This window comes from Loktanella sp. S4079 (genome assembly GCF_000967725.1).
In the GTDB taxonomy this organism is placed as follows: domain Bacteria; phylum Pseudomonadota; class Alphaproteobacteria; order Rhodobacterales; family Rhodobacteraceae; genus Yoonia.
In genome coordinates, this window is sequence record NZ_JXYE01000011.1 from 1 (window position 1) to 57,671 (window position 57,671).

The following is a 57,671-nucleotide window of genomic DNA, read 5'->3' on the forward strand; positions in this document are numbered from 1 at the left end:
GCAAACGGTGGGCAATGTGCTGGCACCGGTGTGATCGTCCTCACAAACGCCCTACGCAAAGATGTGAACGAAGAGATCCAAGGACGGCTTCGCAGTGCCAACCTCATAGGTGGCGAAGCGGTACAAATCGCAACTCTGTTACCGCGCAATTTCAGTCAAGCGGAAGCTAGCGAAGTGGGGAGTTATAAGGTCGGAGACATTGTCGTTTCACCTGTGGCGTCAGCTCATACCCCGATGGCAGCAAACGTCCTTTATACAGTGACAGGTGTGTCTGTTGACGACAAAAAACTGAGCCTTGCATCGCCCGATCGGGAAGCCGTTTCTCTCAATCTCGCGTACGGCAGCTCGGAGGCCCGCAAGCTCGCAGTATTCTCCGAGGACAAACAAGACTTCTACGTTGGCGATGCGGTCAAGTTCAAGATCACTGACCGTGAAAATGGTATTTTCAACTCGGCCGAGGGGCACATCAAATCTGTTCAAAACGATACCTTCACGGTCATTACCAAGGACGGCAGTGAGCTGCCCATTCCCACCAACAGCTTGGCTGCTCGAGGCATGCAGTTGGCCTACGCATCCACGGCCCATGACTTCCAAGGAACCACAGTTGATCGTGTTCTGTTGGCGATGTCTTCAGCGGAACAACTCACGACCCAAAAAAGCTTCTACGTTTCACTGTCTCGGATGCGCGATACAATCCATTTGGTGACCGATCACGTCGACAAACTTGCCGCGAAAATTGCTGATCAAACCGGAGAACGGATGAATGCTTTGGAAGCACTCGCCGCTCAACAAGATGCTAAGCGAATTGACGAACAGGCGCCCCCTGAACAACGGATGCCAGTTGACCGGTCGGCACCCGATCAATCCTCTGACAATCCAATCAACGGTCATCAATTACATCCCGATCAGGTCATCGCGGACGTCGCAAACCGTTTGAAAGGTCAAGCTGCGAAAGACCAGTTAAACGCTGACAATGGGAAGCCTGTCAGCCATCCATCAGATCATCCCGACAAGCTGATTTCGGAGATCTCCGAACGCTTGAAAGCGGCATCGAACGGTGACCAAAAATCCCACGATTTTCCACCTGAAACCAACGACCAAAATGGCACCAAAAATGACCGTGAGATGAGCGAAGTAGATCGCGTCATTCGAGACGTTTCGGACCGCCTCAACAAGCGGTCTGACAAGGACCAAAATCGCTCCGAAAAAGACCCCAAAGATCAGGACCAAGAAGACAAGTCGAAAGACGCTCAAATGAGCTTCGCTGACCGCCTGATCGCCAGCATAAACCAAGACCAAAAACAGCGTGACGAACGCTCTCGATAGGAGACCGACAAATGCCCAGCGACACAAAATCCGGCTACCGTATCAAGCTTGGACCGGTTGCCACCGACCTACTCGAACGACTTCCAGAACAAACCCCTGCCGCCCTTGATCTCGAAATTGCACGCCTTCTGCAAACGACTGACCGCGTCGCGCACCTCGAAGCCCAGGCGGTCTCAAACGCCGATACAGTGGCCCGCCTTGTTGAGATCAACAGTGCGTTTTCCGCCGCTCTTGGATCTACATCGACATCCGTTTCAAACCTCACAGATATGATCGATCACCGCACCCGCGAGTTTGAAAAACTGCTCATCCATATCAGCACAATGGTCGGCAGCCACCTTAGCGATGGCGACGAACGCGACCGCCTCCACGCCCGCTTACAAGACATCGAGAAGGATCTTGGCACACAGCCCTTTCATCGCTCGTCCGTGATCAGAACAAGTCACGACATACGCAGGTCCAAAACGCCATTGGCCGCGCAGAGGAAGAACGACTGACCATCGCCGAACAAGATTCGACACTGACAAAATCCCAACCTGAACGCGCAGGAATGGAGCGATAAGATGACCCGTCAGCTCTTCAAGAAGCCTTTAATTCCGTGCCATATCGTGCCACATGACGTGCCACGGCGTGCCACAGCCGTGGCACAGCGTGGCAGCCAAACCAGTAGGTTACTGAAAACAAACAACAAAAGTATGGTCGTACAGTGGAAATCACCGTTTTTGACCATGAAACCCCTTATTTTATTGAGCGAAACGCCCCTGCAGCTTCAGCTGCGTCAGGTGTGTCATTCTGATCGGTCATCGAGACCGAAACCCCAACTGCTCCTCAGACTCATTCGCAACTGGGTCGGGCATGCTTCCAAAATCGCGCAACGGTTTGGGATTGCCGCACTGCTGACACTGATCAGCCAAGCAGAAAGTCCGGTGCACGGATATGATTGCGTTCATCATGGCGCAACGATCCGCCCGCCCAAACGGCCCAGCCAAATGACAATCGCCGAAATCCAAACATGGGTACGCACCACACCGGGTCAGCCTCACGCTATCGGTCGCAACCAGATCATCCCCGACACCTTCAACCGCGTTGTGCGCGCTTTGGGTCTCTCCGGTAGCACTCTCTATGATCGCCGGACACAAGATCTGATGGGACGCTTTCTGGTCGAAGAGGCCGGCTATTCCGATTTCATCAGTGGTCGGATCACCCGCGATAAATTCATGGATCAGCTGGCCGCGGTTTGGGCTGGTTTACCACTGGCAAATGGCCGGTCTCATTATCACGGATATGCCGGTAATCGCGCCACGATTACACGGGCGGAATACACCTCGGCAATGGCAGCAATTTTCCCCGTCCGGAGGGCGTCAAATTGATCGATTTTTTTGCCATCATTTTCGGGGTAATTCTGACCTTTCTGATCGTCGTCGTGATCCATGAGCTGGGCCACTTTTTCGCCGCCCGTTTGGTCGGGGTGAAACCAGAGATTTTCAGTGTCGGATTTGGCAAGCCGATCTGGTCGCGCAAAGATCGCCATGGGATCATCTGGCAAGTCTCACGCATCCCGGCGGGTGGCTTTGTCCGCTTCGTTGGTGATGAGAATGCGGCGTCCCTTTCATCGATGGCCGATGGCCCTGTCGTCGCCGGTTCGCTCAAAGCTGCGTCAAAACCGGCGCAGGCATTTGTCGCTATCGCCGGACCTTTTGCAAACGTCATTTTCACTGTCGCGGCCCTCTCCATTCTTCCTCTGATTTCCGGCGTCACCGCCTACCCGTGGACAGTCTCAAGTGTCATCGCTTCATCTGATGAGACGGGTCTTCGCGTTGGCGACAAAGTCGTCTCTGTGGGTGGTGAAGTAATCACATCGCAGGACACGCTAGGATCACTTCTCAGTCGCTTGCCGTCCACTTCCGAACTCACCTACCAGATCGAACGCGACGGCGTTCTGAGCGAAGAAATTGCACCCCGACCTGACCTACCTTTGATTGGGACAGTTGGGCCACAATCACCTGCGGCAGATGCTGGCCTGCAGACCGGAGATTTAATCACAAGCATCGATGCCGAAATGGTCCACGCTTGGTCAGATCTTCAGCGGATCGTCTCCGCGTCTGAGGGGGTTCCGATGACCTTCGTATTTGATCGAAACGGTTCGACAATGACGGCAGAGATCGCACCGCGCCGATCCGACGGTCGATGGTTGATTGGCGTCGGTGGTCTTCAACTATTCACGCTCACGTCGGAACGTCCCAGCCTTGTTGATGCCTTCCAATCTGGCGTCTCCCGATCTTGGGGATTGCTGTCCAATCTGGTCACCGGTCTGGCCGGGTCACTGACCGGCCAAAACGATAGTTGCGATTTAGATGGACCTATCCAAATCGCAACAGTAGCGGGTCAAGCCATTCAGCTCGGCCCTGAAACATTCCTCTTGTTTTTGGCGGTCATCTCACTCGGGCTTGGCGTTCTCAATCTCCTGCCAGTTCCGATCCTCGATGGTGGTCATCTGATGCTTCTTGGCTACGAGGGTGCGACTGGTCGAGCTCTTGGCAAGAAGATGCAAGCTGTCCTGTTCATCGGTGGTGTGACAGTGATCGTCTTCTTGATGCTCACCGCGACAGTGAACGATCTGACGTGTTAGCTGTCGTGACACCCCAGAATGTCGCCAACCTATTGTTGGATGCCATCGATGTCTGGCGCGCATGGTGTTTCACCGGAGTGCTGTTTCACATGATCAAAGTCGATTCTGAACGCTGCATGCTTTGGGTCATCATCACCGTCGCATCGGTTCCCGCTGGAGCGCTCCTGTTGTTCCTCATGCGTTTGGTCGGCCTCCCACTCCCCTGACACCTCTCAACCTTCTTCTTCGGCCAAGCGGCAGATCAGACTGCTCGCGCCGCAATCGACTGCCGGGCCACCGAATGCAACATCCACACGACTGTGTGAGTGCGCGTAGCGCGCTTCAGACTTTCGACACGCGAAGCCGAGAAAGTCTGGCCGTAAGGCTTTGCGACGCCTGTTTTTGTTTTCAAAGGGTCCATTTGGACGCCAGGCGAAGGGATCGTTACCCCTTGTGGGCCGAGACACCTTTGGTGGCTCGGGTTGAGCGCAGCGAAACTAGAGCCCGCTCAGCTTCAGCTGATCGCCCCAAACGGTGCTGCCCTATATTTTAGAAATGACGCTCAACATCCATTCTTTGGTGAAGGATTCTAACGACTGTGATCCCAGTGTCGGCTCTTTGAAAGAACACGAAGTGCTGCCCAACGGCGTATTTTTCGTATCCGTCCCGCACCGTGACACGACGGCCCTGGCTTATACCTTCAGCCAGCCGTTCAATTGCATCGATAATGTCATCGTAATAGCTGCTTGCTTGGTTTTGCGACCATCGACTGACCGTGTAATTCCATATGTCGACGAGATCTTTTTCTGCGCGTGGCGCGAGCCTATACTTAGGCATCTCAGTTGGCGTGTTGATTAAGCAGCGCTGCTTTGAAAGCCTGTCGATCGAATTCGCGCGGCTCACCAGACTTCTCACCTTCAATCAGCGCGTCTTGCAGCGCCTTCACTTTGGCCTCATGTTCTTCGAGCAACCGCAGTCCGGCGCGCACGACATCGCTGGCAGATCCGTAACGACCGGTTTGGACTTGGTCATTGATGAATGTTGCGAAGTGATCGCCAAGTGACATGGATGTGTTTTTCGGCATTGGTTTGGTCTCCTTACGTCAAAGATATACCACAAATTGGTACTTTTCAATATTTAGCCGCTATCTGAGTGCCCACAGACCGCACCGCGGTCTTCGGGAGCCTATAGGGCTCCCGGTGCCTGTTCAGGCACATTGTGAGGCGATGCGGCTGTTGATGATGGTAGAGAGGGAAGGCCTAAAGCCTTCCCCGCTCGGGCGACGATTATTCTTCGTCGCCGTCGCGCTCCTTTGGTGGAAAGATGACCATTTTGCCGTTGGTTGGGGTTGCGAAGAGCTCGATGGTCATGATTGCTCTGGAGTCCTCTTTTGTGGGGAAAGCGACCCCGCTGCGGTTGAAACGCGTGACGCCGTCGTTGCCTTCGACTGGTGTTGTGACGTTGTAGAATTTCTTGGACATATCGTGTTCCTTTCGTTTTCGATGCATATCTGAAAGGGCCCCGACCGGGTCGGGGAAAGTTGTGCTTGAAGGCACCCGCGTGCCGCCATCTGGCCCAGGGGCCATAGATTGCATCTCTAAGAAAACGGAAGGGACACGATATGTTCGATTGGCAGTCTACGTCACGCCCTGTCGATGGTCGCTGACCGCACTTCAACCGCATCGTTTGAGCAGGTTTCAAATGGGCACCAGAGCAATCATGACCATCACCCGCAACATGATCAGACGGAAATGGTCAATCGAACAAGCCAAGTTGCGTTGCGGGGACATAATCGTTGTTTTTGCCAAGCGTCTGAAGCCGTTTTGCGCGTTCTGCCTGTCTCTCAGCATTGCGCATTTCCTCAGCTTCGGCCTGTTCCCTTGCAGCAGCGCGTTGTTTTGCAAAAGGATCACCATTTGCCGCGTAGAACACTGATGCCCCGGCAGTCAAACTGGTTGTGAAGTTTTCCAATGTGAGCGCGTTGCCGTTGATGACCTTGCCCGCCACACCGCGCGCGTTGATCTGAATATAGGCCATGTGAAACGTCGCCCGCGACAGCTCGATCGCTTCGACCCAAAGATGGGTGTCTGGGCTATATCCGAGGTTTTCGACAACGTCGGCAACAGCGATGACCATACTGCCCGCACCCGCTGCGGGCTCCTGAACGGTAACAAAACCTTGCTCATCAATCGTTTTGGCAACATCAGATAAGGTCAATTCGGCCATGCAGCGCGAGATGTCATAGGGTGTAAAGAACTGCCCAAGTTTGGCATCCAAGACCTCCAGCTCGCCGGCCACCGACCCAAGGAAGTCGATGCCCCCATGGTTCAGTGCTTCAATGGTGATGCCCAATAGCTCAGGCATACGACGTATATCATCTTTGTTCCGATATCGCGCCACCACCTCCATATATTGCCGCTCGAGGGCCTCTCTTTGCTGCTCCGAAGGGCTGGCGGCTTTCGCGAGTGCGCAATAGGCAAGCTCGCAAAAGTCACCAAAGATCTCCCGTCGCGATTTCGACCGGTCGATACTATCGATCGCCTTGGTGAAAGCCTTAATATGCCCCTCGCTCATGCGTTTGACTCTCGCAGGGCGCGGATGACCATATTTGCGCTGTGCCGGGCCGCGTTTGTCAGCTGTCGCTGCCATGCGTTCTGCGAAGGTGCCCAGCGGAAAGCATGGTCTTTGAGGATCTGGCGGGTGGATGCATCCGGCTTTCCCTCAAAGATGGATTGCAGCCGGTTGATCTCAACGTTTTCGACAACATCGCAAATCCCGGCAAAGACATGGCGTTTTGTCTCTTGCTCGGCTGCTTTTTCGAGTTCAGCAATCCGGTCTTTGAGGCGCTTGATCTTTGCGTTGTTGTTTTGCAGCGAATAGCTGGGGAAGCCGGGCTGAATGCGCTGATCGGGATCAATCAACCGACGCGCAACCGCCTCATCGAAATGGCTGGCGATGTCGGACATTGCCGACAGATAGGCATCGGTATCAGGGCCGGTGCTGTCTCGGTTGACGTCTAATCGGCGATATGTGCGGATGATCTTGTTCGCAGCCTTCATGTTCTCTTGACTCAATTCAAGATCAGCGACACGCGCCTTGAGTTTCTCAATCGCCTCGGGATCATCGCTGCTAATGCCCCCCTGCCCGACCGCATCTGCTTTTGTTCGTAGATCTTCAGCGCGTTTGCTGTGGCTCACGCAGCGATCCATGGCGCGATGCGCCCGTTCAATCGCTTTGCGGTGTCGCCGTTCACTGTGATGTCCGACCAAAATGGGCTGTCCGAATGGGATGCCTGTGGCGTTTTCGCTCATGTCGGAGGCGTTATAGGCTGCTTGAGCCTTGGCATCCTGTTTCTTGGCGGCGTCAAGAAGGCGCTGTTTACGGCGGGCTTGTTTTTGTTCGTAGCTGTTCATTTGGAAGTGTCCTTTCGTGACAAAAAAGGCGTCACGCGAGAGCGCAACGCCATGAATTAGCGAGATAATGTTTGTGCTATTGTTGAGCTGATAAGCTGCTCGATCTAATCGAAACTACCGCAGTCCCGGACTATTCTGGAATTGTGAACGGGCCGACACGCGCTCCAGCTTTAGCTTTGCTATAAATCTCTCGGATCAGTTCGTCTTGCCGTTGCTGCGGAACGCCTTGTTCAGTCCAAAGTGCTCTGAGTTCTTTCTCTTTTTCTGACATTGTGCTCTCCGGGCGTTAGTTGTGGGGAGTGTCAGGTACGACCTGCCGACTAGTCGTCGGCTGATGCCGTGGTGGACAACGCAGGCCATTGCTCGGCTTCTTCGACGGCACGCTGAATGCTGCCATCCTCATCATTGAAGACCCCTTGCATCTGATAGACCTGATGCAACAGGTTCGCTAATTGCGCCTTTGCAGAGTGTAACAGCCCCTCAACAGCTGGCGTCGCATCGATCTCATTTTCGACAATCCAGATTGTGTCGTTGAAATCGCCAAGCGCTTTATAGGCATCGCGCCAATTGACAGGGCATGGTTCTGGCCCGAGCCATTCTGCTGCACACCATGCATGTGCGGCAGCATCTGCCGCTGCTTCTGTCGAAAATGGGCGCGCTTGTATTCCATTGCTATCATCGGTGATGACAATCCAGATTTTCATGATCTTTCTCCTTGATCAGTTTCTGAATCATCCGAAGCCGCCTTTCTCTTTGTGGTCGTAACTACTGATTTTCTGCAACGTAGATGCGGTAGGCGCTCTTATCCCAAAGGCCAAATGCAAGATTGTGCTGATCGGCCAGATGACGCAGGTCACATAGGGCGAACATCAGTGCATCCCCTGTGCTTTGAGCATCAGGATAGGCCTGCCCCAAGAGATCTTTCATTTGATCACATTGCCATACGAGGTTTGGGCGCGGCTCTGTATTGCCATATGTCATCGCCTCTGACTGCACATGTTGGATTGTGATGCCACTCATCTGGACGTCATTGTTGCTATCTGCATCCAAGAGCCTGACGATATCGTCATGGATCATATCGGATTGGGCTGACAATGATGCTTCTGCAGGGCAATCGTAGATCATCTGCACTGTCGCCGTGATTTCTTCGCGCATGTTTTTTCTCCTGTGAAATGTGCAACGCGCCGCTCTGCAGTTGCAGGCGGCGCGTTGTGTTTTTTGTTGAGATGATCGGCTCAGTATTCCGAGGGCAGTAAGATCGTCATCACGCGCCGTGGCAGCGCGGTGTCGTCAGATTTTTCTGAACCAGCATCGTAGTTTACGTCGTACAAATCGATCTTGAACCAAACTTTGGTGTCCACGCCGCTCACTTTCACCGTGATTTCACCAAAGTCGTGCAATCCGTAGGGATCGTTGTCGTTTGAGAACGCATTGAACAAGATGATCGCGGATTGAATGTTCATCAACACGAGCGCATCGAAAGCGGCAACACCTTGCGTCATCACGATCTGTCCGGGCACGCGCGGGGTTTGGCCATATGAGCGGCGGAATTCATCGTTCTGTCGAGCGATCTCTGCGTTTATAGTTTCTTGGACGGATGTCATTGGACGCCCCCCTGCCCTGCCGCTTCACAGGCTTTTGTCCCGAAGCGGGGCCAATCTCGGATGAATTTCAGACCCCCGACCGCATCTTCGATCTCTACAGGTTCCCCAATCATTGCTTCCCACTTGCGCAAAAACGTATGGGCATCGCAATCTTCCTCGAGGGCAATAAGTTCGCCACTTAGATCTCGGTATGAATATGGGGTAATATCAGATTCAGCGATGCCGACTGTGCGCAGTTCGGCGGGGGTCACCAGTAGCCAGCCATGACTTGGGTCGCTGATGAAACTGAACCGTTTGCGTGGGCTTTGTGTTTGCTCCATTGGTCTCTCCTTTCGAATGTTGATGGATGCACCAATGAAAAAGGACGCCATGCTTGCGCATGACGCCCTCTGTTGCGGGGTCCGGTCAGGGAGGAATACGGGACCCCTGCCTGAGAGACGCTTATGCAACGTCTTGCAGTGCCTGCTCTGCCAATTTGATGATGTTGAACTGCCCGGGCGCGGCGCCTTCGCCTTGCACGGCATTTGCACGGTGTTGTGAGCCAGTCGGGGCATAGAACGACAGTGAAAGGTAGGCATTCGGGCGTTGTCTCATTGCGGACTGCATTCATACGCCATGACTTGCCGTTTCGGTCCGTCACAGTGATCGAATAATAATCATTTCCCGAATTTACCCCGACCGCTTTCCACATCGAACCAACACGCAGGGCGTTGCCGCGCGGCGTGCGCGCTTCGATGTGATAATCGGGGTGATTGTCTGCTTTTTTGAATGCGTTCGGGATAACGCGCAGACCGGCGATGTCGAACAATACTGTTGCGATGCTGAGCGTGAAGTTCGGTGATTTGGCGATTGGTTTCAATGTTCCGGTGATCATTTTGGCTTCCTTTGGTTGAGGTTGTGACCCGGCATGTTTTGCTGGATCTCTTTTCCGATCCCCATGGGATCGCCCTCGGCGAGGCCGCCTTTCACCTTTAAATCACCGTCCTATCCGCTCCCGCTGCGCGTCGTTCCCGTATGCAACATCAGCCAAAAACGACAGCTTCCCAATCACTGTCGGTTTCGGGTTGCTCGACTTGTTCACAGACATGAACACCGGATGCATGCGTGCGAACATTGAACCAGTCGTTTGGCCACAGGCTCATCGCAACATGTCCGGGGCTTTGCGTTTGTTCGTAGATGGGCAATTCATATCCGTCGTCGGTAATGACCGTTTTTTTGGTCACTGCTCCTGGCACAACAACAAGTTCTTTTGGCATTTTCTGCTCCCCAAAGCTTTTTCGTCAAAATGAATTGCCATGACCTTAACACGGCTTTTCTATATTGGAAGAAGGCTCGCGAGATCGAAAATGACACGCATGATCATGGCCAACCACATCTCCATTCCCCCAAGGTATGCAGCAATAAACACGCTGCAAAACCCCAACCGCGTATGCAGGACGGGCCTGGGATATCTTCTGAGGAAGTACACCGCAGTTCCTGTAAAAAAGACGATAATCCAACCGAACATATTGAACAGCTAGTCCTCAATTACCCTAATGACCAACTGTTTTGAAAATTCATGTAAAACACAATGGGAGCTCGCTGGGGGATAGCGCATCAAGATTCTATGACTGCGCGTCTCGTATCATGATCCATTCGACTTCCGCTGATGGTACAAAGCGCCATTTGCGCAATGGCCCAGCCATGACATTGAGGTAGTACATCTCAAACCCGTACGGAGCGCCACATGGGTGGTGGCCGCGCGGAACGCGGACCACGTCACCATCATGGACAGCCATTGTTTCGTTAAGTTGCAAATCATCCGTGTAGACCCGCTGGATACCGAAGCCGTCTGCGGGATTCAGGCGATGGTAATAAGTTTCCTCAAGGTACGTCACCCGCGGGAAGTCATCTTCGTCGTGGCGGTGGCTGGGGTACGAAGACCAGTTGCCCGCGGGGGTGAAGACTTCGGTGACCAGCAAACTGTCACAGTAATTCTCGTTTTCCATGGCGATATTGTTGATATAGCGCGTATTTGCGCCCACTCCGCGCTGCGTCAACTCAATGCCGTCGGGTCCGATTTTACGCGCAGCATGACCCGATTTTCCTGGGGCTTTGCAGACCGCAATTGTTGCCTCTGTTGTAGTCTCCAGCGACCACTCGCTGTCGTTGGGGACATACAGGCAATGAGGTGGTGTTTTCTCAAATACATTCAAGCGCTCGCCGAGCTCACCCCAATACAAGCTTAATTGCGCCGCCCATATTAGCCACGACCAGCCCCCACAAGAGACTTCGCCGCCAAAATGCAGTTGCTAGAGCAGCCAGAAACGCGATGACCAACATAACAAAGACGGCGAATTCACTCATCGACATTGCTGCGAGCAACTCTCTCTCAGCAGCGAGAAATTCAATCACGAAAGGTTTCGGAACCAATGGCGCAGGAAAAACAACAGCGCTGATTGGGAAAAACAATGCGATCAATAATGTCAAAACAAAACGCCGTTTCCAAGCTGCCAAACAAAACACGACTAAAATGATCGGTCGAATATACCAGCTCAGTTCATTGTGGTGCCGTGCCCAGGCCCAATCCATAAATGCTAATCTCTTACGATTACAGCATTTATCCTATGTCACCTTCTAAAAAGTTCCAGATTAACAAGTGCATAAACTGTATCGTCAACGTTGCTAACATGGACATAATGCCTTAGTTTACTGGTCACTTCCGGCAAAATCGTCATGACAGATGTTTCTCAAAGAACAGGTCCGGATATGGATCGTCGTTGTACCTGTCGATCTCTCTCCAACCCATATTCCGATAAAGGCCGACGGCTTCAAACAAAGCACTGTTGGTATCCAATCTGAGCGCTTCAATTCCGATAGAACGCGCTGCGTCTTCGGCGGTGGTCATGAGGTGGCGCGCCAATCCCAGACCTCGCGCACTAGGCGCGATCCACATCCGTTTGATTTCTGCCAGTGCACCACCATTTCCTTTGACACCAACACAGCCCACAGGCATATCGCCAAGTCTTGCGACAACAAATGTCCCGTGGGGATGCTTCATTTGTGACAGTTCAGGGTCGCCCGATTTCTTCAGTTCAAATTCGAGATCGAGCCGCCTACTCAGTTCCGCCGCGAATGCGGTTAAACATTTGGTGGCAATGTCAGACGCATAATCTACCTCTTCGAAGACTATGTTCTCTCTTGATAGCGCGACGGTGACGATATCCATAGCATCGAGCAAACGCCGCGCATCCTTATGCCGCTCCAAAATGGTGGCTGCCCGTTCATCCGATAACTGTTCGTAAATTTCAAATTCATCTGCGCCCGCCGGCGTGAGCTTGGTAATGCGGCTGCGTCGGTCCTCTGGATTTGGGATTGTCTCGATCAACCCTTCGGCCTCAAGGCTGCGAAGCAATCTGCTGAGAAGACCTGTATCAAGCTTAAGGAAAGCCCGGAGGTCAGATACGTTCTGATATCCAAGACCAATCGCATTTAGAACGCGCGCCGCCCCCAGCGGCCGCCCTCGGTTCAAGAAGGAATCTTCGAGAGCGCCAACCTCAACGGCTACGGAACGACTAAAGTTTCGAACACGGGATATTTTGTCAATCTGCATTTAGCTGACTTTAGTCAGGTAACCTGATTACTCAAGCGTTTTTCTTGCATCGCACCAATATCTTGCATTCATGTGCTACGCAGCATCCATCAGTTTAGCCCCTTAGGTTTTGCCGTTCTTTCCCAGTTTTCTGCTGCGCGCATTCACTAAGCGAGCCAGTTATCCGCGTACCCCGACTGGCTGGTCGCATCCCCAGGATCACGCCTGCCCCGGGGCCTACGGTGCAATGCACGATCCCATTTGAAATTGCCACTCCCGAAAACGTTTGACGACAAGCCTATCTTCCACGATGTGAGCGCTTTTGTTGATGTTCCGGCATGCACATTTCGAAAGTACGGGCGGAAACCTGACTTTTTCTGAATACACTAGATGCTTGACGTGATGCCAAAACCGGAGGCTTGGTTTTTTGGCTCACCTACCATCAGATTTTGCAACGCGTTGCTTCAATACCTCTTGTGCATCACGTTGGTTCGCTTGCATTTTTGGAGGCCGCTTTAGAAGCGAAACGATCCGATCCGTGTTTTCAGGATAACAACGGATTACGAGTTCCGCTTCGACCGGAAACGTGCCTTGAGAATTATCAAGCTCTACCAACTGGTGGCCTGGCATTGGCAGCTTTTCCGCAATTTGGATTGTCTTGCTTGTCGCTGCCATTTTCTCCAGTTGTTGGATCGCAAGAACACTTTCCAGATCAATTGTTAACAGATCCACAGAGCCAGGCAGACCGGCCTCAAGCCAACGCGGTAGGCCCAGGCGTGTCTTTAACGCTTCGAGGCATTGCATTTTCTCGATCATAGGCGCAGTTGAGTCCCAAAGGTCCGCTTTTGTTACAGTCCAGATTTGAGGGCATATGACGATGTTCCCCCCCAATGTAACGCGGGGCCACGATTTACGTGTTTCGCCCTTTGCAATCAGCCGTCTTACACTTTGGTAACTCATTGGAACGGATATCGGCATCGCCGCAGAAAGGACTTTCACGATTTTGTTCCACGGGGGCGGAGTTGTTCGCGTCGCGTGATAGACGGGCCAAAGTTTTTTCCCGTTAGCATGGCAAAAGGTCCCCACTGGGTTTGTGGTGAACGTGATGTCCTTTGGTGCGATATATGTGGATTGGCCATAGGAGGATGAGAGAAACTGGCCTGCATCCGCATGACCGGTCCAATGGCGGGTATAAGCGGGGCGGCGTACCGCGTTATCCGCTCGATCCGAATGAGGTGGCGCTAAGACTTCAACAAATGTGTAGTCGGTTTTTTCCTCAAGGTCGATCAGAAAAGAACGGTAGCGGTCTTGCCATGGGTTCTCACCAAAAAACTCTGTCATCCCATCTGAATACCGAGAATCGATTGTTCCAGCGGGCCAAACGCCTTTCAAAAAAATAAGGGGTAGCCCATTTTCTTGACCCACACGTACCACCAGATCGACAGGCCATGACAGTGGATCTTCTTTGTTGCTTCGGGTGTGTAGTGTGTCTGCGGAGATATCAAGATGACTAGGATCCTGAGCGCCGGTCGCACATATCAGCTGATCTATCACGCTGGTCCTAGCGGTTTCGATTGCGCGCACAGCCTCTTGTCCGGAAGAACTTGGGGCCGCAGCTTCAATTGTAGGCTCTGAAGCTATGCTGCTTTTCAAGACATCGGTTACGCTCCAATTATTTTGTTGTCCGGTGCGATCGTTGGCCCGATATGGCGGGTCAAAGAGAGCAAGGGTCTTTAGGATAAGCGGCAGGTTTCCTGTTAAACTATCGAGCACGTGCCCCGGCACCGCCCCAGACACGTTCCGAAACACATCTGTCCAGTTGCTCTTGTCCTTAGGCTGAGGAAACACCTCAAAATCAATGGGTGCAGAAAACGCCGTGCTTCCTGGTTTCGAACACGGTTCGATAACGCCATTGTCCGCCAGATTTCGAAGGAAGCATCGCAGCGCATCCCGGACTGTGTCGGTTTTCAAAGAGAGTGCGGAAAACATGTGTTTGGCAGTCTTTGGTCCGTCAGACAGCACTTGTAGAACGGATTGCAGAATGTCGTTGTCATCCGTGATTGCGCAGCGCGGTTCGCCATCCTCGTCAACAATAACTGAGATAAATTTACCATCTTCGACCCAGTACAAGGGATTCGCGGAAAACATGTCTGTTGCATTCGGCCAATCGTCAGCAATTCCTGATCTGGCGTCTAGAATACCGCGCCAAACACTTTCGGTATGCTGGACATGGGCTTTGCCCTCGACGCGTGGGAGGCCAGCATCTGACCGGTCTCCCGGGGTATTGATTTTGACCCATCCCACATGGCTCATCCAACCGCGCGGCGTGGCTTCGCAAGCTGCGCGTGTAATCAACCGCCAAGCCCGTTCAAGGTAACGGCGCCTCTTCTTAAGTGGTGCATCAGGAGAGGGTGCTTGGCCCAATGTGTGCAAAAGCGGCCGGATCAAAGGGGTCTCCTTCGCCAGGGTGCTGGGCAGATCAAGCAGGCGGTTCTGTTCGACTTCTAAGTCATCCTCAAACGTAAGAAACTGAGCCTGAACCGCAACAAGAGCAACGCCGCAAGACCTTATGCGGGTCGACAAATCTGCCTCTCCGGCCGTTAGGGCGAGATTGATGGCGAAATCCAGAAGGCTTTGATCTGGGCATCGGGCGGCATGGAAATCACGCCGAAGTGTTAACACATCTGAACGTTGCCGTTTGCTAAGTGATTTCAATGGGACAAGGACTTCACCAATTGAGTTTGCAACGCCTTGTGCCTCTTCCACACAAGCCTCATATGTTTTGGTCAATATACGCAGTTGAGCAAACAACTCCGGATTTGCGCCTTCAAGCCAGATTGTTGACTGCAAAGCGTTCATGCGAACAAGTGCAACGTTTCCAGACAAATCTTGTGTCATGCTGTTAGCTCCGTTGCACCGCCCACCCGGCGATAGGCAAGTGCATTCGCAATCAGCGCCTGTTGTGCCGGCGATAAACCCGCGCGGTTCCAATGAAATATCGTTAGGTAAGCTGCCGCTTGACGCGCCCCGATCCAAGCTTCTGAGGTTTGAAAATAGCCCTCTTTCCAGCGTGCTGCGCATTGCGTAACTGCGTCCAGCGAGGGCTCAGGATCATTGCTGCCGTCGTGGCCGGTTTTTTCCCAATGCGATAGAATTGGACGGGTGACGGTCGCTTGATCTTCAGGAGTGCTAAACATCTCGCCGGGAAGAGATCGGCCGGTTTTTTCGACGATATATGCCCAAACTCCAAGATCTTCCCACCCTGATATTCCCAATCCATCGAAGACTGCCCTGAGATGTCGAAATGAGACTTTCCACGTGTCGAGCTGTCGCTGTTCCTGACGATGCCAATCCAGCCACACCAAACTGTCTAGGGTGAACAAGGAGTGGACAAATCTCATGGAGTCGTGGCCACCGAACAATTGCGCCTCAGGCTCGTAATTGCCGAATGTATGATGCGTGATGAGCGCATCGAGCGTCCATCTTTTGGCCGCTTCGTCCAGTTCATTGCGCAGTGTGTCTGCCCCAACAGATGCTTCAAAGCGAACCCGTAAGCCTGGGCTTTTGCGCATGAAGAACATGTTTTCAATCCGCCCGTCGGCAAGAAGTAAGCTGCTGAAACTAGATATTTCTTTAAGTAGTTTGGCCAAGACATCGGGGCTGGGATAGCCAATATCTATTTGCACCCATTTTGAACGCTTTGCTTGGGCATCAAGGGCTTGCAACCCACCTTTGATGAAAACTTCAAGCGACTGGACATCTTCTGGATTGTGGTTTTCAGGTAGGCCCTGCTTGCGTAGAAGCCGCGCCCATTGAACTGCGGAAACCGCATTGTCCAAAACTGCGGGACTGGTTGAATTGACTTTTGGCATCTGAATACCTCCCCTTTTTCCGCTCAACGTAAGGTGAGATGTGAAAGCCAATTTCTATCGGCACCAGCAGAGGTCAGTAGGACAGACAGAATACCTCCGGCTCCGCTTAGAAGCGACATGTTGGAGGCCGCGAGATCCAATACCTCAGCCCTATGTTCCAGCAGATAAGTTGTGAGGTCTTTACGCAACGTGTCGGCGGCTGGCATATCGGCGTGTCGCGCAAATGTGTCTGCCAACGCCAGTGTTCCGGCAGCACCATGACAAATGCTAAGTGATTCATCTGCGGCAGCGTCGTCAATATACAGTTTGTGGTCAAATCGATCACAAAAGGATTGCATTGATGCCTGCGAAAGCGCGCGCATCGAGTCGTCGTTCAGGATCGTCGAAGCATCATACAGAACCCATGCATTGCCAGGAGCACCGTAGCACCAAGCCTGGCGTCTGTTGTAGCCAGACGGGCTTGGGCCACCGTCACGTCCCACGGGTGGCCAGGTCACGAGCCCGAGATCATCAGTAATGACTTCATCCATCAGCCAGTCGCTAAGCTTACGAAGCGTTTGGCGCGTCTCATCCGTATTGTCCAAAACACGGATGGCGCGCACCATTGCGGCGGCGACACCCGCAAGTCCGTGGCCTAAGCCTGCATTTATCCGTCCAATGTTGAAAGCACTCCGGGGGTCAATTTCGTTGCCCCCGCGAAAGGCTTCGAACTCTGGTGTGGCACACATGGCAAAGAGATGGTCAAGAGCAGGTTGAAACACCTCTCGCGGTGTGTCTGTGTCTGCGCCGGCAATAATTGCGCCAGAGGGTCCCGTGAAATAGTCGTAGTCCCGCCAAACCACGTCTGACATTTTCCATGCTGACTCCTCAAGTGCCGCACGGGTCTTGTCGCAAACATCTCTGTAGAGTGGCTCAAACTTAGCGGAAACGCGACGCGCACAGCGCAAGGCAGCGATAAATCCTGAAAGTCCGCCAAACGGGCCAATGCCTGCAAACTCATCGGGGCATTCACTCAGCCAACGCCCGATCGCGCGTTCTACAAGAGGTCTTGAGCTGGGTGACAGATCAAGAAGTAAGGCTGCGGCGATGACAGGGCCTGCGTCGTGTCTTGCGGTGTTCGAACTGTCAGATGTCGTACCATAGAGTTCAAGCACATCTTCGGCGAGGGCAATGACCTGTGATCTTTGTGAAGAACAAGTTTGACCGATAATACTGGACGACATCGGCTTTGTGATTTCAGGTTCATGCGGCAAGCGCGTTGGCTGAGAAACAGGCATAGTATCCCTTTCGAAAAGTGCTTTGTGCAAAACGCCCAAATTGCGTTTGCATTCACCAATAAAGTGGGGTGCGTTCGACCGATTTATCGGTCGAACGCGTGCGAAGTCAGGTCGCTGTCACGCGGATTACTTCTCGCGTGCGACTGCCAGCATTTTGACGATTTCCCGGCCGGTAAGCGGACGGTCCTCGCCTGGCAACAGAACGTTCATGAGTTCGTTGGCAACGCAGTTTGTGCAGGTATTGGTGTCGCAATTCGTACACCCGTTTGTATCGGCCAGAGCATCTCGGATGCCGCCGAACCCAATACGATTGGTTCGCACAAAACGTGCTTCCAGAGCGTTCAAGCGTGCTTCAAAGTCAATTTCAAAATCAGCCATTAGATTTCTCCAAATGTTAAGTTAATGATGCGCGGCGGCGGAAGATGAACCGGCTCCGCACCTTAAAAAGGTAAAAGATTACTTGACACATGGTGAGTGAGTTCACTGTGAAATCCGGAATTCACACTACGAAATCGGCAACTCAAACGCTGCAAGGAAGGCAGCTCCTGCAGATCGGCCCCACACGGTAAGCACCTGATCTAGAGAGTGTTTTTGCCTGCATGAGCTGCCCGTGCGAGGTCATGTCTGGCGCCGCTTCAAAGCCCGCTTTATGATCGCGTCCTTGCAAGATATTACCAGCCATAAATCGAGCCACAGTCGCAGCCGCTGCACTTGTTCCAATGATCCGCGCACCAGACCCCGACAGCACTCCGATCGAGGGCAATCCAGGTCTGAATTGCCCCTGATCTGAGACCGCCGAAACCAATGGTACCTCTGGCCCGACTAGGTGAGTGCCTGAGGCGAGGGTCGAAATACTGCTCGCTCCGCTATAATAGGACGTGGCACCTGTGCTTTGCACATACCCTGCGACGCGTAGAACCGACGGCGCAGTACCAATGCCGTTCAGACATCCATAACCCCGCACACAACTCAGCGGTGCCACCTCTAACGCCCGGGCCGGTTTGGGATGGGTCAAATCGACCAGATAGCTTTGCTGCCCACCGGTCCCCAATTGGGTCGGATCGTCATCGCGCTGCACCCAAGCTTCAATTGCTTGTCCGTCTGCCATCGGTGTCGCACCGGTGTTGAGGCTGATGGTCCAAAGCCCCACAGGCGTGCGACGGTTCTGCGCCCTGTTCCCTGCCGTTGGGGCCATGGCGAGCATAACGCGCCAGCGGTTTCTCTGGTGAAAGTCTGCGGAAAGCTGACCTATGTTTGCTGATCCCTGTTCAATCTCGACAAATCGGCGCGGATCACCGCCCAAAAGGCTTGTGTCAGGCCTGATTTCTAGGGTTTGCGCCGCGACATTCGTGACCCCCTCAGGGGGCGTGACGGTCACGCTCCAATCGTTGGGGTCAAACTGCGGCGGAAGCCACATCTCCAGATAACTCGATGTGCGGTCATCGGGTTTGAGCTGCCAACCAAACCTGATCTCGCTCTGCACTTCATGATTTTGGGTGAAATGTCCGTGCATTTTGTTGGCAAAGTTATTTCCCGTCGGCATGACGAGTTCCGTCTGGGGCTGCACAGCACGACGCGCGGAAATCAGAGCTTCGACCGCGCGTTCAAAACTAGCCTCACCGTCATGTCGGTTCGCGCTCCAGCCGTAGCTAAAGTTTACAATCAGGGGGATTTCTTCACTCTCGAAGGCCTCAGCGATCATGCGCGCGCGCTGAAAAATGTACTCAACGGCACTCAGCATCATCATTTCCTTGCCAAAACCCGACGTATCCCATGCAACCGTATTCGGAAGTTGAACAGCAATGATCTGCGCGTCTTCGGGCAAAGGTTGAGCCCCGACAAAGCGGTCATTACCGGCTACAATACCCGCGATATGGCCGCCGTGGGTCGCGTGGTGATTGAGGACAGTACCGAGTTCTGGCAGGTCGCGGTCAATCGCCCCCGCAGCGCGGTAGGCTTTTAACTCTTGGTTACCGTGGGTCGCACGGAGGTCATTGATTTCATTATGGGTAATCTCGCGGCCGAAGGGCACTGCGGCCTTTTTGTCGGCGCGGGCAGCCTGAAGCCAGCAAAGGTTGATTCGGCTCTTTTCGTTTTGATCGAGAAATGCGCGGTGCAAAAACGGCAGCCCGTCATCAATCACACCGATGATCACCTTTGGTTTGATACGGGGCGGTGTCCAGTTGGCTATGTCGCATGCCGGATCATAGGTCTCAGCCCAAGTCGCCTTTTCAATCGGCATGTTCAGACGGAACCGGGGTGCGGCAAGATCTTTGCCCAAATCATCCAAGATTTTGCCCAATCGACGGTCCGGTGACTGACCGATGTCGAGGCCCTTTATTTCAGGATCATACATAGCGAAGGGCGTCACCTGGGGCGTCTCACTCCACAACGGCGGCACACGCACCTCCGCAATATCCGGCAGACCGCTCCCCTCCATCAAGGCTGCAAAGTAGTCCCCCATGCCGTTGCGGATGGCCGGAAAGGCAAACGGAAATCCAAGCTCTTCGGAAAAGGTCCATCGCTCATAGGGACCAGCGTAACTGTCGATCTGCTCATCCGGAGCACGCGGGGCAAACATCAGTTCTGCCCTTCGCCTACGGCGCCGTTCCACAACCACGAAAACGCCGTCGTGGAAGCAACGGTATGTGTTCCACCGACGACAGTTAACCCATGGGCAGCAGCGGTTACCGGATCGCGCTGATCATCATCAAAAAAGTCCACATCCGCAGGCGCATAGTGGCAGTTTTGGATGTCGATCCCGACACCGGCGCGGTTCAAGACTACAGAGCCGACCAGTTTTCCAAGGGCGGCGCCTGCCCAACTATCGATTGGGTAATGCACTCCGGCGACTGTACGGTTAACTGCAATTCGTTCGGCTAGGCCGCGCAGAGCAGCGATCCGTTGATCTTGATCCGACAATGTGCCCCAGCTTTCGACCAAAGCCTCAAGAACTGTAAGAACCGCATAGGCTTCTGTTGCATGGGCAGACGGAAAACTTCCGTGACCCGGCGTTGGGATCATAGGCATAAGCCGCGCATCCAATTGGTCCGGACGACGGATAGCAAGGTGATGTTTCACAATCATCGCGGCATGGGCGGCCGCCACTTGCGTTGCCGTAATCAACTCAAACGTTTTTCCGTTCTGACCGCTGTGCAGCCCGAGGATCATCGAAAAGTACGGTGTCGGAAAGCCAAGCTGCGACGTGATTTCCGCAGTGCGTTCCGCACGCAAAGCCATGTAATCCCCGACAAAGCGGCATTGGGATCGCAACAGGTCCATACAAGGGCGGTGCACGGTTAGCCCCTCGTTACCATCGAAGGACAGTGTAACAGTCTTCAATGTCGCATCCGATTGAGCCGAAATGCCGGCCAGAAACTCACTCACATACAGCGAGCCTCGTACCCAGGTTGCCAGACCATCAAGATTGCCCGCATCTGAAAACGGCAACTCCACAGTCGTCGGGACCCCTTGGGGCTCTGTCAGATGGCGCAACCCCTCGGATGTGCTCTGCAAGCCATATGTTGTGTTTGGATCGTACCCCCCAGGATCCTGCGCACCAAGAAAACTGCCCAACCCCGTAAAGTTCGTGCCACCACCAAAGCCACCGAAACCGCCAAAGCCACCAGATTGTGCCATTCTTTCAATTCCTTATCACTAATACTTAAGTTAACCCTGCATCCGAAAGCGCGGCTACGACCAATCGACCTGTCTTGCTTTCCGAGGAGGGATGAGTTGTGCGGTAGTCCGCAAGCCTGAATTCCGGGAAACGACGCAGCAAGTCATGCGCTGCCTGTTTCGCCTCTGCCCCGCGATTCAGCGCATGCAGCGCCGCGATGCGCACTCTCAAGGTCGAGATGTGCCGGTCATTGGCCATGATCGACTGTTCGGCCAAATCCAAGGACTGTTGATAATTCCCAGCTGCGAGATGAGCCGAACTCGCCAGACTGTCAAAATAGTACCCGAACGGGTCAATCGGAGAAAGACGGCGTGCTTTTTCGGTCGCCATGATCGCAGAGCGCCCTTCGTCACGAAACGCCAACAATGACCCCCGCAGCAACCAGGCAAGGCTTTCGTTGGGATTTATGTCCTGGGCCGCCGCATAGCGCGCTTCAGCGACATCCATGTTCTTCAGGATATTGCCGTTTAAAAAACCATCAATCGTTAGTCCAAAACTGGAAAGCGGGTCCAAATCCAGGGCCCGGGCCGTACAGTCCAACGCTCGTTGAGTATCAGCTGCGCGGTCCGTTGTGTAATTCTTGAAGATGCTCAAAACGTACCATTTGCCCAACCAAGCATGCACTTGTGGGTTTTCAGGCGCGCGCGCGACGGCTTCATCCAAAAACTCGCGTGCCTTTAGAAAATCCCCAAATCGCGGCCGGTGCATTGCCGTGGCACCAGCAATCAACAACCTGTGATCTGACAGCTGAGGCAAGGGCGTCTGGCGCCCCATTCGCAAGGCGGTTTCAGCAATCGACTGCCCCGCCGATTGCACCACGTTGACCAACCAATCCACTGAGGCCTTCGAAAAATTATGGAATGAACAATGAAGGTTGCGGTTCCAAAGCAGTGTGCCGGTGCGGGTATCTATGAAATCGACGTCCGCGATCAGATCTTCCCCATTGCGACGCATAGACCCTGTGATCAGATAATCTGCGTCCAGCGTGTCGCGTACGCTAGCAATATCGATAAACCGCTGGGACATCGCCCGCCCTGATAAATGCGAAATCACAGACACAAGCGAAGACCGAGACATCATCCGGCTGATTTCCTCGGCAATCCAATCCGCTGCTATTACTAGGTCCGCATCACCGGGGATCACAGTGAGAGGCAACGCGCAGACCCGCGGGTGAATGCGGCTTAGTCCGCGCACCTTGGACAGATGGCAAAGGGCCTCAACCGTGTCAGGATTGGCGCGAATCCCATCGCGCCATTCAACAAATGCAGTTTCATGAATTTTCAGGTCATCCAGAAACGGCCCGTCCGAAGGCTGTCCGACGACTCTGATACGGGCCATGTCGATCTCTATTTCGGAATTGGACACATGCAAAAAATCGTCAAACTCTTCTCCGATCCGTTTGCGCAAATCAGATAGGGCACGACGCAGGTTCTGGTTTCCGCTGTCGTAGTCTGCCGATCCCCAGAGTGTTTCTTGCAGGTAACTGCGCGACCTACGTCCCAACGGAGCCGTGACTAGGAGAGCAAAGAGAGCGCGATGTTTCGCACCCGTCAGTTCAACAGATTGCGCGCCCACAAGACGCAGCACACAGGCACCGAATAGATTTATCTCCAGTGTAGTGGGCACGTTATCCTCCCTTAACCCTACGTAAGGCTACCCGCAGCCCCTGCAGATACCAAGGCACTTCACACTGAATTCACACCAGTGCTGAGGTGTCCTTTGATAGTCTGGATCCACACCGCGCAGGAGATTTTCCCCAATGACGAGCAAAGACGTACCGCTTTCCATTGACGACATTGTCGATTTTTACCGCCAATGGCCAAGCCTTCGCCTGCGTGTTCAGGACATTATTGACGCCCCACAACATGACGCCGACCAAGCCGAAATTCTGAACTGGATGATCAAGATCATAGACCGGATCGGCCCCAACGATCTTGCGCCGAATGAGCTGATCCAGCACTGAGAACGAAACCGCAATCGGCGCGCCGCACAAGCACTGAAAAACGCCATTGCTGTATCTCGCGTGGCTGAGATTGCGACCTCAGGGTTGAAACGCGACCTCTTTTCCGACGACACTAGATCCATCGATATGTGGTGAAGAAGTGGTTTGATTTACAGAGGTTTCATGCCGTAGCGCTTCTAACAAGCAACCGATTTGAAGTTGGCGAACATTGTTTAATTTTGTCTGGACTTAGCATGACGCAAAGCGACATCTCAGAGATCAAATCCATCGCTATACCGATTCAAAGAACGGACGATTCATATGATATTTCTTCAATATTTTCAGAAATCTGCGATGCATCGATTATCGGTTTAGGTGAACCCAGTCACGGGGACAAAACATCGTTGCACATAAAACGTGCAGTTATTGAGGCGTTCGCTGAGCAGAGCTCGCCTCTCACGATTGGTTGGGAACGAGGGCCAGGAAACGTTGAACAATTGTCCGAATCGATCACCAAACATGAGCCCCAGCCAGAAAGTGGATTGAAGTGGCTATACCCATGGGTGTCTACAGAGGCATTAGATTTATTCAGGCGTATCGTTTTGGATGAAACGGGACAAATGGGGTTCTTCGGCGTGGATATGGATGGCCCGGCACCACATCCGCAATATGAAAGCCTCATTGCTCAGGGTTACCCGGTGCAAGACCTGCTGAGAGAGTTGAAAAAACTTAATCCGGCCGATCCAGATGCACAGGGTCTTCACCACATTCAAAGGATTTGCGAAACGCTTTTACAATGTAATCCCGATTACCAGCCTCCCATAGAAAACCTGTTGCATGCAACATCACAATGGGCACAATTTCGCGTTCTGCAAACATATTCGGAGGGTCATTCATCCGCAAACCAAGTGACGACGGCCCACGAGTTCAGAGACAGTTGCCTGTGCGACAATGTATTGAAACTACATCGTAATACAGCCCAAACCACGACGATTTTTTCTGCTCACAACGGCCATATCTCACGCAAACCGACAATGGCGGGCGGGAAAATCGCTGAACGGATTGGATCGTCCTATCTTGCGTTGGGCATCGCGTTTGGAAGCGGTCGTTTTAATGCTGGCACGGCGAATAAGGACAGCTTTTCTCCCAAGCTTAAACTGTTCGAAAGCGCGCAGCCTCCACCGGGCAGTTTGGAAGAGAGATTATCAACGGTTGATATGCCTTGCTTTGCAATTGATCTTCGCCCGCTTCGCGGCACAAGCCACGTTTTGTCAGATGAATGTCCAATGCGGGAAGTCTCACTTTCCGGCGGCTTAGAACAGTTTTCGCTTACGGCCGTGCCTAGTGACTACTACGATGTGTTAATCTGGGTTGATAAGCTGGAACCATCCAGCATCCTTAGGACTGATGGTTGTTTCTGGTGATACCAATCACTTCGTTTGTCCAGAATAAAGCGCCTGTCGAGCCACTCTGGGTACGCTAGTTAACTATTGCCCAGTATGGTTACTGCAACGCCACAAAAGTCCGCTTCGGGGAATTTGGACGGCCAGTTTTTCGGTGTAAAGAACGTCCGGTAAGGGATGTACTGGCTGCTTCACCCGGCAGGTTAAGGGTGCCAGTGCAGACATTAGTGGAGTTACAGCGAAATGGCGTTTTGTCCGAGTACCGGTCATTGGCGTGCAAAACTGAACCAAGACCCCGAGAGGCCACCGTGACAAGGTTCCGTCCTGGCGAGATCGCAGCTTTGCCAGCGCCAGCCAAGCGATTGCTATTAGAGAGATCATGCATACTCCTTGCGGCTGTCTGTGGGCGCTTCGTCCCGATCGAACATACCGTAGTCGCGGATCACGCTAGCAATCCGCAATCGGTAGTCATCGAATACGCCGCTGCGTCCTTTCGCTTGAGTATGCTCAGGGGTGTCGTCTACAAGACCTAAGGGTAGTTCCGCGCGCTTATTGTCCCCTCAAGCATCGAAGGCAATAACAGCATGCTGCCGTGGCTTGAGATATCAGCGAGACCGGGAGCGTACTGGCTCACAGGCCTGACATTTCCGTCGGTTAAAACCTCATAAAGCGTTCCAGTAATCCAATCGTTCACCAGAAGTTGGCCTTCTATACGCGCGATGCCGTCAAGATTGCCAATATCCTTTGCGATCAGAGAGATTTCTTGCGTAGAGATATCAATTGATAAAAGCGAGCCGGGCTTTTCGGTTGAAAAATCCTGCTGCACTCCTTCGCCCCAAGAGCCCACCAGAAGTGAAACGCCGTCGAGAAGGAGGCCGTTGGGATGGTTCAATGCTGGTTCGTCCACCCAGAGGGTCAAGGCACCGTTTTCATAGCGCCAGATTTTATGGCCCATGAAGTCGCTAACAAAGGCGACACCATTTTGAGAGGTGATGTCATTGAGGAAGATGGCTCCGGGCGCGGAGATGCTGCGCAGCAATTTGCCCGAAGCAAGGTCGACTTCGTGAACCCGAGTAAGATCAGCAACAAGCAGCGTATCCTCCACAATCGCCATGCCCTTTGGGGCATCCATTCCGGTGGTCCAAACTTCATCGAGGATCTCGCCATCAGCAGCAAGAAGCGCCAAGCTACCGTTGCCGTCTGCCTCGCCGGGATTTCCGCCAATAACGCTTACGATGATCCGGTTGCTATCTGGATCGAAGATGGCGCTTTCTGGCATGTCGAATGGACCCGCAGTCCAAAGTGGGTCAGCCATAGCTGGGGTCGCGGCAAGAGTTGCGGTAATCAGTAATGCTCTAATTTTCATGAGTCTCTCCAGAAGTTGTTTCTGGTGTGGAATCTGAATAGGTTGATACCATATGTGAATATATTATGCTCTGGTATCGTATATAGATACCACATAGCACTACATTGTATCACGGAGCCTGAGAATGCATGCAGATATTTTTGAAACTCTCAAGACCGTCCTGCGGGCGCGGAAACTAACATATGCAGATCTGGCCGAACGCTTGGGCCTTTCAGAGCCGACGATAAAACGCATTTTTTCTGAGCGCGATTGCAAGCTTAGTAGAATAACCGAGATTTGCGCCGCCTTAGACTTATCTCTAGACGATGTTGTAGCCCAATCTAGCAGAATTGAAGTTGTTCCTGTGGATTTAGGGGACCGGATAGAGGCTCTACTTGCCGACAACCGCCCAGCCTTCCACCTCTTCCTCTTACTTCGGGATGGCATGACCGGAGAGACGATCAAGGCGCACTATCAACTTGACGATAGCACGTTTTTCAAATGGGCACGGCTGCTGGAGGTGATTGGACTGGTAGAGCTGATGCCCTACGGACGGGTGCGGCTGCTGGATGAGCGGCCTATCCGCTTTCGGCGCGGCGGGCCATTGCACCAGACGCTGCGAAAGCTGAATATGGAATTCGTTGAGCAGGTGTTTCAAACCACTGATCGCGAAGATGCAGGGTTTCTTACGCTGTCTCGGCGGGTATCAGAAACCACGGCGCGACACATTATGGGCGAACTTAGGGACCTTTCGAGAGAGCTAACAGACCTCGCCCGCAAGGATCAACTGACCCTACCGGATGAGGCGTTGCAGAGCTTCAAACTGGCGACAGCCTGGGCACCCGTAGATTTCTCGCAGCTTTTGGAACTTGATGATGCTAACGTTCGCGAGTGAGCAATTCACCGCGGTCCGTATTTGCGCCGAGTTGTATGATCGCCAACTTTACCTCTGAGGGGTACTCGGGCCGAGGTGAAGCGCTTATGCCTCTTTGATCCGCCTTTGGGGTAACACAGAAAGCCTGTGAAGACGTAAACCAGACCGACGATTCTCCATTCGCCCGCGTTACCCCACAATGGGTCGCGGGCGTCTGCACCCCGCCAAATACACGAGGCCATCTCATTGTCCGATATGACATCTCTGAACACCATTGATGCACGTGCCTTCGGCATTGATATCGGCAAGGCACTTGCGCTGAAGTCAGAGTAGCTATTTCTGGGGCCGCAAACGTCAGTTTTTACACAGGATTTCCAAAAGCGGCCTTTAGCTGCGGCACAGAAATTCGGTAAGCGAGCTTGCAAATGCCGTTCGCTGCATCATACGGCAATGTCGGCTCTGCTTCAGCACCTAGAGTAGCATCACTCGCAGATCTAACTGACAAGACCGATACCTATGAAATTTTACTCAATTGATATTGATACACTTGTTTCGAAGGTAACTATTTCTCAACGCCGAACACTCTTGAATGACGGCACGGCCACACTTCAGGCCGACAACTGCTCAAAAGTCAAGAGGTATGCATATGTTGGACCGTACGATTGCTCTCTGTAAAGCTGCAAGCAAGAGCCTTATGGTTGCAATTTCAATATTGAGCACTTCTGCTTTCGCAGAAGAACATATCGCGTATCGAGGCGAGGTGGGTAGCTTTGTCAACGATTTTGTTGGCGATGGGCACGACAGATGGCATACGGGATCGTATCAAAAGTCTTATTACTCACAGGGTTACCAACTGAGATGGCTGCAGGGACTCGAGCTTAGAAGCAGGTCACAGATTGTCTCACCCTGGGTGTCGTCAAAGCAAAGGGGTGGGGATCGCCCATATTCGACAGCGATTGGAGTAGGTGGCTTTGCCCATGGGCGCATTTCAGGTTTCGAAACTCGCTTGGGGGGAGAAATACTATTACTTGGGGATGGTACCGGCTTGGAGGCTCTACAACGTTCAATCCATGATGGATTGGGCATGGAGGATAGTTTCGATCCGTCTCGCGACGATATCGACAGAGTCGAAACTACAGTTACTAGCCGTTTCGACTTAGAGATTGCTCGCTCACTGCGCACCAATGAATTCGCGTTGGTCAGGCCGTACGCAGAAATCACTTTTGGCGGCGATCGATATAATACCTTCGGGACGGATGTGATCTTGGGACCACACGCGTCTGCGAGTATTTGGACCAGAGACGTCGTCACAGGGCGCTTATTAACCCCTCAAGCGAATGATATCCGGGGATTGAGTATCGTAGCTGGAATCGATGTGCGTTCAGCTATTTCATCAATTCATTTGCCAGATAACGGTCTTGTAAATATAGAACCCAAACAATTTAGGTCGCGTTTTGGTATTCAGAGCAGTTCGCCCTTTGCCAATATTTTTATTGGCCAAGCACGTTTATCCGAAGGATTTGTCGGCCAAAAAGAATCTCAAAGAGTTGGTTTGTTATCGGTATCATTTAGCTTCTAACGCTCGGCCAGAGCTCGGGTCATATTTCACAGAAATTTACGATCAATTCTACATGCGGGCTTCTGATGAAATACTAATAAAGCAACGGCATAGGCCCCGTTAGCTACAATTGGTTAAGAAAGTGTGTTCTCGAAGGCCGCATTAGCAGTAGCCCTTTAATCAATTTACTTGAGATTACGTTCAAGTCAGCCAAAGGAGAGCGTAATGATCAAATTTATAAGAGAATCTGAACTCCAAAACTTCCCTCAGATCGCAGCATCGTACTATGGTAATAAATTGAGAAACCGATTATCAGGTCAGTGCTCCGTATCATGTAAGTACGATATTGGCTCTGCTAGCACTAAACTTGCATTCTACAATCCACTGCACGTTATCCTTGCCGATGACTGTAAGAATGTAAGCTCCGCCAGGCTTTCACCCCACGTGCAAATTCAAAGTTTACGAAAAAATACAAACTCTAACAGTTCAGGCTCGTTGCAGTTGTGGGAGTGCACGGACATTTTCATTAATAGTTCTACTCCATATAAAGCTGCAGTTGATCTATTCGCGGCCTTAGGTGGCTTGGTTAGCGCCTTACATCTATCGGGGCTAATCTTCTCCAATAAAGATTCGATATCGAGCATGATAGAGTGTTACGACTTAGTCGATGTTAATGTAACGTCATTCAACAGCGATAATGTCAATTCTGGTAGGGTGCTGTGGGCAAGGGACCCACGGGCGCACCAAAAGCTATTAGAAAAATCCCAGATCGACCCTTTGGAACCGATACTTGCACTAGAAAACTGCGATTTAACTGGCATCAATTTACATTCGTATCATTAAGCTGAGTTGAAATGACCAGTTTTTGGGGTTCCCGATAATCACCACCTACTATTTGAGCCCAATTTTGTCTGCATACATGCTGGAGTAAAGCAAACGCTGTGTGAGTGCTGGATAGGACTTAAGTAGCCAGTTCCAATAATTGGGATTCCTTGGTGTCATACCTCTCAGAATCTAACTTATGTAGTGCTGCCACGCTAGAAAACAGGTCTAGTGCTGCGCCGCTTTTTCCCTGTCTGACAAGCGAGAATGCGATGCGCTCCATATGTTCAATCAATGCTTCAATACCTAGCAATGTAAGCTCATCATGACCATCCAAATCATCTACCATATATCCTGTTCCAACTTTCAACATCATTACCTCTGTGTAAGGACCACTCTTCTCAAATCAGTTTGCTTCGGCATAATTAATCAATCACTAATTACCAGATTTTTATCTTATAAAGTCGGCCTTTTAGAGACAGCCATCAAATGAAACGAGCACGATCGCGAAATAAATGGTTGAACCCGAAATCGAAGCTCCGGGTTCTCATTTTTCAGTTTTTTTTAGTTGATATGTTTAGTGGGCAATAGTCTTGCCAACTTAATAGTGTACCTCGATAAGTTAAGTTTTACCTAATAAATATCGGAAAAGTATGTAGTTGAAGTATTTCATCAACCGCCTGTTGATCTGTTTCTTGTGATGGAAAAAATTGCAGCTTGTTCAGTTTCTACGCGTTTCTTGTTTTCAGAAAACCGCGACATGTTCACACTGATACCCGCAAGGTCTCTAAGCTGAGATGGCTAATCGACATAAGGAACCGATATCAGCAGCAGCGCTAGCGTATTTAAAGTCTATAACGAAACTCCCAGAAGACTCTTAAGATCCCCTCAAGGAAACCGATTGATCAGGCCAACAAGATCAAGTTGATGATACACAGAACTGCTTAGATAGCTGCACTCAATTCCGGTGGCATCTTCTGAGATACTGCGATTCATACTAGCCTGCCACTACTTGAATGGTGCTGAAAGGCGGGTTGAATTTGTTGGTAAAATAAGTAACGCCACAGCGCATATCTCTTCGTTTCATACGATAGAACCGCTGGCAACTGAGGCACTGGACCTGAACCGCATTTTGACTTAATTTCGAAAAGTGTCAAATTCAAAGATATACTCAAGAGGAAAAAAAAATTCCCAAAAAATTGTACTTTGCGACTTTGGCTTTGCTGTCGGCATGTGGTGGGGGCGGTGACGTCCCCGAAGTCACAACTGATCTTGACGAAATGTATGTGGCGATTGGGGCTTTGCAGTCGGCCCACCCTGCTGATGACTATACTGCACTTTCTGATTTGCCGGACAGTGGATCTGCAGCCTATGCAGGGTATATGAGCACTGAACTCTCAAACCGAACAGATGACGTCACGAATGTACTAGCCGGAGAAGTATTGATAAGTGTTGATTTTGGTGCATCTGATATGGTTTCGGGAAGCGCCCAAGACTTTTTGGACCAAGATGGCAACCCTATCCTAGGTGCTTTGGACATCGCAGGTGGGGTACTTGACCGTGCTGGTGATCCGTTTGGAGACGATGCAACGTTCCAGTTCTCTGGGGACGGTGTACTGACTGATCAAGATGGACGAGAACTGACTCTCGAGATTTCCTTTGACGGGGATTTCCTTGGGTCAAACCATGAGGCCATAGGCGGGGACGTCACCGGCAGCGTGACGGCAGATGGTAACGGACAAAACCTGCTCGGAATATTCATCCTTGAGGGCTCTTCGCCCTAGGCACTACAACGCCGAAAAATCGTGAACACACGCCTACGAACCTCTTCTAAGAATAGAAACTTAAAAGACGAAGTGGTCATCTGTTGCAAAGAGTTCAATATCTGGCAGAATATCGTGTGCGTCTTCTATTCCAAGCAAAAACATCGTGTCGCCTTGAGAATTCTCGATCAATAGTCCTTCATCGTGTTGTGAAGAATTGGCGGCTAACCACTGCTCAATCGAGACCCCGCCCAACATATCTGCGTCCACAGCCAATCTGTCGACGCCAGAAGCGAAATCGTGGACAATGTCATGTCCTGCTGTAAATACAAATGTATCAAATCCACTTCCGCCCCAAAGATGATCGTCGCCAGCATCGCCAGAAATCAAATCATTCCCTGCGTGACCATAGATCCTGTCGTCGCCCGCACCGCCAAAAATAAAATCGCCATTATTAGCTCCTGTTCGAACGAAGTCTGTCTCACCCACATCGCCCAAGAACACGCTCGTGCGTTCTCCTCCGCCTTCGAGCATATCATCGCCACCACCGCCAAGAATGATATCTGTTTCGGCCAAACCAATGAGTTCCTCTGATGCATCGGTACCGCGCATGACTTGTGTATCCGGGGAATGAGCGAAGTCGCCATTTGAGATTTCTGATATTGTCTGAAAGAGCAAATAGTCTTGGCTTTCGGACTTTCCAAAATTGACCATTACTATTTCGTCGTGCTGATCAAAACTAATCGTAACGAGACCATTCGCCACAAGCTGATCAGTAGTCAACAAACGAGAGGCACCATTGCTGCTACCCGGTTCTACATCCAGATTCACCGTCGTTACAGATTGGATATCACCGTAAATTCCCAGATCGACGTGTAGCGAAATTTGCTCGTCAGACATTTCCTCAGCAACGAAGAAGATCGTCAATGCCGTATCTGTTTCATAGCTATAACTTACAACTTGTTGATCAATCGAATATGACGCCCCCAAATAGTTACTGTCCGCAATGTGCTCGGTCATCAACTGCAAGACGGCGGCCTGTGGCGAAACAAAATCAGACAGGCGGTCAGTAATAATCGTTGACGACATGTCGTCCTTGTATCGAAACGCGCCAACCACCCCCCAAACTGCTGCTTGATCTACCCCCAAGTCCATAAAATGGTCGAAAAGCTCAAGCGTGTTTGCAGCAGCTGACAATTCGTATGGCTTCCCTAGTCCGTCTGCGCTGCTGGTCGACCACGCCGAGATGTAGTATGCGAAATCATCCCTTGATATTCCATACTCCGCAAACGCTGCCGCCCAATAATCCAAGATTTTGCCTCTTTCCTGCAAAGTCTCGTTGGTTCCGTCCAGCCTATTGGAATTAAAACTTAGGGTGTGATGACGAACAGCGTCGATGTGCTGAATGGTGTCTCCCAATATGCTGATCATCATTTCATCAATCGCGATTTGTTTTTGTTCTGGCGACAAGGCGCCATCAGGATCGAGACCGCCTAGTCCCGCTATCGCATCGCCGGAGCCGTCAAAGAACTTCGTAAAATAGCCATCTTCGAGAAGTTTATCAAAATCAGGAGTTCCTCGACCCATTTGAAACGCGACTTCGTAATTGATGTCACTACCCTCCAATTGAATCGCGATTTCTGAAATCATTGCTTCCGCGATCACTGCGTATTCGATCGGGTTGCCGTAAACTTCGTTGCCGATATCAAAAGTTATTGAGCTCGGCATCACTCCGTCGTTAAATTCACCAGACCTCAGCCGCTCTAGAAATATGCGCACATCTGATTTGGCAGTTTCAACCGCAAGCTTCCGGTCCTCCTCATCGCTAAAGTCCGCACCGATGAAATATCGCTCCACAGGAATAATCAGACTTACATCAGTATCGCGTTCGACTGCGAGCGCAAGCACCTGACTAAACGTTGCAACATCGTCTCGCTCTAGAAAGTTTAGATCATCGTAGTCTAACGCAAGCGGGCTAATGAGTTCAGGATGGGTAAGATCAAATGCAAATAGCGATCTGTCACCCTGCAAAGCCTCTAAGGAAATGTCGCCCGCGTTAAGTCTAATTCGACCATCAACAATAAATCCATACTCTGACACAGTGCCTCCCGGGAATCTGATGTTGGTCAGTCCGAGCGCTTCCGTGTGCTCCGTAAAGTAGTCGAATCCAAATATATTGATACCAATCGCACCAAACATGTCCGCAGACATATATCCGACTGGATCACCGTTTTCTGCTGCAATTACAGGGCTAATTGAAGACTCACTCATATCATTATATCCAACTATTCATCGCCCCTTCTAGGCATACTCATGTTCATGTTTGCGGTCGTACAAACAGCCGAGACTATCGCCATCAATGGATTGTTCGTGCTGCTGCAGGATCTCAATCGTCTGCAGAACGTCATCTGGATTCCGCCGGATCACTGAGGGACGGTCGGTGATCACACGAATCTTGAGATTCGGCCCGATGATGAAGCTGCGCCGTATTGGTAGTTCCGATGCTTCATTTTTGTGATGCATCCCAAAGGATCTCGCCAAAGACAGCGTCTCATCTGGAATAACTGGAAAGCTGAGTTCACATCCAAATTGTGCAAGATACTCGTGCCAGGCTGTCTGTTTTGCCATATTTGAGCCACTAATCGCCAACATCCTGACATTACTTTCAGCAAAGAGCGCGCTACGCTCTTCAAACTCGGTGAGCTCCAAACTACAGTCGCTTGCGAAAGCTTCTGGATGACTGAATAAATAGACCCAGCTCCCTTCAGCCCAATCCCAGAATGACAGTTCACCTAGGGTAGAAGTCGCTGTAAAATTTGGAAAAATATCACCTAACTGAGGCAACCAAGTTACAGTTTTCCGCCGAAATGCAGGTATTTTTATATTCCTGCGGGAACCATTCCAGGTTCGTCTAAAGTGCTTAGTCAATGGGCGTTCCTTCTCGCTCTTCACGATCAGGATAAAGGCGAAATACCTCGTAATTACGGCCCAGAATTATAAATATGTCTAAAAGTGTAACTTGACTGCAAAAGTGCGAAATTTCTTGATTCGCCCCGCAAAAAGTTTTTCGTTTTCGGCGTGACAAAATGTGCTTAGATTTAGGTCTCTCTGACGAATTGACCACAACGGGACGTTATATGACCAGCCGCGAAGCAAGCCTACAATCCGCTTTTGGCACAGACCTCAGCACTATCTTTTTTGAACTTCTCAATCAGATATCTGAAGGGCTGCTAATTACAGACGCTCCTTCAGGCCACGAAGGCCATCGAATCTTCTTCGTGAATGATGCCCTAGCGAAAATGATGGGATACACTCCTGACGAATTGATCGGGGCTTCACCTCTCATCTTTCAAGGGGAACAATCTGACAAAGCAACGATGGAACTCGTCGCCGCTGCGAAGCGCGAGGGAATTCCTTTCGTAGGCAAGATCGTAAATTATAATAAGCGCGGCGAGCCAATCCACGTCCTGTGGAAACTCAATCCTGTGTTTTCCGCGGAGGGCGAAGTGATCGCTTGGCTTTCTCTCAAGGAGGACCTCTCGACCAAGCTTGACCTCGAGGTGAAGGCCGTTGATGTCAACAATCGGCTTGGGCGATTGATTGAGACGATGGGCGACGGCGTCCTCTTCTGGGATACTGCTTCGGGTTCAGTCGTTTGGTCGGATCACCTGAAGTCACTGCTCGGGTTACACGGGCAACAAATACCGCCTACATTCACATCCTACATCAATTGCGTCATTCCAGAAGACCGAAATCGCGTGAACTCCACCATTCGGCGCAGTGCATCTACCGGCAAACCCTTCGACGTCCAACACCGGATTGAAGTCGCATCCGGTGAACAAAAAACACTTTGGCTACGGGGACAGCCAACTGACACAAGTGGCACACGATCCGAGCGCTATGTCGTTGTAGTACGCGATATCACCGACCAAATGAAAGCGGAACGGCGGCTTCTGCAGGCCGAAGAGATCGCGAATATCGGGTCTTGGGAAATCGACCTTATTCAAAACACCCTTTATTGGTCACCACAGGTTTTCCGCATTCACGGTTTTGAGCCAAATTCATTCCAGCCCACCGTTGAATGGGCAATCGAATCCTATCATCCGGACCATCGCAACATGGTTCAAACTGCAGTGAATGACGCGATAGAACATGGAGTACCTTTTCAGTTCGAGGCGGTTATTGTTCGGCCCGATGGCACCGAGCGTAATGTACTTAGCGAGGGATTTGTCGATTTCACAAACGAAGGCAAACCTCGTGGCCTTTTCGGGGTATTTATTGATCGCACAGATATTAAAGCCAAAGAAGATGTCATCACGAAAACACAACGAATGGACGCATTGGGCAAATTCGTGGGCGGCGTTGCGCATGACTTCAATAACTTACTTGCTGTCATTATGGGCAATCTGGAAGCGCTGGAAGAAACCACCCAAACGGACAATGAAAAGCGACGCGTAAAGGCAGCGCTCAAGGCCACGGAACATGGGGCGGAACTAACCCATAGTCTACTGGCATTTGTGAAAAAATCGCCTATGCGCATCTCAAATGTAAACATCGTCGAGCAAATCGAAGGTATGATGCCGCTCATGCGCAGGGTGCTGCCGAGCAACATTACAATTAGCCTAACGCGCCTAAACACAGACGTTTGGGTCCTTTGTGACGCCACGATACTCGAAGCCTGTATCCTGAACCTCGTCGTGAACGCACGCGACGCACTGCCTGATGGCGGCAAGGTCGTGATCAACGTCGAAAAGGTAGAGATTGATGAGCATGCGAACGCACAGCTTGGTGCTTCGGTTGCCCCGGGGCACTTTGCCGCAATTTCAGTTAACGACAACGGAACTGGAATGTCATCGCAACAGCTCCACCAAGCTCAAGAACCGTTTTTCACAACAAAGGCTGGTGGGGTAAATAAAGGAACTGGATTGGGCCTGCCGCGCGTTCTGGGCTTCGCTGAACAGAGCAACGGTATCTTCCGCCTGTACAGCGAACCAGGAAAAGGCACCTCTGCAAAAATTATTCTCCCCCTGAGCAAAAACCGCGGGGCACCGGTGAAGCCCCTAGTGAGCAACGGCACCAATTATGACAGTATACGCGGGAAAAGGGTCTTGCTGGTCGAGGATCAACAGGCTGTACTCGAAATTCTGGAAGACGTCATTACCAGCATCGGCTTAGATGTTGAAATCGCGATTTCGGGCGACGACGCTTACAACCGGTTTGGGCACGATTTTTCGTTCTCACTGGTTGTCACCGATGTTGTCATGCCAGGCGAACTCCAAGGGCCAGACCTCGTTCAGAAGCTACGCTCCGACGGGGCGAGTTTCTCGGCAATTTATATCTCTGGATACATGGGAGACTCGTCGGTCTCGAATGATGAAATGGGCGAATTTGACATTAAATTAACCAAGCCTGTTACAAAAAAAGCGCTGGCTCAGGCAATTCTCGAGGCGCTTTCGACATGCTGAAAAACCAGACCAATTTTGCAGCTTAACGAAAAATATAAATGAAATGAACCGAATTGTATCCGCAGTCTCTCAACGCTCTTGTCATATATTATCGCTACCTTGAAACTGGCACCGCCGATCAAACAAATTCGTCAACTTGATCCACCTGCAGAGACGTTCAATCCGAGATGAGAGAATATCCACGTCCATGCACGGTCTTGATCCGCTCTTTAGCTACATCGGTTTCATATAGTTTTTTGCGCAGGCGGCTGATAAGGCCATCAATAGGGCGCCCAGAGTCACCCGCTTGAAGTTGTACCTCCTGATGTATTTGATCGCGCGTCAAAACCTTGTTCTTTCGTGCAACGAGCACCGCCAATACATCAAACTCTAGCGTCGTTAGCGAAACGTTATTGCCGTGTCGATCATAGAGTGTTCGTGTCTGAGTATGCAGCGCATAACCGTGGAATGTCGTCGGTAGCGACGCTTGCTCTCTTTCGTTTTCTGAAATTGTGACCCGGTCTAGATTGTAGCGCCGTAGAACAGCATTCACGCGCGCGAGCAACTCTCTTTGCATGAAGGGTTTTTGAACAAAATCATCAGCACCTATTTCCAGTCCCAAAATGCGATCAACATCATCTCCTGCACCTGTGATGACGATGATACCCATTTGGGAGGACGCGAAGCACTCCTGAACAAGCGCGAGCCCGTTACCATCCGGCAGTCGCATATCAGTAATAAGTAAATCTATGTCTCGCTTGCTCAGCACAGTCCTCGCATCTCGCACGGTACTCGCCGTTTCCACTTGAAACCCCGCGTCAACTAGATAATCCTCGATAAGCCTATTCAGCTCTCGATCATCCTCAACAATTAGAACACGTGCTTCCAACTTTTCTACGGCACCAAACACAGGGAATCCTTTTGGACTTTCAACAGCGGTGAATCATAGAAAACTCACCAATTGGTCGCAAGTATGGAAACCATTTGCAGAAAATTTGTTGAGACCGCTTCTTTATACGGATTTACACTCTCTAAGGCTGTTTTTGGAAGTCGTCATTCAAGAGGATGCGATCGAACCAGAGGTTTCCTCCGAGATCGTTCTGCGCAGTGACCAAATCGAAGTTTCGTTGCCAGTTTTTTATCCGGTATCGAATCTTGTTTCGGTTATCCAGGCGCTCTCACGATTTCTCCATCTGGAAATTTCAAACGCTACCTTGCCGCTATTTAGACGCACGGCTTCTGCGTAACTCCAACAAGGCCACGCCCCACGTGTCGATCAACTCGCATTCATCTTCACCCGCTTTGCGCCCTCCGCTGCCAGCGCAAATAGCCTACGGTATATCGAAGTTGATACTTCTACACCGAACACCACGCTGGCTGAACTCTCAGCAGTCTCCGATCCGTTCGGCAAATGCTTGCCCCTCGTATGGGAACTCTTGACCTTGCAGAACCAAGCTGCCGGACATGGCACCTGAATATGATGTACGGCCGTATTCGTAGCGCATTCGTCCACTTGATTGGAGCTGAAAACCTGCTTCGCTTGTCTGGCAGGCAATATCCAAAGAGATACTACCGGGAAGTTGCGACATGTTCGAAACATTGCAATCATTGTCGCGACCACCAGTCATGTCACGAATTATCTCCGATAGGCTTTTCTGGACGTCATCATCTTCTGCAAGGCATTTGGTTGTCGTACGAGAATCCGCAATCCGCAGCCCGGGCACATTAAAGCTGTCCTCGAAACGCCATTGACCCGGCTCCACTTCAAAATTGTGCTCTTGCGCGTACAAATGTGTCGCACCAAGCGCGCTGCTGGCAAGAAGGCATAGAAGTCGTATCATGTGTCAGCTTTCCAATTTTTTGAGTTAGTTTTTGATTAAAGGCAGGGCCTGCGACAGCGAAACGCGTAAGTTCTGACCCAGGGTGGGCACCTTCCCTTTGTACTCACCATTGTAGAAAACAAGGGATATTGGCAGCTCCGAAAAACTGACACCGATCCTGCTAAGAAATAACCGCAGATCGTTGTCGGTGTGAACCGTTTGCGATGGATCAAAATACACGTTGAGAAAGATAAAATCCGATGACAAATATCGCGACGCTTCCTCAATAAATGCGTTGCCGGTCAGACAGTGGCGGCATGAGGTGTCTGTTGAGGTCAAGGTCAGTACGATGGGGCGATCATCGTCCGGTCTTCGAAGCGATGCCGGCACATCTTGGGCGGCAACTTCTGCGACAACTATGTCGCCACGCGGCGACGCCCATTGCTCTGTCCAAATGTCGATTGCGCGTCTGAGTGTGTTTACCTGACCGGGTGCGTTTGCGGAAACCATCCGAATGGGCTGTTCGTCAGCAAACAATGCTATCATCGGTACAGCGGTCAAAGGTAAATTGATTTCCTCATGAAACGCGATTAGCGCCTGTCCCTCAGTAGTATCAAAAAGACGCCTCCAAGGGTTAAAGGTTACAGTGTAAAACTGATAGGTTTCCTCTAACTCCATAGCGGTTTGGGTAAAGCGCGCGTTAGTTTCTTTGCAGAAAGAACAAGAGCCATCGTCAGAGGTGTAAAGGATGGCAATTGGGAGCGTATCCGCCGTTTCTGATACCCTTGTCTGAATATTTTCAAGCGAAAGCTCCTCAACCGCCTGTCAATAACTTTTTGACGGTGTGCCAACCGCAATGAACCCGAAAAGCAAGACGTGAAATCTAGTCAACCCCGCTATTAAGTTTCGATAGCTCAATCTCTCTCGCAAGGCCGGAATCCCATCTTCTGTCGCAAAATGAGTATCCATGCTTTCTGGAGGTTGCGCAAGTTCCGTTCGTTCAACGAAAAACATTGATTTCCAGACTTTCATGCAAACTGCAGCAACAGGGAAAATGGTTCCAAAGCAGCCTTACAGCGGTGCGGCACCCAATCTAACGACAGTCAATTAACTCACCGTCCTGCCACTGCCTAAGTACGGCGCTTTGCATGGCAAAAACACACACAAACCGCCGCCACTTACCATTCACCGTTACGTCCAATAAGTTTGCATTATCGGACGCATTTGATTTAGGCCGGACCTCACGAGCAAAACACTTGAAAACCCGCCCCAAAAGCATCGCCAAGAAGAGCTCAGCGTCTTCTGAGACGACGAAACGCTGCGACAGGTTCATTCATGGTTCATGCCATCTCGACGCCTACTCCTTCACCTCAATACAGGATCTCGTAGCTTGTCGAACGGCCGCCTGCTTCTGATCGTTTGAGCACCCCTGCTTTTTCCAGCGCGGCGAGGTCGCGGGTGGCGGTGGGGGCGGTGGTTTTGGCGATTTTGCGATAGGTCTTGGCGCTGAGCCCAAGAGCGACCCGTGCGGCCCCCAAGGCAAAGACGGCGGTCAGGGCTTTGTGCTGACGCGCATTTAAATCATTCGCATAACGCGTAAAGAAATGATTGCGCCGCACGAGGAACATGGCTTCGGCCCGGCCTGCTGCCGCCGCACGGGCAAGCATCTGCAAAAACCACACCACAAAGGGGGTCGCATCAACGCCCCCCCTGCCCTCTTCGCGACCGGCCTGCAGGGCCGCGTAGTAATCCAGCTTTTCTTTCTCGATCTGACGCGACAGGGAAAACGGCAGCGGATGGGACGCGGCAAAGACCGCCTCGATCAGTGCGCGACCAATCCGGCCGTTTCCATCCGAAAACGGGTGAATGGATTCAAACCACAAATGGGCAATCGCCGCACGGATCGGCACAGGCAACGCGACCTCTTCAGCCAACCATGCAATGAAATCCTGCATGTGCCCGGGCACCAAATCAGGCGGCGGCGCCTTATACAACACGTCATGGGATCCTGCGGTCGCTGAGCGTACGATTTCGATATCAAACCCGCGCCAAGCACCAAGGTTTTCGACCTCAATCCCGTAAAACAGCAGGCGATGCCAGTCGCACAGGTCATTCCCCGTGACCGGCCCCTGCATTTCCCGCGCGGCCATCATCAACGCGGCAATCGCATCAGAGCGGCGTGCGATGGCGGCACCTTCACGATGCTTAATCGAGGCAATAACCGATGCTTCGATCTCATCATGGTTGAGAGTCACACCTTCGATTTCGAACGAAGCAAGCGCCTCTTGCACGATCTGCGTGCGGCGTAGCTCGGCCAGATCATCGGGCCCCATCCCGGCGTGCACGCCCTGCACCTCGCCAAGAACCTGCATCGCTCGCGCTAAATGCGGCTCAACAGCGCCATGATCATAAGTGAATTTCGGCCATAGCCGCGATTGCCATATCTGTTCCATGAGGTGATTGTAGCAGTTATTCAAATCAAATAAAGACGAAACTTGATGTGAAAAAGCCAGCCAATCACTTCATAGCCTTATCCCGTGATCCGTATCTTGGTCACACTGGGATCACAGGCGGTGACCGCCGCCAAAATCCGACCTGCAAAATGGGTCTCGATATAGCGCGCGGCAAAGGCGCTTGGCGCGGCCAGTTCCAGCAGTGCACCATCGCGGTTGTGCTCTGTCACTTTGGCGAACCACGCGGTGTGAATGGCTGGGTCGCTCTCATAAATCACGCGCGATGCTGCGGCCCAAAGTGTCCCGTCATTTTGCGGTGCCTTTGTTGCGCCCTTGGCAAAGGGCACGACGTTGTCGCTGGCGGGTTGCTCTTGGGGTCCCTGCCCCATGCGCGCAACAAAATCCGGCCCGACGAGTGGCCAGCATAAACGCGTTGCCTCAAGCACGATATTCAGGTGGACACGGTGTTCAGCCACCCTGCCCCGCGCCGCGTTGCGATGCACAGATATCCACCCACGCGCCCGCATAAGTGCCAGCTCGCGTTTTGTCGTGCGCTCAGTCACCGACCACATCCGTGCGATTTCGCGCAAGCCCACGCTGAATGTCTCGGATTGCCAGTTAAACCGCGCCGTAATCAACAAAGCCAAACGTTGCGCAAGCCGGCCGTCGATTCCTTTATCATGCAGCCCCAGCGTCATCAGGGCTGTCAGGATATCATATTTAACGACCGAGGCCTTTGGCCCCGTTGCTTTCACCTGCATCACTGCTCTCCCGTGCGGCATTGCCACGGATAGTTTGAACGCTGCTTCGTATATTTGTTATGCACCCACCGTACGGTCGATTCACGAATTCACAACGCTTTTCCCAACCTCGCCGTGATTAGCGTTGAGTTGCCCCGCATTGTCAAGGATTCGTATCTGACCATCCCCCATTCCCAATCAAAGAAAAAAGAAATGGGTATATATATTGGTATTGGGGGACATGCATGGTGTCACCCCATTGGCTCTAGATGTCCCCTCATTCCCTAGAATGCCGGATCACCTGTCCCCCAATATATGGCCCCAAAACCAAAGGATAAGCCGTGGTCGCCCCGAATCGCTTCACCCTTGCCTGTGGGCTTGATTTCCTTGGGGACCTTCCCCGCGGGGAAGATTTAGAAAAACGATATCGGTTGTAGACAGAACATGCAAATTAGGCGTATTTACCGAATAAACTAGAATTAGCGTCCGAGGAACTGATGTATACACACGAAGACCTGCGCGACATGCAAACGCGTTCACTGAAAATGCAGAGCTGGATTCGCCAGCAGACCTTCTCGCCCGAGGATCAAAAGGTGCTGCGCCGCTTCTCCTCGTGGGAGGTGTCAGAGCTGATCCTTGGCATGAACCAGTCGACCTTTCGGGGGCGCCTTGCCGCTGACCCCACCTTCCCCGCGGGGAAGGTCGAACCGGATGGGCGGCAGCGCTGGTTCTCGCTCGAAGAGGTCAACACGCTGCGCCGCAAGCTAAAGGTAAAGGGGAAATCCTTGATGCCGCCGCGCCCCAATGGTCGCGCCTTTCGGACCGCCATCGCCAACTTTAAGGGCGGCGCTGGTAAATCTACTGTTGCCCTTCACTTTGCGCACGCCGCCGCGCTGGATGGCTACCGCGTGCTGGTCGTTGACTTTGACCCGCAGGCGACCCTGTCCCACTCCATGGGGCTGACCGACGTTAGCGAAGAACAAACCGTCTGGGGTATCATGGCCCGCGATCTGGTGCGCGAAACCGACCGGATGAACGCCGCCCCCGTCGCCGCCGAAAGCGGCACCGCCCTGCCCCAGCGCGCCATCCCAGAATCCATCCGTGGCCTCGGGCTTCAGGACCTGCGCATCGGCGACTTTATCCGGCCCACCAACTGGCCGACCATCGACATCATCCCGTCCTGTGCCAACGCCGCCTTTGTCGAATTTGCCAGCGCCCAGTACCGGCATGTGAACCCCGAATGGTCGTTCTTTGCCGCCGTGTCGCGATACCTCGATCAGCTGCCTGACGACACATGGGACCTGATCTTTTTCGATTGCCCGCCAGCGATCGGATACCAGTCGATGAACGCTGTGTTCGCGGCCGACATGCTCTGCATCCCATCGGGGCCGGGTTACTGGGAATACGACAGCACCACATCCTTTATCGGGCAACTGGCCGAGGCGCTCGAGGATTTGTCAGAGGGTTTCACCGGATCCTTCCCCGCGGGGAAGATCGACCTGCCCAAGGTCTTCCGCGAAATTCGTTTCCTGCTGACGCGCTATGAACAAGGCAACGATTTGCATCGCGCGATGTATCAGGCATTTGAACAGGTCTTTGGCGATAGGCTCGCGAAACACCCGATTGAAACCACACGCGCGGTCGAACAATCCAACCGTTTCCTCAGCTCGGTTTATGAAATCGACTACCGCGAGATGACGCGCGAAACATGGCGCCGGGCCCGTGGATCGTTTGATCAGGCGTGGCAGGAATTTCACGGTGCAATGCTGCCCGCGTGGGAACAAATGGCCGCCGAGGATCTTCCCCGTGGGGAAGGTGTGACAGGATAAGGAGCAGAAGATGAGCAAGAAGAAACGCATTTTTGACATCGCGATGCCCGACATGGCAGAGCCCGCCAAGCCGCAGGCGACTGAAACGCCGCAACGTCGCCGTGGCCCTATGGCCAGCGCCATCTCGGAAAATGCAGGCGCGCTCAACGAACGCGCGGCAGCAGAGGCCAAGATCAGGGCAGAAAACGACGCGCTGGCGCATGAATTCGTGGCGCTCAAACGGGCAGGGCTGGTCACTGCGATGATCCCGCTAGATGCCATTGTCACACAGGCGCTGGTGCGCGACCGCAAGCCGGGGCCAGACCCGGACCTGTCCGAACTTGTCACGTCGATCCGCGACGTGGGCCTGTCGAACCCGATCCGCGTCGAAGAACGCGACGACGGCAAATACGAACTGGTCCAAGGCTTCCGCCGCCTGTCAGCCTATCGCGCGCTGAACAAGGAAGAGGGCGAAGCCTGGGCTGAAATCCCCGCCGGTATTCTTCCCCGCGGGGAAGGTGTCGCCGGATTGTACCGCCGCATGGTGGACGAAAACCTGATCCGCAAAGATCTGTCATTTGCTGAAATGGCGCTGACCGCGCAGGCCTATGCTGCCGATCCTGACACCACGCCGATGAACGTCGATGACGCGGTGGCCGAGCTGTTCCAATCCGCAAACTATCAGCGCCGCAGCTACATCAGATCATTCGCACGGCTGATGGATCTGGTCGGTGGCGTGCTCAAATACCCCGAGGAAATGTCGCGGAACCTTGGGCTCGCAGTTCTAAAGCTGATCGAAAGCGACCCCAAAGCATTGCGCGCCTTACGTGCCAAATTGGACGGCTGGGAAAACCGCTCCGTCGCTGACGAACTCGGCGTGCTGCGCGAAATGACCACCGCAGGCGCACCACGCCCAGCCAGCAAGGTTGCGGATGGGGCAGGGCAGGGCGCGAGCCGTCGCCCCCGCACCACATTCGAGGTCGGCACAGGCAGCGACCGCGTCAAATGTGTCGCTGGGGTCGGTCAGCTCACCTTGAAAATGGACCGCGACCTGACGGCCGTTGACCGGCAAAAGCTAGAGCAGGGCATCGCGAAACTATTGGCCGCCCTCGAATAGAAAATGGCCCCACGTGGGCCATTTTACCCTGTATGCTGCGGCATAATTCATTGAATCTATGTGAATATTCGCAGCGTGGGCGCTGTCGCCCGCTTGGCGCTACTGTGGTTTAAAGTATTCCTGATGGTCGGCAACCAATCTGGACAGCACGTCTAGAACGCTGCGCACATGGTGCTGGGTCAGGGCGACGGCTTGGGCGGCATCTTGGGCTTGGATCGCGGCAAAGATGCCTTCGTGCTCGGCCAATAGCTGCGACATCCGGCTTGTGTAATCCAGCGACAGCACCCGCAGCCGATCAAGCGATATCTTTTCGCGGGTCAGAACAGCCGACAGGCGATCGTACCCGGTCGCATCCGCCAAGAGCATATGGAACTGATCATCCAGATGCTGGAATGCCACCTTATCATCCGCGTCATTTGCCGCGCGTTGCAGCGATAGATTTTCCGCGAGCGCGGCGCGTGAGGCATCGGGCAGGCCATCTTGGCAGAGCCGCATCGCGATACCTGTTTCCAGCGACTCACGCAGGAACTGCGCGCCTTTGGCTTGTGACTCTGACAGCATCGAAACAAAGGTCCCACGGCTCGGGCGGGTTTCGATGAGCCCATCTTCGCGCAGCTTCGCAAAAGCTTCACGAACGGGTGTTCTACTCGACGCAAAGACCTGACCGACCTCGTTTTCAGAAAGCATCTGTCCGGGCGCCAAACGCATCGACAAGATCGCGGCTCTCAATTCTGCGGCGATCTGATCGGTGGCCGGGCGGGTGGTGTCGATGGGGTTTAGCCGGGCCTTTTCGATGTCCAGAGTTGCGGGCGTTCGGCTCATGCGGTCCTCGTCTTGCTTGGCGTCCCAAAGCGGGGCTATGCAGATGTTGACAGCCGGTATACTGGTATGTCACACATTTTTCAACCGAGTTAGCGGTGCGCGTGGGGGGCGTGTTTTGGGGGAATTTCCATTGAACGACGGTCAAACGATGACGGTCGCAATCGTCGGGGCAGGGATGGTTGCCCGCACCCATGTGGCGGCAATTGCGGCTGGTGACGCTGTGCAGCTCAGGACGGTTTGCTCGCGGACCGAGGGGCGTGCGCAGGGTTTGGCTGAAGAAGCTGGGCGTCTGACAGGCACAACGGTCGCGGCAACGACGAACCTCGATGATATTATCAGCGATGAAGCAATTGATGCGGTGATCATCCTGACGCCGCCAAATGCGCGCGCGTCTGTGATCCGTCCGCTGGCAGAGGCGGGCAAGCATATCCTGCTTGAGAAACCTGTTGGCCGTACCGCCGCAGAGGCCCGAGAAGTGGTCGAAATTTGCCGCACTGCGGGTGTCACGCTTGGCGTGGTTTTCCAGCACCGGATGCGGGCGGCATCTATCGCCGCGGCAGAGCTGATCGCGTCGGGAAAACTGGGGGCGCTTGGTCTGGCCGAGATCAACGTGCCTTGGTGGCGCGACCAAAGCTATTACGATGAGCCGGGGCGGGGCACCTATGCCCGTGACGGTGGGGGCGTTTTGGTTTCGCAGGCCATTCACACGATCGATCTGGCCCTTTCTTTGACTGGCCCGGTTACTTCGGTGCAGGCGATGGCCGCCACGACAAGTTTCCATCAAATGGAGGCCGAAGATTTCGTCGCTGCGGGTCTTAAATTCGCTAATGGTGCGGCAGGTTCGATGGTCGCAAGCACGGCCAGTTTTCCGGGGGGCGCGGAATCGATCACGCTGCATTTTGAACAGGCGTCTTTGCATCTCGCATCTGGTCAACTGGCTGTCCGCTGGCGAGATGGACGCGAAGAAATGATGGGCGCGGCTGGCGGCACCGGTGGCGGGGCCGATCCGATGGCATTCACCCACGAATGGCACCAAGGCATCATCGAAGATTTTGCCGCTGCGCTCTGCGAGGGGCGGGCGCCCGTTGTCAGCGGTGAACAAGCGCTGCCAGCACATGATCTAATTGACGCAACACTGCGGTCTGCAAAGAGCGGCCGCATCGAGGAGGTTCAGGGATGACGACACCCCTGCGTTTTGCTGCCATTGGCATTGACCATCGGCACATCTATGGCATGGCCGCAAACATGATCGCTGCGGGCGCTGAATTTGTTGGTTGGTGGACCGAGGGCCACCCAGAGCCAGAGGCGGGTTTCATCAAGCGGTTCCCTGATGTGCCGCGTGTGGCCTCTGCAGATGTTCTATTGAACGACCCTGATATTGATTTCATCGTGCTATCCGGCGTCCCCAAAGACCGTGCAGGCTGGGCGATCAAAGCCATGGAAGCCGGCAAAGATGTGGTGAGCGACAAGCCCGGCTGCACAACCACGGAACAGTTGGGTGCGCTGCGTGAAACAGTCGCAAAAACGGGTCGCATCTGGTCGGTCAGCTTTTCCGAGCGGTTCGAAGTGCCCGCAGCCACACGTGCGGCAGAACTGGTCGCCGAAGGGGCGATTGGGCGTGTTATCCAGACGATTGGGGTAGGGCCGCACCGCCTGAACCGTCCGACACGGCCTGATTGGTTCTTTGACCGCGCGGCATATGGCGGCATTTTGACTGACATCGCGAGCCATCAGATTGATCAGTTCCTGTTCTTTACCGGGGCGAAAGACGCTGAAATCACGATGGCGAATGTGGCCAATTACGCAAATCCCGACGATCCGGGCTTGCAGGATTTTGGCGAGGTCGCGCTAAAAAGCGACAATGCCCATGGGTATATTCGCGTTGATTGGTACACACCGGATGCGTTGCCGACGTGGGGTGACGGGCGGCTCACTATTCTTGGCACCGAAGGGTATATTGAGCTGAGAAAATATGTGGATGTCGGACATGAGGGCACAGATCATGTGATCCTAGTGAATGGCACCCGTTGTGAACGGATTGATGCGTCGGATGCTGGGCTGCCGTATTTTGGGCGTCTGCTGGATGATTTCCGCACCAGAGGCGAAAGCGCCATGTCGCAAGATCACGTGTTCAAGGTTTGCGAGCTCGCGCTTCAGGCGCAGGCCATGGCTGAAAAGGGCGCGCAATGATTGGTGTCGCCATTATCGGCGCCGGGATCGGGGCAGAGCATCTTGAGGGATACCGCGCCTTGCCAGAGCGGTTTCGTGTGGTCACCCTATGTGATTTGAACCCTGACCGGGCCAAACTGGCGATTGGCGATGATCCGTCGATCAGTGTTTCGACTGACCTAGATGCTGTGCTGGCAGATGATGCGATTGATCTGATCGACGTCTGTCTGCCCCCGCATCTGCATTTTCCTGTGACCGTAAAGGCGCTGGAAGCGGGTAAGCACGTGATCTGTGAAAAACCCATCGTCAGATCACTGGCCGAGGCTGATCAGCTCGAACGGGTGGCTGCTGCGACGGGCAAACAGGTCTTTCCTGTCTTTCAGTACCGCTATGGCAAGGCCACCGCGCAGCTTGCCGCGCTGCAACAGGCGGGGCTGGCCGGAAAGGCGTATGTTGCCAGTATCGAAACCCACTGGAACCGCGACGCGGACTACTATGCTGTGCCTTGGCGTGGGACTTGGGCAGGTGAATCGGGCGGTGCGCTGCTGGGGCACGCCATTCACGCGCATGATCTGCTGTGTCATGTCTTGGGGCCGGTTGCACAGGTCTTTGCCTTTGATGACACGCGGGTGAACGACATCGAGACCGAAGACAGCGCCGCGCTTTCGTTTCGGATGGCGTCGGGGGCTTTGGCCGCGTCTTCGGTGACGCTGGGTGCGGGGAACGACACGACGCGACTGCGGTTCTGTTTCGAAGGCTTCACAGCCGAAAGTGCGTCAAACCCATATGCGCCGGCGCAGGGCACCTGGACATTTATTGCGCGGGTACCAGAGAAGCAGCCGCAGATTGATGCGATCGTGCAAGGGGTGCCGGACGGCCATGCCGGTTTCGCCGGATTTCTTGAGGCGGTTGCAGATGCGCTTGCTGGGAATGGCGGTCGCGAGGTTACATTGTCGGACGGTCGCCGGTCGATCGAACTTGTCACAGCGATATATTCTTCGGTGCGCAGCGGGCAGAGCGTTTCTTTGCCGCTTCGTCCGGATGCAGAGCATTACGCGGGATGGCTGCCTTAGTTGTTTCGTTGACGAATGTAGGGAGGGTCACAATGGAGGAGGTTGACCAATGAAATATTCACACTTGATGACGACTGCTTTTGCGGCGGGTCTTGGCGTCGCGGCAAGCGCTGTAGCCGCGCAGGAAATCCGCTTTATGTGCTATTCTGATGGCAATGAATGCGAAGTTTATGACGACCTGCTGACGCAGTTCGAGGCGCAAAACCCCGGTGTCGATGTGATCGTTGACGTGGTTCCGTATCAGGCGATCCTTGAAAACCTGCCTGTGCAACTGGCCGCTGGCACGGGGCCGGACCTTGCCAAGGTAACTGACTTGGGCGGGTTGAACGAATATTATCTTGATCTGAGTTCGCATATTAACACGGATTATTGGGATGCGTCTTTTGGTGACACGCTTGATTGGTATCGGGTTGGTGACCGTCAGGGGTACTATGGGCTGCACACGCAGCTTACGATCACAGGGCCATTTGTGAACGCGACGCTGTTTGAACAAGCGGGCGTTGAAATGCCGGGCGATGGCGCGACTTGGGAAGACTGGGCGGCAGCCGCACGTGCGGTCACGGATGCAACAGATGCTGATTTCCCGATGGCGATGGACCGTTCGGGGCACCGCGTGGCGGGTCCGGCGATTTCTTATGGCGCAAAGTACTTTGATGCCGATGGTGTCGGATCATTTGAGGGGTTCGACGCCTTTGCCGAAGCCTTTGTCGGATGGAACGAAGACGGCACTATGGCGCGTGATGTTTGGGCCAGCCAAGGTGGTTCGACCTATGCAGATGCTGCGCAGGAATTCATTAACGGCGAAGTGGTGTTCTACTACTCTGGCTCTTGGCAGGTTGGCCGTATGGACGAACAGGTTGGCGATTTCTTTGATTGGCAAGTTGTCGGTTCGCCTTGTGGTCCGGCTGGCGCATGTTCGGGTATGCCCGGCGGTGCAGGTGTCGTAGGCTTTGAACAAACAGAGCACCCCGAAGTTGTCGCTGCTGTGATCGACTTCCTTGCCCAAGAAGAGATTTACGCCGAAGCCGCCGCGCGGACACGTAACCTGCCCGCGCACTTGGGTGTTGCGGCCGCTGGGGTCGAGTTCCAAGACGCAAGCCCTGCCGCGCAGGCCGCGCTGAATGGGTTTGCCGGTGATCTGCCCAATGTGTCACCCATTGCATTCGCCTATCAGGGCTATGCGGGAAACCGGGCGATGTTTGGCATCACTGTCGAGCGTCTAAGCCAGGCCATCGTTGGCGAGCTGTCGGTCTCGGATGCGATGGCGCGCGCGGCAGAAGACCTCAAGACCGCCTTGGCTGAAGCTAACTAAGGCCCACGTTCCCTCGCGGAGAATTGCTGCGGGGGAACCCACGAACCAAGGGGGGAGCACCATGCTGAAAATCGTGTCGCCGATCATGCGGATCGTCGAAATTCCGATGCTCGCGCTTCAGCGGAAGTTGGGGATTAACCGGCTTGCATGGGCATTCCTTCTGCCTAATCTCATTCTTTTTGGTCTGTTTGCCTTTTTGCCGGTGATATTGAACGTCTTTTACGCCGTGACTGGTGGTGACAATGTTCTACTGGCGGACCGCCCCAATGTAGGGGTGCGAAACTTTGCCAGTCTTTTGGATTGTTCCAATCACTTTGATCCCAACAGTTGTCGCGAAGATAAATTCTGGCGTGCAGTCTGGAACACCGCGTGGTTTGTGACATTGCAAGTCGGGTTTATGGTTGGGTTTGCTTTGCTCACGGCCTTGATCCTAAACCGCGATATTCGGGCGCGCGGGTTCTTTCGTTCGGTCTTTTTCTTTCCGGTGCTGCTGTCCCCGGTGGTTGTGGCGTTGATCTGGAAATGGATTTTGCAGCGCGAAGGCGTGCTGAACGCCTTTTTGGATTGGACAGGGATTGGCGGGATTAACTGGCTCGTTGATGCGCAATGGGCGTTTACGTGGTCGGTGTTTATTTCGGTCTGGGCCCATATGGGGTTTTACACGCTCATTTTGTTGGCCGGGTTGCAGGCCATTCCGCGCGATGTCTACGACGCGGCCCTTATGGACCGTGCATCAGCGTGGCGGACGTTTCGCAAGATCACCCTGCCGCTGTTGGCGCCCACAATGCTGGTGGTTCTGGTGCTGGCGCTGATCAAAGGGGTGCAGACCTTTGACGAGATCTACGCCTTTACCGGGGGTGGGCCGGGGACGGCCACGACATTCATCATTCAATACATCTATGAACGCGGCTTTGCGGGTGCGCCGCGCCTGTTTGGACTGGCTGCCGCTGCTTCGCTGCTTGTTGCGGGTGTGCTGGTTGTTCTGACCTTGCTGCAACTGCGGGTCAGCAAGGAGAACGCCGATGGCTAAAGTGATATCCTTTTTGACGGCGACACGCGGCAAGGGACGCCTGCATTGGACCGACTGGGTCTCTTATGGTTACCTTTGTCTTGGCATCTTTTTGATGTTTGGGCCGGTGGTTTGGCTGGTTCTGTCCAGCTTTAAGACTCCAAACGAACTGGATCGCTTTCCGCCGCGTTTTCTGCCCTATGCCCAAGAAACACTAGAGATCGAAGGCTATGACTCCCCGCTGTTGGCCTTTGTCGTGACCGAAGGCGAACTGGCGGGTCAGACGGTTGGTCAAACAAGGCGCGCTGCCGGTCGTGCCGAGGTGGTCGTGCCTGCGAACCCGTCCGAGCGCATCCGGCTTCAGGCTGATACACTTGATCCGATTGAACACATCGCCTTTGCCACCGAAAACTATACCCAGCTGTTCGAGCGCTTTAACTTTCTGCGCTTTTTCTGGAACTCGACGTTTATCACCGTGACGGCGACGATATTGATGTTGTTATTCAACTCAATGGCCGCCTTTGCGCTGTCGAAATACGAATTTCGCGGGCGGACCACGGTTCTGTTAATGGTGATCGGAACCTTGATGGTTCCGCAGACCGTCGTGCTGGTTCCGCTGTTTTTGATCGTGACGGAATTGGGCATGTTCAATTCGCTTTGGGGTGTGATCATTCCGGGTGCTGCGACCCCGACGGGCGTGTTTTTGCTGCGGCAGTATATGATCACGATCCCGGACGAGATTTTGGACGCCGCGCGCATGGACAAAGCGAGCGAGTGGAAGATCTTTTGGCGGATCATTCTGCCGCTGTCCGCGCCAGCCATTGCGGTGCTGGCGATCCTTGCGATTATGTGGCGCTGGAATGATTTTCTATGGCCGTTGATCGTGCTGACACGCACCGAGAATTTCACCCTACAGCTGGCGCTGAATTCCTTCCAAGGCGAATTGCAAACCGATTGGCCCAGTCTGCTGGCGATGACGGTTCTGACGCTGTTGCCGATCGCGGCGGTCTTTGCCTTTCTTCAGAAATATATTGCGACCGGGATCGCCTCAACGGGTGGCAAATGACGAGTTACACCAAAACAAAGGAGAGCGCAGATGGCGCGGATTGAACTTAGAAATGCGCGCAAGTCCTACGGTACTGTCGATGTGATCAAGGGGATCGACCTTGATATTCAACAGGGGGATTTTTGCGTTTTCGTCGGCCCTTCGGGCTGTGGTAAATCTACGCTGTTGCGGATGATTTCGGGTCTTGAGCCAATCACCAGCGGTGACATTGTCATTGGTGGCGAGGTCGTCAACGATATTCCTGCGGCTGACCGAGGATTGGCGATGGTGTTTCAATCCTACGCGCTTTACCCACATATGACCGTTCGGCAGAACCTGTCGTTTGGGTTGGAAAACATCAATACCCCCAAATCCGAGATTGCCGCCAAGGTCGATGATGTCGCGAAGATGCTGCAGATCGAACAACTGTTGGACCGCCGCCCCAAAGACCTGTCTGGCGGGCAGCGTCAACGGGTTGCAATCGGGCGCGCGGTCGTGCGCGAGCCACGTGTTTTCCTGTTCGATGAGCCTTTGTCGAACCTCGATGCCGAATTGCGCGTCGATATGCGCGGAGAGATCACGCAGCTTCACAGTCGTCTGCAAAACACCATGATCTACGTCACCCACGATCAGGTCGAAGCCATGACAATGGCCGATAAAATCGCTGTGCTGCGTGCGGGTGAATTAGAGCAATTCGGGCGGCCGCTCGATCTGTATAATCGACCATGCAATATCTTTGTGGCCGGGTTTATCGGCAGCCCCAAAATGAACTTTCTCAAGGGGCGCGTGTCACAAGATGACCCTGCTCGTCTTGCGCTTGAAACGGGTGAAACCGTGCAAATCCCACCCACCGGATTTGGACAAAAACCGGGGGCAGAGGTGACATTGGGAATACGTCCCAACCACATGACAATTGCCCCCGACGGCCCGATCCACCTCACCGTCAAGAGCGTCGAACAACTCGGCGGCGAGGCCTATATCTATGGCGTTCTCCAAGACGGGCAGTCACTGACGCTACACATGCCAGGACAAATCGGCGCAAACATCGGCGAGGTCCTAACACTCGCACCGCAAAGCCAAGAAATCCACCTGTTCGACACAGCCAACGGCCTGTCGCTGCGCGAAGGTTGAAGGGCGTATGAAATGCAGTAGGCCTGACGGTGGATGAAGCGGCGTTTGGCTGATGGGGGGTGTGTTTAGGTAATATCCGAGATTGTCGTCGGTTTTAGGTGCTGGATATCCTGATGGTCAACGAATGCGTTGAGGCAGTTACGGGTAATTGCCTCCAGAAACTAATGAACCTCGTTGATATTGCTGAAACTTAGATACATGAAGTAGAAAGTGCGGTACAAAAGGACCACAAAGCGAGATCGGGAGTAACTGGCAGATCAGGTTCATAAATCAGAAGATGAAACAAGCCCGTCACTCTGATCAAACCCCGACAATGTCTAAGCCTAATTGCTCTAAAGTTGGGGTGATTGCAGCCCCACGTATTAATTTGTAGTGAAAGATAGTGCCATGGCAGAAAGCATTACTTAAGCAGGAACAAGATGATAACTAATTCATCAATAAAAAGCAGTAGAAAGCCTCTATTTTCACAAGACGAGCGTAACAGCTTCTATTCGTTGGCGAACGATAGTGACATTCTAAAAGCTAACATCCGAGGCCCACGTGGAAAGTGGGATATCGCTGGCAATGCTCTCTGCGGAAAATACACTTCAATAAATGGTCCCTTTACAGCTCGTGGCCGTGTGCTAGTGGGGAATTACTGTGCATTCGGTAGATATGTCGCACTTATCTCCGGGAATCACCGAACAGATCTGCCCAATCAGCAGGTGTGGTTCAATGATAGGTTCGGATTCACAAAAGCCACAACGACTAAGGGGCCTGTGGAAATTGGGCACAATGTTTGGATAGGTGACAAAGTAAGTGTGCTATCCGGTGTCCAAGTTGGCCATGGCGCAGTAATTGCTGCCGGCTGTACGGTTACGAGAGATGTAGCACCCTTTTCTATTGTTGGTGGGAACCCAGCTAGAGAAATCAAAACGAGGTTTAGTAGGCCAGTCGTCGAACAAATGTTAAACTACAAATGGTGGTCTTGGGACGATGACAAAATAGCGCGTAATAAGAAGTTCTTTGAGCTTTCGATTTCACCTACAGAAGAAATTGATCTTGGTAAAATCATCGTAGATTAACTTGTCGTTTTCGGTGTCGGGGCCTGTGTAAATTGGCGGCATTGCTTTTATTGAAGCGTTTTTCGGAAGGTTCTGTCGAGAATCCTTGATCGCTCACCGTTGATTGAAATTTGTTGAGACGACTTTTCCGTAACCAAGAGCTGCTATGGATCGCATAAAACAAGCGCTGAAATCGCACACAATCGCTCGGGTGATACGATTTCGTCAGCGTCGAAGACATGCAGGGTCGCAAGACATGTTTACTCTGGACATGATACAATAAAAAGCTGAACATTGGCATCGGTGAGATGACCCAAGATACAGAAACTGGCCACAGTTTAGAGTCTAATGACGCACTCCTCTCAAAATAGGGGAATTACCGTTCAATAAGATCCGGAAACCAGCATGCCAATTTTTATTTTGAAACAGAAGGTCCTATTTTTTATTCATATCCCGAAAACGGGAGGGAGCAGTATCGAGACCGCTCTCCGGCAGCAGGGCGCTCGTCAAGCATTACTTAGCGCGTCCAATGGTGGTTTTATGAAATGTACGCCGCAACACATGCATGCCCCCCTCATTGAACTTTTTATACCAAGTAGTTTTCGGGATTTTACCTTCGCCGTGTGCCGTCATCCGGTGAATCGGCTCATAAGTGAGTTCCACATGCGTCGTGACAGGTGGGAAAACGGAATAAGCTTCTCTGAATTTGTCGACTACACTTTCAAAAAATACCGGGATAACGAATATATTTTCGACAATCATATTCGGCCGCAATCTGAATTCGTTACAAGGGATACTCGGGTCTTTCGTTTCGAGGATGGATTGGAAAGGGCAATCGGGGTGGCTTGTAAATTTGCCAGCGTACCATTTAGCGACATGGCGCCACATAAGAGAAGGAAGACAGGGGGCGAAACCGATGTTTCTCGAGATACGCTCGCAAAAATTAGGCACTTCTATAAGTCCGATTTCGAGAGATTCGAGTACGAGTAGGGGAGCTGGGTAAACTGTCTCCAGTTGCCACGTGGTCATTTGTTTGACGGGGCATCGTCAGCGACAGTTCACATTATGCGTGTCTCTTACACTTCGAGTTCAAGTCTGGAACATCACCTGCGCATCATTGCTTTCATCTGCTGTTAGGTCAGCACATTTTATCCTCTTAAACGGCGCTCTAACATGAGAAGTTTACGTACGGTGCCAGCGCCTAGACCTTTCATATCCGCAAAGAACTGATCTGGATTACTTTGTAGCTTTGCAAGCTTATGTGTTCCCATTCTTTGACCCGCTAGGTTGAAAACTTTAACGACGAGGGTCTTATTTGTGGGTAGCAATGATATATCATTTGTCTTCGCCGCTTTTTGGCGCTTTGCTTTTTCCCATTTGATCGCTTTATAAGCATAGCCTACGTACACTGAATTGCTATCTTCAAAGAATTTCATTGGCTGTTCTTTGAGCTTCTTAAGCCGTTTCTGCGATAGAAATGGGGAACTGACAGCTGAGAACGTTTTGTAGGTCAAACTGTCGTGGATTCTATAGAGAGGTTTTTTAGCAGGATTTTGCTTTTTAGGCTTAATTGCTGACTTGTTGTTGGTTTTTCTCTCTTTTGGAAGCCAGGTATCATAGGCTTGCATAATCGCATCAAATTCATCGTTGCTAATTACATCAAGCGTTTCCTTGTGGTCGGGAACCAGTGGAGCAAATAGTGTAAGGTCTTCACGGCTTAAGAATTCTCTTGCTAGGTTGGCATTTGATTCTGCAACACTTTCTAGAATTGATTGCCTTTGCACATCAGTTAAGAGATTTAGCTTTGTGGCAGGCAAACCTTTTTGTTTACGTATTTGGGTGACCTTTTGTCCCGCATCTTCGATGAAGTTGAAGTACGCATCCCGATCTGACCAATTGCTTTTATTAAGTCGGCGGATCAAGTTGACGTGCGCCGTTCCGAATGGGAAGCGGTTCTCTTGTCCGACATCTGGTCGAGGCAGGTCAGCATGTTCTTCAAGTTTAGAGAGTGATAAGAAATCGCTTACAATATCGCCATTTTTTAGCTGCTTTCTATCGTAAATACCGATGTGGATCTTTGATCTATCCAAGACGGTTTCCCAAAGCTTCATGCGCCCGAAATAGTCAAGGCGGTTACGCGTTATCTCTGAGTTGAGCCATTCTTCGATAGGTTGATCTACGCGACCAACGGCTCCTCCTGCAACGAACTCGGCGTATTGTGAATTAGCCCAATCATCTTGCCGACGTAGATAGGTAATCATCTCTACGTCATAATCTGAAAAGTGCCGAACTAGTTCGACAGCATTTGGATTAAGGAAATAGGCTTCCGAGGATAATATAACAGTGTGTATTTGATTGCCTGACAGTGCAAGAGTCGCCTCGACATGATCTTTCATTCGAGATTTTTTTAGAACCGCCTCAGGAACAAACTGCGCATGACCGGCCTGCTTATGTGGTCGTGTTTGTTGCCAAAATAAACCCACTTCCGGCACGTAAATACCAGCGCGCAATAATGCTGCTCGGTTCTGTTCTAGGAAGTGTTGTATAAACGTTGAGCCAGTCTTTGTTGAACCAATATGGATAAGAAGTTTTGGCTTTTTGCCAAACGCTTTGCCTTGGCTTATTGCATCCTTATCTGTTGTGACCAACTCATTCCGTGCATAAAGTGATAATGCCTCTTGTAACTGACGTTCCGCGTCATTTTCAGGAGCCCGGAGCATTTCGGCGACATAATCTGCTTGAGGGATTTTAGACAGATTTGCCGCTATGTTCACGTATTCAAACCGTCCACTTAATAAAGCTGCAAAAATGAGTGGGTAAGCATTTCGAGATTTTAGATTGGCTTTCAACTGTTTCGGTGCAGATGAGGCATCCGTATGTTTCATACCCGTACGTACTAACAATCGTTGCAACCGCTCATAAAGCTCTTGCTCACCGGTAGCGCCTCTCTCTCTCTGGATTGTATCTTTAACAAAGCCAAAGATCATAAAGTGCAAAAACTGTGTGATCAGGTATCGTGAAACGTCGAATAAATCAGATGTACGGTTCAGAGCACCTGAATCTAATAGTAATTCAACCAGCGATTCAAAATTTTGAATTTGATATTCTGCATCTTGTGTTGTTTTTTCACGCCGGGCGGTTGAATTTACTCTTACCCGATATACGAAACCTTCATGGTCGATACTCGACAGTGATTTTGCATTTAAGAGGGCTTTCATTAAGAATGGCTTTTCTTCCCATTGTGGGGTCAAAAAGCGAATATCTTGCTCAAGAAGAAATTCTCTCCTGTATAGCCAATTCCAAAAGTGGCGCCCTTGAATAATTTCAGGTTTTTCAGAAAATGTTTTACCATGGAATGGGACATCAAATGCGGTCTCGCACCAATCGCGCCGCAAACCTATTTTTTTCCCCTGCGCATTTTCTAAACGCTCAAAAATTTTGCGGCCACGTACCATATCAGCGTTGTCCTCTACCGCTGCATTGTAGACGCGTTCTAAGTGTTCTTTTCTTGCTAGAAAATCATCAGAATCCAAGAACTGGATAAATTCACCACGTGCCGCTTCAATCCCAGCATTGCGAGCAAATCCTTGGCCCACGTTTTCTTTTAAGACAATTGGTCGAATACGTG

Annotated in this window: 52 protein-coding genes and 4 pseudogenes (1 of these 56 running past the window's edge); 22 read left to right on the forward strand and 34 right to left on the reverse strand. The window is 52.3% G+C overall.

Features of this window, described 5'->3' with window-relative positions; all coding sequences use genetic code 11:
• The 4 genes and pseudogenes from TW80_RS16300 to rseP all read left to right on the forward strand — a co-directional run.
• Positions 1-1,326, forward strand: a pseudogene (locus tag TW80_RS16300) (hypothetical protein); the annotation flags it as partial.
• Between the two features lie 11 nt (positions 1,327-1,337).
• Positions 1,338-1,823 carry a hypothetical protein gene (locus TW80_RS16305; RefSeq protein ID WP_045998530.1) on the forward strand — a complete coding sequence of 162 codons (486 nt, stop codon included), beginning with the start codon at positions 1,338-1,340 and terminating at the stop codon, positions 1,821-1,823.
• A 66-nt stretch (positions 1,824-1,889) separates the two neighbouring features.
• Positions 1,890-2,696 (forward strand): hypothetical protein, encoded by an 807-nt coding sequence (locus TW80_RS16310; RefSeq protein WP_157033312.1) that lies wholly within the window; start codon positions 1,890-1,892, stop codon positions 2,694-2,696.
• Entirely contained in the window at positions 2,693-3,955 is a 1,263-nt protein-coding gene (gene rseP / locus TW80_RS16315) for an RIP metalloprotease RseP (protein ID WP_045998531.1), read from the forward strand. Before TW80_RS16310 ends, rseP begins: the two co-directional genes overlap by 4 nt.
• Positions 3,956-4,483: 528 nt before the next feature.
• Here rseP and TW80_RS18560 read toward each other — a convergent pair.
• From TW80_RS18560 to iolB, 14 genes and pseudogenes are all read right to left on the reverse strand, one after another.
• Positions 4,484-4,771 (reverse strand): type II toxin-antitoxin system RelE/ParE family toxin, encoded by a 288-nt coding sequence (locus TW80_RS18560; RefSeq protein ID WP_045998533.1) that lies wholly within the window; start codon positions 4,769-4,771, stop codon positions 4,484-4,486.
• A gap of 1 nt (position 4,772) precedes the next feature.
• Complete coding sequence (locus tag TW80_RS16330; protein WP_045998534.1) at positions 4,773-5,018, reverse strand: type II toxin-antitoxin system ParD family antitoxin; 246 nt, start codon at positions 5,016-5,018, stop codon at positions 4,773-4,775.
• Positions 5,019-5,220: 202 nt separating this feature from the next.
• Positions 5,221-5,415 (reverse strand): hypothetical protein, encoded by a 195-nt coding sequence (locus TW80_RS16335; RefSeq protein ID WP_157033314.1) that lies wholly within the window; start codon positions 5,413-5,415, stop codon positions 5,221-5,223.
• 274 nt (positions 5,416-5,689) lie between these two features.
• Positions 5,690-6,583: an N-6 DNA methylase gene (locus TW80_RS16340; protein WP_157033315.1), complete on the reverse strand. Its 894-nt coding sequence runs from the start codon at positions 6,581-6,583 to the stop codon at positions 5,690-5,692.
• Positions 6,505-7,347, reverse strand: coding sequence for a DUF3560 domain-containing protein (locus tag TW80_RS16345; RefSeq protein ID WP_045998536.1), 843 nt, complete (start codon positions 7,345-7,347; stop codon positions 6,505-6,507). Before TW80_RS16345 ends, TW80_RS16340 begins: the two co-directional genes overlap by 79 nt.
• Before the next feature lie 130 nt (positions 7,348-7,477).
• Positions 7,478-7,618: a hypothetical protein gene (locus TW80_RS18170; protein WP_157033316.1), complete on the reverse strand. Its 141-nt coding sequence runs from the start codon at positions 7,616-7,618 to the stop codon at positions 7,478-7,480.
• 49 nt (positions 7,619-7,667) lie between these two features.
• Positions 7,668-8,051: a hypothetical protein gene (locus TW80_RS16350; protein WP_045998537.1), complete on the reverse strand. Its 384-nt coding sequence runs from the start codon at positions 8,049-8,051 to the stop codon at positions 7,668-7,670.
• Positions 8,052-8,112: 61 nt separating this feature from the next.
• On the reverse strand, positions 8,113-8,502 hold the full coding sequence (locus TW80_RS16355; RefSeq protein ID WP_045998538.1) for a hypothetical protein: 390 nt from the start codon (positions 8,500-8,502) through the stop codon (positions 8,113-8,115).
• 80 nt (positions 8,503-8,582) lie between these two features.
• Positions 8,583-8,951, reverse strand: coding sequence for a DUF3768 domain-containing protein (locus TW80_RS16360; protein ID WP_045998539.1), 369 nt, complete (start codon positions 8,949-8,951; stop codon positions 8,583-8,585).
• A complete protein-coding gene (locus TW80_RS16365; RefSeq protein ID WP_045998540.1) occupies positions 8,948-9,271 on the reverse strand; it encodes a hypothetical protein in 324 nt (107 codons plus the stop codon). Before TW80_RS16365 ends, TW80_RS16360 begins: the two co-directional genes overlap by 4 nt.
• A 121-nt stretch (positions 9,272-9,392) precedes the next feature.
• Entirely contained in the window at positions 9,393-9,545 is a 153-nt protein-coding gene (locus tag TW80_RS18430) for a hypothetical protein (protein ID WP_239450576.1), read from the reverse strand.
• 97 nt (positions 9,546-9,642) lie between these two features.
• Positions 9,643-9,759, reverse strand: a pseudogene (locus TW80_RS18565) (DUF736 family protein); the annotation flags it as partial.
• Between the two features lie 214 nt (positions 9,760-9,973).
• A complete protein-coding gene (locus TW80_RS16370) occupies positions 9,974-10,207 on the reverse strand; it encodes a hypothetical protein (RefSeq protein WP_045998541.1) in 234 nt (77 codons plus the stop codon).
• Between the two features lie 348 nt (positions 10,208-10,555).
• Positions 10,556-11,167: pseudogene (gene iolB / locus TW80_RS16380) on the reverse strand (5-deoxy-glucuronate isomerase); the annotation flags it as partial.
• Between the two features lie 95 nt (positions 11,168-11,262).
• Here iolB and TW80_RS18175 point away from each other — a divergent pair.
• A complete protein-coding gene (locus TW80_RS18175; RefSeq protein WP_157033317.1) occupies positions 11,263-11,571 on the forward strand; it encodes a hypothetical protein in 309 nt (102 codons plus the stop codon).
• A 93-nt stretch (positions 11,572-11,664) separates the two neighbouring features.
• On the opposite strand, the gene TW80_RS16390 is transcribed toward TW80_RS18175, so the two are convergent.
• The 8 genes from TW80_RS16390 to TW80_RS16425 all read right to left on the reverse strand — a co-directional run bounded on the left by TW80_RS16390 (position 11,665) and on the right by TW80_RS16425 (position 22,976).
• On the reverse strand, positions 11,665-12,543 hold the full coding sequence (locus tag TW80_RS16390; protein WP_045998543.1) for a helix-turn-helix domain-containing GNAT family N-acetyltransferase: 879 nt from the start codon (positions 12,541-12,543) through the stop codon (positions 11,665-11,667).
• Positions 12,544-12,954: 411 nt separating this feature from the next.
• The gene (locus tag TW80_RS16395) at positions 12,955-15,420 is read right to left on the reverse strand and encodes a hypothetical protein (RefSeq protein WP_045998544.1); all 2,466 of its coding nucleotides are present in this window, start codon (positions 15,418-15,420) and stop codon (positions 12,955-12,957) included.
• The gene (locus tag TW80_RS16400; protein WP_052701033.1) at positions 15,417-16,394 is read right to left on the reverse strand and encodes a thiopeptide-type bacteriocin biosynthesis protein; all 978 of its coding nucleotides are present in this window, start codon (positions 16,392-16,394) and stop codon (positions 15,417-15,419) included. The genes TW80_RS16395 and TW80_RS16400 overlap by 4 nt, the downstream gene beginning before the upstream one ends.
• 23 nt (positions 16,395-16,417) lie before the next feature.
• Positions 16,418-17,671, reverse strand: coding sequence for a lanthionine synthetase LanC family protein (locus tag TW80_RS16405; protein WP_052701034.1), 1,254 nt, complete (start codon positions 17,669-17,671; stop codon positions 16,418-16,420).
• Positions 17,672-17,797: 126 nt separating this feature from the next.
• On the reverse strand, positions 17,798-18,049 hold the full coding sequence (locus TW80_RS16410) for a hypothetical protein (protein ID WP_045998545.1): 252 nt from the start codon (positions 18,047-18,049) through the stop codon (positions 17,798-17,800).
• 142 nt (positions 18,050-18,191) lie between these two features.
• Entirely contained in the window at positions 18,192-20,252 is a 2,061-nt protein-coding gene (locus tag TW80_RS16415) for a S8 family serine peptidase (protein ID WP_045998546.1), read from the reverse strand.
• Positions 20,252-21,310 carry a phosphatase PAP2 family protein gene (locus TW80_RS16420; RefSeq protein ID WP_045998547.1) on the reverse strand — a complete coding sequence of 353 codons (1,059 nt, stop codon included), beginning with the start codon at positions 21,308-21,310 and terminating at the stop codon, positions 20,252-20,254. Before TW80_RS16420 ends, TW80_RS16415 begins: the two co-directional genes overlap by 1 nt.
• Positions 21,311-21,335: 25 nt before the next feature.
• Positions 21,336-22,976 carry a hypothetical protein gene (locus TW80_RS16425; RefSeq protein ID WP_045998548.1) on the reverse strand — a complete coding sequence of 547 codons (1,641 nt, stop codon included), beginning with the start codon at positions 22,974-22,976 and terminating at the stop codon, positions 21,336-21,338.
• 133 nt (positions 22,977-23,109) lie between these two features.
• On the opposite strand from TW80_RS16425, the gene TW80_RS16430 reads away from it, so the two are divergent.
• Together TW80_RS16430 and TW80_RS16435 are read left to right on the forward strand one after the other, a co-directional pair.
• On the forward strand, positions 23,110-23,313 hold the full coding sequence (locus TW80_RS16430; RefSeq protein WP_045998549.1) for a hypothetical protein: 204 nt from the start codon (positions 23,110-23,112) through the stop codon (positions 23,311-23,313).
• 233 nt (positions 23,314-23,546) lie between these two features.
• Positions 23,547-24,716, forward strand: coding sequence for an erythromycin esterase family protein (locus TW80_RS16435; RefSeq protein ID WP_045998550.1), 1,170 nt, complete (start codon positions 23,547-23,549; stop codon positions 24,714-24,716).
• Positions 24,717-25,072: 356 nt separating this feature from the next.
• Here TW80_RS16435 and TW80_RS18435 read toward each other — a convergent pair.
• A pseudogene (locus TW80_RS18435) lies at positions 25,073-25,195 on the reverse strand (antibiotic biosynthesis monooxygenase); the annotation flags it as partial.
• A 29-nt stretch (positions 25,196-25,224) separates the two neighbouring features.
• A complete protein-coding gene (locus TW80_RS16440) occupies positions 25,225-26,061 on the reverse strand; it encodes a hypothetical protein (RefSeq protein ID WP_045998551.1) in 837 nt (278 codons plus the stop codon).
• Between the two features lie 124 nt (positions 26,062-26,185).
• Here TW80_RS16440 and TW80_RS16445 point away from each other — a divergent pair, with 124 nt between their 5' ends.
• Both TW80_RS16445 and TW80_RS16450 read left to right on the forward strand, forming a co-directional pair.
• Positions 26,186-26,935, forward strand: a complete 750-nt coding sequence (locus TW80_RS16445; protein ID WP_045998552.1) for a helix-turn-helix domain-containing protein — start codon at positions 26,186-26,188, stop codon at positions 26,933-26,935.
• A 625-nt stretch (positions 26,936-27,560) separates the two neighbouring features.
• Complete coding sequence (locus tag TW80_RS16450; RefSeq protein WP_162197192.1) at positions 27,561-28,493, forward strand: lipid A-modifier LpxR family protein; 933 nt, start codon at positions 27,561-27,563, stop codon at positions 28,491-28,493.
• A gap of 940 nt (positions 28,494-29,433) precedes the next feature.
• Here TW80_RS16450 and TW80_RS16460 read toward each other — a convergent pair.
• Positions 29,434-29,670 carry a hypothetical protein gene (locus TW80_RS16460; protein ID WP_045998555.1) on the reverse strand — a complete coding sequence of 79 codons (237 nt, stop codon included), beginning with the start codon at positions 29,668-29,670 and terminating at the stop codon, positions 29,434-29,436.
• An 823-nt stretch (positions 29,671-30,493) separates the two neighbouring features.
• Here TW80_RS16460 and TW80_RS16465 point away from each other — a divergent pair.
• Positions 30,494-31,078 (forward strand): hypothetical protein, encoded by a 585-nt coding sequence (locus tag TW80_RS16465; RefSeq protein ID WP_045998556.1) that lies wholly within the window; start codon positions 30,494-30,496, stop codon positions 31,076-31,078.
• A 60-nt stretch (positions 31,079-31,138) separates the two neighbouring features.
• Here the strand turns inward: TW80_RS16465 and TW80_RS16470 are convergent, their stop codons facing one another.
• Together TW80_RS16470 and TW80_RS17915 are read right to left on the reverse strand one after the other, a co-directional pair.
• Positions 31,139-33,328 carry a calcium-binding protein gene (locus TW80_RS16470; RefSeq protein ID WP_045998557.1) on the reverse strand — a complete coding sequence of 730 codons (2,190 nt, stop codon included), beginning with the start codon at positions 33,326-33,328 and terminating at the stop codon, positions 31,139-31,141.
• Positions 33,329-33,358: 30 nt separating this feature from the next.
• Positions 33,359-33,985, reverse strand: a complete 627-nt coding sequence (locus TW80_RS17915; protein ID WP_162197194.1) for a redoxin domain-containing protein — start codon at positions 33,983-33,985, stop codon at positions 33,359-33,361.
• A 158-nt stretch (positions 33,986-34,143) separates the two neighbouring features.
• On the opposite strand from TW80_RS17915, the gene TW80_RS16480 reads away from it, so the two are divergent.
• Positions 34,144-36,522 carry a hybrid sensor histidine kinase/response regulator gene (locus tag TW80_RS16480; RefSeq protein ID WP_084625837.1) on the forward strand — a complete coding sequence of 793 codons (2,379 nt, stop codon included), beginning with the start codon at positions 34,144-34,146 and terminating at the stop codon, positions 36,520-36,522.
• 157 nt (positions 36,523-36,679) lie between these two features.
• Here TW80_RS16480 and TW80_RS16485 read toward each other — a convergent pair whose 3' ends face one another.
• From TW80_RS16485 to TW80_RS16515, 5 genes are all read right to left on the reverse strand, one after another.
• Positions 36,680-37,411 (reverse strand): response regulator transcription factor, encoded by a 732-nt coding sequence (locus TW80_RS16485; protein ID WP_045998559.1) that lies wholly within the window; start codon positions 37,409-37,411, stop codon positions 36,680-36,682.
• A gap of 475 nt (positions 37,412-37,886) precedes the next feature.
• Positions 37,887-38,342 carry a DUF3617 domain-containing protein gene (locus TW80_RS16495; protein ID WP_045998561.1) on the reverse strand — a complete coding sequence of 152 codons (456 nt, stop codon included), beginning with the start codon at positions 38,340-38,342 and terminating at the stop codon, positions 37,887-37,889.
• A 24-nt stretch (positions 38,343-38,366) separates the two neighbouring features.
• Entirely contained in the window at positions 38,367-38,882 is a 516-nt protein-coding gene (locus tag TW80_RS16500; protein ID WP_162197195.1) for a hypothetical protein, read from the reverse strand.
• A gap of 809 nt (positions 38,883-39,691) precedes the next feature.
• Entirely contained in the window at positions 39,692-40,774 is a 1,083-nt protein-coding gene (locus TW80_RS16510) for a Fic family protein (RefSeq protein WP_045998564.1), read from the reverse strand.
• 77 nt (positions 40,775-40,851) lie between these two features.
• On the reverse strand, positions 40,852-41,535 hold the full coding sequence (locus TW80_RS16515) for a hypothetical protein (protein ID WP_045998565.1): 684 nt from the start codon (positions 41,533-41,535) through the stop codon (positions 40,852-40,854).
• 476 nt (positions 41,536-42,011) lie between these two features.
• On the opposite strand from TW80_RS16515, the gene TW80_RS16520 reads away from it, so the two are divergent.
• Together TW80_RS16520 and TW80_RS16525 are read left to right on the forward strand one after the other, a co-directional pair.
• Positions 42,012-43,343, forward strand: coding sequence for an AAA family ATPase (locus tag TW80_RS16520; protein WP_045998566.1), 1,332 nt, complete (start codon positions 42,012-42,014; stop codon positions 43,341-43,343).
• A gap of 10 nt (positions 43,344-43,353) precedes the next feature.
• Positions 43,354-44,439: a ParB/RepB/Spo0J family partition protein gene (locus TW80_RS16525; RefSeq protein WP_045998567.1), complete on the forward strand. Its 1,086-nt coding sequence runs from the start codon at positions 43,354-43,356 to the stop codon at positions 44,437-44,439.
• 99 nt (positions 44,440-44,538) lie between these two features.
• Here the strand turns inward: TW80_RS16525 and TW80_RS16530 are convergent, their stop codons facing one another.
• The gene (locus TW80_RS16530) at positions 44,539-45,261 is read right to left on the reverse strand and encodes a GntR family transcriptional regulator (RefSeq protein ID WP_045998568.1); all 723 of its coding nucleotides are present in this window, start codon (positions 45,259-45,261) and stop codon (positions 44,539-44,541) included.
• A gap of 130 nt (positions 45,262-45,391) precedes the next feature.
• Between TW80_RS16530 and TW80_RS16535 the strand changes: the two genes are divergently transcribed.
• The 9 genes from TW80_RS16535 to TW80_RS16575 all read left to right on the forward strand — a co-directional run bounded on the left by TW80_RS16535 (position 45,392) and on the right by TW80_RS16575 (position 55,033).
• On the forward strand, positions 45,392-46,441 hold the full coding sequence (locus TW80_RS16535; RefSeq protein WP_239450577.1) for a Gfo/Idh/MocA family protein: 1,050 nt from the start codon (positions 45,392-45,394) through the stop codon (positions 46,439-46,441).
• On the forward strand, positions 46,438-47,451 hold the full coding sequence (locus tag TW80_RS16540; RefSeq protein ID WP_045998569.1) for a Gfo/Idh/MocA family protein: 1,014 nt from the start codon (positions 46,438-46,440) through the stop codon (positions 47,449-47,451). The genes TW80_RS16535 and TW80_RS16540 overlap by 4 nt, the downstream gene beginning before the upstream one ends.
• Positions 47,448-48,503: a Gfo/Idh/MocA family protein gene (locus TW80_RS16545; protein WP_045998570.1), complete on the forward strand. Its 1,056-nt coding sequence runs from the start codon at positions 47,448-47,450 to the stop codon at positions 48,501-48,503. Before TW80_RS16540 ends, TW80_RS16545 begins: the two co-directional genes overlap by 4 nt.
• A gap of 49 nt (positions 48,504-48,552) precedes the next feature.
• Entirely contained in the window at positions 48,553-49,815 is a 1,263-nt protein-coding gene (locus tag TW80_RS16550) for an ABC transporter substrate-binding protein (RefSeq protein WP_045998571.1), read from the forward strand.
• Positions 49,816-49,876: 61 nt separating this feature from the next.
• On the forward strand, positions 49,877-50,845 hold the full coding sequence (locus TW80_RS16555; RefSeq protein WP_045998572.1) for a carbohydrate ABC transporter permease: 969 nt from the start codon (positions 49,877-49,879) through the stop codon (positions 50,843-50,845).
• On the forward strand, positions 50,838-51,890 hold the full coding sequence (locus tag TW80_RS16560) for a carbohydrate ABC transporter permease (RefSeq protein ID WP_045998573.1): 1,053 nt from the start codon (positions 50,838-50,840) through the stop codon (positions 51,888-51,890). The genes TW80_RS16555 and TW80_RS16560 overlap by 8 nt, the downstream gene beginning before the upstream one ends.
• 30 nt (positions 51,891-51,920) lie before the next feature.
• Positions 51,921-53,000: an ABC transporter ATP-binding protein gene (locus TW80_RS16565; protein ID WP_045998574.1), complete on the forward strand. Its 1,080-nt coding sequence runs from the start codon at positions 51,921-51,923 to the stop codon at positions 52,998-53,000.
• Positions 53,001-53,419: 419 nt separating this feature from the next.
• Entirely contained in the window at positions 53,420-54,064 is a 645-nt protein-coding gene (locus TW80_RS17720) for a CatB-related O-acetyltransferase (RefSeq protein ID WP_052701038.1), read from the forward strand.
• A gap of 384 nt (positions 54,065-54,448) precedes the next feature.
• Entirely contained in the window at positions 54,449-55,033 is a 585-nt protein-coding gene (locus TW80_RS16575; protein WP_045998575.1) for a sulfotransferase family 2 domain-containing protein, read from the forward strand.
• Between the two features lie 158 nt (positions 55,034-55,191).
• Here TW80_RS16575 and TW80_RS17725 read toward each other — a convergent pair whose 3' ends face one another.
• On the reverse strand, positions 55,192-57,671 hold the 3' portion of the coding sequence (locus tag TW80_RS17725) for a glycosyltransferase (RefSeq protein WP_052701039.1). It continues 1,339 nt past the right edge of the window; only the last 2,480 of its 3,819 coding nucleotides appear in the window; its start codon lies off the right edge, out of view; its stop codon occupies positions 55,192-55,194.

What these genes read in the sequence shown, in the direction of transcription:
- TW80_RS16305 (WP_045998530.1), top strand. Translation starts at nt 1,338, where the DNA reads ATGCCCAGCGACACAAAATCCGGCTACCGTATCAAGCTTGGACCGGTT.
- TW80_RS16310 (WP_157033312.1), top strand. Translation starts at nt 1,890, where the DNA reads ATGACCCGTCAGCTCTTCAAGAAGCCTTTAATTCCGTGCCATATCGTG.
- TW80_RS18560 (WP_045998533.1), bottom strand. Translation starts at nt 4,771, where the DNA reads ATGCCTAAGTATAGGCTCGCGCCACGCGCAGAAAAAGATCTCGTCGAC.
- TW80_RS16330 (WP_045998534.1), bottom strand. Translation starts at nt 5,018, where the DNA reads ATGCCGAAAAACACATCCATGTCACTTGGCGATCACTTCGCAACATTC.
- TW80_RS16335 (WP_157033314.1), bottom strand. Translation starts at nt 5,415, where the DNA reads ATGTCCAAGAAATTCTACAACGTCACAACACCAGTCGAAGGCAACGAC.
- TW80_RS16340 (WP_157033315.1), bottom strand. Translation starts at nt 6,583, where the DNA reads ATGGCAGCGACAGCTGACAAACGCGGCCCGGCACAGCGCAAATATGGT.
- TW80_RS16345 (WP_045998536.1), bottom strand. Translation starts at nt 7,347, where the DNA reads ATGAACAGCTACGAACAAAAACAAGCCCGCCGTAAACAGCGCCTTCTT.
- TW80_RS18170 (WP_157033316.1), bottom strand. Translation starts at nt 7,618, where the DNA reads ATGTCAGAAAAAGAGAAAGAACTCAGAGCACTTTGGACTGAACAAGGC.
- TW80_RS16350 (WP_045998537.1), bottom strand. Translation starts at nt 8,051, where the DNA reads ATGAAAATCTGGATTGTCATCACCGATGATAGCAATGGAATACAAGCG.
- TW80_RS16355 (WP_045998538.1), bottom strand. Translation starts at nt 8,502, where the DNA reads ATGCGCGAAGAAATCACGGCGACAGTGCAGATGATCTACGATTGCCCT.
- TW80_RS16360 (WP_045998539.1), bottom strand. Translation starts at nt 8,951, where the DNA reads ATGACATCCGTCCAAGAAACTATAAACGCAGAGATCGCTCGACAGAAC.
- TW80_RS16365 (WP_045998540.1), bottom strand. Translation starts at nt 9,271, where the DNA reads ATGGAGCAAACACAAAGCCCACGCAAACGGTTCAGTTTCATCAGCGAC.
- TW80_RS18430 (WP_239450576.1), bottom strand. Translation starts at nt 9,545, where the DNA reads ATGAGACAACGCCCGAATGCCTACCTTTCACTGTCGTTCTATGCCCCG.
- TW80_RS16370 (WP_045998541.1), bottom strand. Translation starts at nt 10,207, where the DNA reads ATGCCAAAAGAACTTGTTGTTGTGCCAGGAGCAGTGACCAAAAAAACG.
- TW80_RS18175 (WP_157033317.1), top strand. Translation starts at nt 11,263, where the DNA reads ATGACCAACATAACAAAGACGGCGAATTCACTCATCGACATTGCTGCG.
- TW80_RS16390 (WP_045998543.1), bottom strand. Translation starts at nt 12,543, where the DNA reads ATGCAGATTGACAAAATATCCCGTGTTCGAAACTTTAGTCGTTCCGTA.
- TW80_RS16395 (WP_045998544.1), bottom strand. Translation starts at nt 15,420, where the DNA reads ATGACACAAGATTTGTCTGGAAACGTTGCACTTGTTCGCATGAACGCT.
- TW80_RS16400 (WP_052701033.1), bottom strand. Translation starts at nt 16,394, where the DNA reads ATGCCAAAAGTCAATTCAACCAGTCCCGCAGTTTTGGACAATGCGGTT.
- TW80_RS16405 (WP_052701034.1), bottom strand. Translation starts at nt 17,671, where the DNA reads ATGCCTGTTTCTCAGCCAACGCGCTTGCCGCATGAACCTGAAATCACA.
- TW80_RS16410 (WP_045998545.1), bottom strand. Translation starts at nt 18,049, where the DNA reads ATGGCTGATTTTGAAATTGACTTTGAAGCACGCTTGAACGCTCTGGAA.
- TW80_RS16415 (WP_045998546.1), bottom strand. Translation starts at nt 20,252, where the DNA reads ATGTTTGCCCCGCGTGCTCCGGATGAGCAGATCGACAGTTACGCTGGT.
- TW80_RS16420 (WP_045998547.1), bottom strand. Translation starts at nt 21,310, where the DNA reads ATGGCACAATCTGGTGGCTTTGGCGGTTTCGGTGGCTTTGGTGGTGGC.
- TW80_RS16430 (WP_045998549.1), top strand. Translation starts at nt 23,110, where the DNA reads ATGACGAGCAAAGACGTACCGCTTTCCATTGACGACATTGTCGATTTT.
- TW80_RS16435 (WP_045998550.1), top strand. Translation starts at nt 23,547, where the DNA reads ATGACGCAAAGCGACATCTCAGAGATCAAATCCATCGCTATACCGATT.
- TW80_RS16440 (WP_045998551.1), bottom strand. Translation starts at nt 26,061, where the DNA reads ATGAAAATTAGAGCATTACTGATTACCGCAACTCTTGCCGCGACCCCA.
- TW80_RS16445 (WP_045998552.1), top strand. Translation starts at nt 26,186, where the DNA reads ATGCATGCAGATATTTTTGAAACTCTCAAGACCGTCCTGCGGGCGCGG.
- TW80_RS16450 (WP_162197192.1), top strand. Translation starts at nt 27,561, where the DNA reads ATGTTGGACCGTACGATTGCTCTCTGTAAAGCTGCAAGCAAGAGCCTT.
- TW80_RS16460 (WP_045998555.1), bottom strand. Translation starts at nt 29,670, where the DNA reads ATGATGTTGAAAGTTGGAACAGGATATATGGTAGATGATTTGGATGGT.
- TW80_RS16470 (WP_045998557.1), bottom strand. Translation starts at nt 33,328, where the DNA reads ATGAGTGAGTCTTCAATTAGCCCTGTAATTGCAGCAGAAAACGGTGAT.
- TW80_RS16480 (WP_084625837.1), top strand. Translation starts at nt 34,144, where the DNA reads ATGTGCTTAGATTTAGGTCTCTCTGACGAATTGACCACAACGGGACGT.
- TW80_RS16495 (WP_045998561.1), bottom strand. Translation starts at nt 38,342, where the DNA reads ATGATACGACTTCTATGCCTTCTTGCCAGCAGCGCGCTTGGTGCGACA.
- TW80_RS16510 (WP_045998564.1), bottom strand. Translation starts at nt 40,774, where the DNA reads ATGGAACAGATATGGCAATCGCGGCTATGGCCGAAATTCACTTATGAT.
- TW80_RS16515 (WP_045998565.1), bottom strand. Translation starts at nt 41,535, where the DNA reads ATGCAGGTGAAAGCAACGGGGCCAAAGGCCTCGGTCGTTAAATATGAT.
- TW80_RS16520 (WP_045998566.1), top strand. Translation starts at nt 42,012, where the DNA reads ATGTATACACACGAAGACCTGCGCGACATGCAAACGCGTTCACTGAAA.
- TW80_RS16525 (WP_045998567.1), top strand. Translation starts at nt 43,354, where the DNA reads ATGAGCAAGAAGAAACGCATTTTTGACATCGCGATGCCCGACATGGCA.
- TW80_RS16530 (WP_045998568.1), bottom strand. Translation starts at nt 45,261, where the DNA reads ATGAGCCGAACGCCCGCAACTCTGGACATCGAAAAGGCCCGGCTAAAC.
- TW80_RS16540 (WP_045998569.1), top strand. Translation starts at nt 46,438, where the DNA reads ATGACGACACCCCTGCGTTTTGCTGCCATTGGCATTGACCATCGGCAC.
- TW80_RS16545 (WP_045998570.1), top strand. Translation starts at nt 47,448, where the DNA reads ATGATTGGTGTCGCCATTATCGGCGCCGGGATCGGGGCAGAGCATCTT.
- TW80_RS16550 (WP_045998571.1), top strand. Translation starts at nt 48,553, where the DNA reads ATGAAATATTCACACTTGATGACGACTGCTTTTGCGGCGGGTCTTGGC.
- TW80_RS16555 (WP_045998572.1), top strand. Translation starts at nt 49,877, where the DNA reads ATGCTGAAAATCGTGTCGCCGATCATGCGGATCGTCGAAATTCCGATG.
- TW80_RS16560 (WP_045998573.1), top strand. Translation starts at nt 50,838, where the DNA reads ATGGCTAAAGTGATATCCTTTTTGACGGCGACACGCGGCAAGGGACGC.
- TW80_RS16565 (WP_045998574.1), top strand. Translation starts at nt 51,921, where the DNA reads ATGGCGCGGATTGAACTTAGAAATGCGCGCAAGTCCTACGGTACTGTC.
- TW80_RS17720 (WP_052701038.1), top strand. Translation starts at nt 53,420, where the DNA reads ATGATAACTAATTCATCAATAAAAAGCAGTAGAAAGCCTCTATTTTCA.
- TW80_RS16575 (WP_045998575.1), top strand. Translation starts at nt 54,449, where the DNA reads ATGCCAATTTTTATTTTGAAACAGAAGGTCCTATTTTTTATTCATATC.